39 protein-coding genes and 1 tRNA gene (1 of these 40 running past the window's edge) are annotated in these 54,160 nt (G+C 65.6%); 23 read left to right on the top strand and 17 right to left on the bottom strand.

Annotated elements, in window-relative coordinates; translation table 11 throughout:
- The 4 genes from IG178_RS15670 to IG178_RS15655 all read left to right on the top strand — a co-directional run.
- The coding region (locus IG178_RS15670; RefSeq protein WP_193213510.1) for a hypothetical protein at positions 1–821 on the top strand (821 nt) is incomplete at its 5' end.
- Positions 818–2,251: an AMP-binding protein gene (locus IG178_RS15665; protein WP_193213509.1), complete on the top strand. Its 1,434-nt coding sequence runs from the start codon at positions 818–820 to the stop codon at positions 2,249–2,251. The genes IG178_RS15670 and IG178_RS15665, both read left to right, overlap by 4 nt.
- A 62-nt stretch (positions 2,252–2,313) precedes the next feature.
- On the top strand, positions 2,314–4,662 hold the full coding sequence (locus IG178_RS15660; RefSeq protein ID WP_193213508.1) for a beta-L-arabinofuranosidase domain-containing protein: 2,349 nt from the start codon (positions 2,314–2,316) through the stop codon (positions 4,660–4,662).
- 3 nt (positions 4,663–4,665) lie between these two features.
- On the top strand, positions 4,666–5,952 hold the full coding sequence (locus IG178_RS15655) for an NAD(P)/FAD-dependent oxidoreductase (RefSeq protein ID WP_193213507.1): 1,287 nt from the start codon (positions 4,666–4,668) through the stop codon (positions 5,950–5,952).
- On the opposite strand, the gene IG178_RS15650 is transcribed toward IG178_RS15655, so the two are convergent.
- From IG178_RS15650 to secG, 3 genes are all read right to left on the bottom strand, one after another.
- The gene (locus IG178_RS15650) at positions 5,953–6,750 is read right to left on the bottom strand and encodes a glycerophosphodiester phosphodiesterase family protein (protein ID WP_193213506.1); all 798 of its coding nucleotides are present in this window, start codon (positions 6,748–6,750) and stop codon (positions 5,953–5,955) included.
- Between the two features lie 78 nt (positions 6,751–6,828).
- Positions 6,829–8,088 carry a rhomboid family intramembrane serine protease gene (locus IG178_RS15645; protein ID WP_193213505.1) on the bottom strand — a complete coding sequence of 420 codons (1,260 nt, stop codon included), beginning with the start codon at positions 8,086–8,088 and terminating at the stop codon, positions 6,829–6,831.
- Positions 8,089–8,201: 113 nt separating this feature from the next.
- Entirely contained in the window at positions 8,202–8,774 is a 573-nt protein-coding gene (gene secG / locus IG178_RS15640) for a preprotein translocase subunit SecG (protein WP_193213504.1), read from the bottom strand.
- A gap of 137 nt (positions 8,775–8,911) precedes the next feature.
- Between secG and ruvA the strand changes: the two genes are divergently transcribed.
- The 8 genes from ruvA (at position 8,912) to ispF (ending at position 18,282) form a co-directional block, all read left to right on the top strand.
- A complete protein-coding gene (gene ruvA, locus IG178_RS15635; protein ID WP_193213503.1) occupies positions 8,912–9,505 on the top strand; it encodes a Holliday junction branch migration protein RuvA in 594 nt (197 codons plus the stop codon).
- Positions 9,502–10,779 (top strand): hypothetical protein, encoded by a 1,278-nt coding sequence (locus IG178_RS15630; RefSeq protein ID WP_193213502.1) that lies wholly within the window; start codon positions 9,502–9,504, stop codon positions 10,777–10,779. The genes ruvA and IG178_RS15630 overlap by 4 nt, the downstream gene beginning before the upstream one ends.
- A 44-nt stretch (positions 10,780–10,823) precedes the next feature.
- Positions 10,824–11,885, top strand: coding sequence for a CAP domain-containing protein (locus tag IG178_RS15625; protein ID WP_193213501.1), 1,062 nt, complete (start codon positions 10,824–10,826; stop codon positions 11,883–11,885).
- A gap of 57 nt (positions 11,886–11,942) precedes the next feature.
- A complete protein-coding gene (locus tag IG178_RS15620) occupies positions 11,943–14,696 on the top strand; it encodes a phosphoenolpyruvate carboxylase (RefSeq protein WP_193213500.1) in 2,754 nt (917 codons plus the stop codon).
- A gap of 79 nt (positions 14,697–14,775) precedes the next feature.
- Positions 14,776–16,305 carry a tetratricopeptide repeat protein gene (locus IG178_RS15615; RefSeq protein WP_193213499.1) on the top strand — a complete coding sequence of 510 codons (1,530 nt, stop codon included), beginning with the start codon at positions 14,776–14,778 and terminating at the stop codon, positions 16,303–16,305.
- A gap of 26 nt (positions 16,306–16,331) precedes the next feature.
- On the top strand, positions 16,332–16,979 hold the full coding sequence (locus tag IG178_RS15610) for a phosphopantothenoylcysteine decarboxylase domain-containing protein (protein ID WP_193213498.1): 648 nt from the start codon (positions 16,332–16,334) through the stop codon (positions 16,977–16,979).
- Positions 16,980–17,051: 72 nt separating this feature from the next.
- A complete protein-coding gene (locus IG178_RS15605) occupies positions 17,052–17,801 on the top strand; it encodes an inositol monophosphatase family protein (RefSeq protein ID WP_193213497.1) in 750 nt (249 codons plus the stop codon).
- A gap of 16 nt (positions 17,802–17,817) precedes the next feature.
- Complete coding sequence (ispF, locus tag IG178_RS15600) at positions 17,818–18,282, top strand: 2-C-methyl-D-erythritol 2,4-cyclodiphosphate synthase (protein WP_193213496.1); 465 nt, start codon at positions 17,818–17,820, stop codon at positions 18,280–18,282.
- Between the two features lie 2 nt (positions 18,283–18,284).
- On the opposite strand, the gene IG178_RS15595 is transcribed toward ispF, so the two are convergent.
- Positions 18,285–20,600, bottom strand: a complete 2,316-nt coding sequence (locus tag IG178_RS15595; protein ID WP_193213495.1) for an AI-2E family transporter — start codon at positions 20,598–20,600, stop codon at positions 18,285–18,287.
- 182 nt (positions 20,601–20,782) lie between these two features.
- Between IG178_RS15595 and IG178_RS15590 the strand changes: the two genes are divergently transcribed.
- Positions 20,783–21,049 carry a hypothetical protein gene (locus IG178_RS15590; protein WP_193213494.1) on the top strand — a complete coding sequence of 89 codons (267 nt, stop codon included), beginning with the start codon at positions 20,783–20,785 and terminating at the stop codon, positions 21,047–21,049.
- 1 nt (position 21,050) lies between these two features.
- On the opposite strand, the gene IG178_RS15585 is transcribed toward IG178_RS15590, so the two are convergent.
- From IG178_RS15585 to IG178_RS15545, 9 genes are all read right to left on the bottom strand, one after another.
- The gene (locus tag IG178_RS15585) at positions 21,051–21,782 is read right to left on the bottom strand and encodes an HAD-IB family hydrolase (protein WP_193213493.1); all 732 of its coding nucleotides are present in this window, start codon (positions 21,780–21,782) and stop codon (positions 21,051–21,053) included.
- 52 nt (positions 21,783–21,834) lie between these two features.
- Positions 21,835–23,139 (bottom strand): DUF1501 domain-containing protein, encoded by a 1,305-nt coding sequence (locus IG178_RS15580; protein ID WP_193213492.1) that lies wholly within the window; start codon positions 23,137–23,139, stop codon positions 21,835–21,837.
- A gap of 33 nt (positions 23,140–23,172) precedes the next feature.
- Positions 23,173–24,723 carry a DUF1800 domain-containing protein gene (locus IG178_RS15575; protein ID WP_193213491.1) on the bottom strand — a complete coding sequence of 517 codons (1,551 nt, stop codon included), beginning with the start codon at positions 24,721–24,723 and terminating at the stop codon, positions 23,173–23,175.
- Positions 24,724–24,786: 63 nt separating this feature from the next.
- The gene (locus tag IG178_RS15570) at positions 24,787–27,735 is read right to left on the bottom strand and encodes a c-type cytochrome (protein WP_193213490.1); all 2,949 of its coding nucleotides are present in this window, start codon (positions 27,733–27,735) and stop codon (positions 24,787–24,789) included.
- A gap of 52 nt (positions 27,736–27,787) precedes the next feature.
- Positions 27,788–28,324, bottom strand: coding sequence for a SprT-like domain-containing protein (locus IG178_RS15565; RefSeq protein ID WP_193213489.1), 537 nt, complete (start codon positions 28,322–28,324; stop codon positions 27,788–27,790).
- Positions 28,325–28,453: 129 nt separating this feature from the next.
- The gene (locus tag IG178_RS15560) at positions 28,454–28,702 is read right to left on the bottom strand and encodes a DUF167 domain-containing protein (RefSeq protein ID WP_193213488.1); all 249 of its coding nucleotides are present in this window, start codon (positions 28,700–28,702) and stop codon (positions 28,454–28,456) included.
- Between the two features lie 48 nt (positions 28,703–28,750).
- On the bottom strand, positions 28,751–29,440 hold the full coding sequence (locus IG178_RS15555) for a hypothetical protein (RefSeq protein ID WP_193213487.1): 690 nt from the start codon (positions 29,438–29,440) through the stop codon (positions 28,751–28,753).
- Between the two features lie 62 nt (positions 29,441–29,502).
- Positions 29,503–30,255, bottom strand: a complete 753-nt coding sequence (locus IG178_RS15550; RefSeq protein WP_193213486.1) for a hypothetical protein — start codon at positions 30,253–30,255, stop codon at positions 29,503–29,505.
- Between the two features lie 22 nt (positions 30,256–30,277).
- Positions 30,278–33,649 (bottom strand): hypothetical protein, encoded by a 3,372-nt coding sequence (locus IG178_RS15545; RefSeq protein WP_193213485.1) that lies wholly within the window; start codon positions 33,647–33,649, stop codon positions 30,278–30,280.
- 634 nt (positions 33,650–34,283) lie between these two features.
- On the opposite strand from IG178_RS15545, the gene IG178_RS15540 reads away from it, so the two are divergent.
- Entirely contained in the window at positions 34,284–36,698 is a 2,415-nt protein-coding gene (locus IG178_RS15540) for an MFS transporter (RefSeq protein ID WP_193213484.1), read from the top strand.
- A 98-nt stretch (positions 36,699–36,796) separates the two neighbouring features.
- Positions 36,797–38,422 carry a cation:proton antiporter domain-containing protein gene (locus IG178_RS15535; protein WP_193213483.1) on the top strand — a complete coding sequence of 542 codons (1,626 nt, stop codon included), beginning with the start codon at positions 36,797–36,799 and terminating at the stop codon, positions 38,420–38,422.
- Between the two features lie 80 nt (positions 38,423–38,502).
- Here the strand turns inward: IG178_RS15535 and IG178_RS15530 are convergent, their stop codons facing one another.
- Positions 38,503–40,728: a hypothetical protein gene (locus IG178_RS15530; protein WP_193213482.1), complete on the bottom strand. Its 2,226-nt coding sequence runs from the start codon at positions 40,726–40,728 to the stop codon at positions 38,503–38,505.
- Positions 40,729–41,188: 460 nt separating this feature from the next.
- On the bottom strand, positions 41,189–41,815 hold the full coding sequence (locus tag IG178_RS15525; protein ID WP_226895484.1) for a LuxR C-terminal-related transcriptional regulator: 627 nt from the start codon (positions 41,813–41,815) through the stop codon (positions 41,189–41,191).
- 385 nt (positions 41,816–42,200) lie between these two features.
- Here IG178_RS15525 and IG178_RS15520 point away from each other — a divergent pair, with 385 nt between their 5' ends.
- Together IG178_RS15520 and IG178_RS15515 are read left to right on the top strand one after the other, a co-directional pair.
- Positions 42,201–42,764: a sigma-70 family RNA polymerase sigma factor gene (locus IG178_RS15520; RefSeq protein ID WP_193213480.1), complete on the top strand. Its 564-nt coding sequence runs from the start codon at positions 42,201–42,203 to the stop codon at positions 42,762–42,764.
- 50 nt (positions 42,765–42,814) lie between these two features.
- Positions 42,815–44,359 (top strand): FecR family protein, encoded by a 1,545-nt coding sequence (locus tag IG178_RS15515; RefSeq protein WP_193213479.1) that lies wholly within the window; start codon positions 42,815–42,817, stop codon positions 44,357–44,359.
- A gap of 141 nt (positions 44,360–44,500) precedes the next feature.
- Here IG178_RS15515 and IG178_RS15510 read toward each other — a convergent pair.
- Positions 44,501–44,587: transfer RNA gene (locus IG178_RS15510), tRNA-Ser, on the bottom strand.
- Between the two features lie 325 nt (positions 44,588–44,912).
- Between IG178_RS15510 and dnaK the strand changes: the two genes are divergently transcribed.
- From dnaK to groL, 3 genes are all read left to right on the top strand, one after another.
- Positions 44,913–46,829 (top strand): molecular chaperone DnaK, encoded by a 1,917-nt coding sequence (dnaK, locus tag IG178_RS15505; RefSeq protein WP_193213478.1) that lies wholly within the window; start codon positions 44,913–44,915, stop codon positions 46,827–46,829.
- Positions 46,830–46,954: 125 nt separating this feature from the next.
- On the top strand, positions 46,955–47,245 hold the full coding sequence (locus IG178_RS15500; RefSeq protein WP_193213477.1) for a co-chaperone GroES: 291 nt from the start codon (positions 46,955–46,957) through the stop codon (positions 47,243–47,245).
- Positions 47,246–47,283: 38 nt separating this feature from the next.
- Positions 47,284–48,930, top strand: coding sequence for a chaperonin GroEL (gene groL / locus IG178_RS15495; protein ID WP_193213476.1), 1,647 nt, complete (start codon positions 47,284–47,286; stop codon positions 48,928–48,930).
- Between the two features lie 78 nt (positions 48,931–49,008).
- Here the strand turns inward: groL and IG178_RS15490 are convergent, their stop codons facing one another.
- Positions 49,009–50,901: an HAD-IA family hydrolase gene (locus IG178_RS15490; RefSeq protein ID WP_193213475.1), complete on the bottom strand. Its 1,893-nt coding sequence runs from the start codon at positions 50,899–50,901 to the stop codon at positions 49,009–49,011.
- Positions 50,902–51,086: 185 nt separating this feature from the next.
- On the opposite strand from IG178_RS15490, the gene IG178_RS15485 reads away from it, so the two are divergent.
- The 3 genes in view from IG178_RS15485 to IG178_RS15475 are tightly spaced (at most 26 nt apart) and all read left to right on the top strand, a layout consistent with a single transcriptional unit that may run on beyond the window.
- Positions 51,087–51,830, top strand: a complete 744-nt coding sequence (locus tag IG178_RS15485) for a PEP-CTERM sorting domain-containing protein (protein WP_193213474.1) — start codon at positions 51,087–51,089, stop codon at positions 51,828–51,830.
- A 20-nt stretch (positions 51,831–51,850) separates the two neighbouring features.
- On the top strand, positions 51,851–53,023 hold the full coding sequence (locus tag IG178_RS15480) for a hypothetical protein (protein ID WP_193213473.1): 1,173 nt from the start codon (positions 51,851–51,853) through the stop codon (positions 53,021–53,023).
- A gap of 26 nt (positions 53,024–53,049) precedes the next feature.
- A protein-coding gene (locus IG178_RS15475; RefSeq protein ID WP_193213472.1) for a purple acid phosphatase family protein crosses the window boundary here: on the top strand, positions 53,050–54,160 show its start. Its footprint extends 1,652 nt past the window's final position; 1,111 of the gene's 2,763 nt are visible here — the first part of the coding sequence; it begins with the start codon at positions 53,050–53,052; the stop codon falls past the right edge of the window.

Below are 54,160 nucleotides of genomic sequence, written 5' to 3'. Positions count from 1 at the left end.
CCGCGGCGCCCGCCGACGGCGACTCCCTGCCGCCCGCGCCCTACTCCGGGCTTTATCCCAAGGCGCACCCGATGATCGAGGAGATGAGGTCGTTCCCGGAGTGGAACATCCGCTCGTTGAAGCGCAAGGGCGACCGCCCCGCCCGCTGCCGCTTCGAGGTGATCAATTTCGACCGCGAGGCCACCGCCGCCGTCCGCGCGAAAATGGCCGCCACCGCCGGCGAGCTACTACTTCTTCCGTATTTCGCCTCCTGCGCCGCCCGCGCCGTGCACGCCGTGATCGCCGCCCGCGATGGAGCCATGCCGTCGTCGATCCTCCTGACCCTGCCGGTCCAGCGCCAGAAGGACCCGGCGAAGCGCCCGCTCTTCCACAACCACATGACGGCCTACACCCTCCTGTTGAAACCGGAGGAGATGACCGACATCGCGACCGCCAGCCGTGCGCTCTACCGGAAGTATGCCGGCTTCATGCGCCGCAAGCTGCCGGCCGCGATGGACGCGCTGATGCAGATGATGGAGCGCTGCCCGTCGCGGTTCTACAACCTGCCCGCCTTCTTCTACATGAAGGGCGAGATCTGCAGCCTCTTCCACTCGCACACCGGCACCTTCCTGCCGGGCTGCGAGCGGATCTTCGGCAGCCGCATCCTCAACGGCTACCACGTCCCCTCGGTGTGCTCGCCGCCGGGCGCGGGAATCTTCCTGTCGGAACATGACGGCCAGTTGTCGATGACCCTCTCGTGGAAGGACGGCTGCCTCTCGCCTCTGGAGCTCGACCTGATGAAGCAAACCCTCGCCGAAGACCTCGGCGTCGCCGTGCCGTGAACCTGATCGAAGAAATCGCCCTCCGCCATGATCCCGCGACCCTCGCCGTGGTCAGCGGGGACCGCCGCGTGACCTACGGCGACCTGTTTCATCACGCCCGCGCCATCGCCGCGCTGTTGCGCGAACACAACGCCACGGGCCGGACCCCGAGGATCGGCCTGCAGTGCCCGAACGGTGTCTCCTATATCGTGCTGTCGATGGGTATCCTGCTCGCCGGCGGCTGCCTGGTCCCGCTGGCGGAAGAGCTGACCGACCGCGAACGGGCCGAGATCGCCGCCACCACCGCGCTCGACCTGATCCTCGCCGCCGACGAGCTGCCGTGGCACGGCGGCGAAGCGCTCCTCGCTGCCGCCGAGTCCGACGGCACGCCGTGGAAACTCCACCGCTGCGATCACCCGCAGCCGGCCTTCCCGGAGGACGGCTTCCAGGCCTTGAACCCGGCGTTCATCCGCTTCAGCTCCGGCACGACCGGCACCAGCAAGGGCGTCGTCCTCTCGCATCAAACCCTGCTCGACCGCATCACCGCCGCCAACGAGGGCTTGCAGATCGGGCCGCGGGACCGGGTGCTGTGGATGCTGCCGATGGCGCACCATTTCGCGGTGTCGATCGTCCTCTACCTCCACTTCGGCGCCACCACCGTGCTGGAGCACTCGCCCCTGCGGGAAGACATCCTGGCCACGGCGGAACAGCACGAGGCCACGATCATCTACGGCTCGCCCTTCCACTTCGCGATGCTCTCCGGCGACCGCGGTGATTTCCGCTGGCCGAGCCTGCGTCTCGCCGTCGCCACCGCCGCGGCCCTGCCCGAGAACACCGCGCGGGCCTTCGAGACGCGCTTCGGCAAGCCTCTCCACCAGGGACTCGGGATCATCGAGGTCGGCCTCGCCATCCTGAATCTCGACGCGGCCTCCGCGAAACCGACCTCGATCGGCAAGCCGATGCCCGCCTATCAGGTCGCCTTGTTAGACGAGCGGGGCAACCCGGGCGATGAGGGCGAATTCAACATCCGCGGCCCCGGCTTGCTGGACGCCTATCTGGTGCCATGGGATCCCTCGCCCCTGGACGACGGCTGGTTTGCCAGCGGCGACCTGGTCCGCCGCGATGCGGACGGCGACCTGTTCCTGATGGGACGTAAGAAATCGGTGATCAATGTCGCCGGGATGAAGGTGTTCCCCGAGGAGGTCGAGCGGGTGCTGAACGATCATCCCGCCATCGCGCGCAGCCGCGTCCTTGGCCGCGAGCACCCGCAGATGGGTCAGATCCCGGTCGCGGAGATCATCCCGGCCGATCCGGAGTCCGTGCCGAAACCGATCGAACTCCAGCGCCACTGCCGCGCCCTGCTGTCCGCCTACAAGGTGCCGATGCAATTCAAGACCGTGGACAGCCTGCCTCTCACCGCGTCCGGAAAACTCAAGCGGGTCAACGATTGACCGATGCCCGGCCGCCCTGTTTTTCACTTCGCTCCGGCACGCGTTCCGGCAAACCTAGCGCCATGAAACGCGTTCTGCTGCCCCTGCTGCTCGTCCCGGGGATTGCCGCCGCCGGGGACCGCATCATCCCCAACCGCGATCCGCTGCAGCCGACGCCGTTCATTTCGCTCGATCTCGGCAGCGTCAAGGCGCGCGGATGGTTGGAGCGGCAGCTGCGCCTGCAGGCCGACGGCCTGACCGGTCACGCCGAGCAGGTCATCCCCGAACTCGGCCCCGACAGCGGCTGGCGCGGCGGAAAGGGCGAAAGCTGGGAGAAGGGTCCCTACTATCTCCGCGGCCTCACCAGCCTCGCGTATGTTCTCGATGACCCGGTGCTCAAGGAGCGGGCGCAGGTTTGGATCGACGCGCTGCTCGCCAGCCAACGCGACAGTGGCCAGATCGGACCGGGCTCGAACGGCGACTGGTGGCCGCGGATGGTCATGACCTGGGTGCTCCGCGACTACCACGAGGCCACCGGCGACAAGCGGGTGATCCCGGCACTGGAGAAATACGCGGGCTACCTGTTGGAACGACTGCCCGGCCAACCGCTCGAGGAGTGGGCGAAGGCCCGCTCGGGCGACCAGATCGACACCCTTTACTGGCTCTACAACCGCACCGGCGACGAGTCCCTGCTCGAGGCGGTCGACTGGCTGCGCGACCAGAGCAACCGCTGGAAGCCGTTCTACCGCACGCTGCGCGGCGACTCCGGGGACTTCCGGATCGTTCACGGCGTGAACGTTTCGCAAGGCATGAAATACCCGGTGGTCACCTGGGAACGGACCGGCAAGGACGACGACCGCCGGGTCTTCGCGGACGCCTGGGCATCGCTCCGCCAGCGCCACGGGCTGCCCTTCGGCATGTGGAGCGGCACGGAACCGCTGGCCGGTAAGTCGACGACCCAAGGCGTCGAGATGTGCTCCATCGTCGAGCAAATGCTCAGCTCCGAGGTTGCACTCGGCGCCCTGGGCGACCCGCTGATCGGCGACCAGCTCGAGCGCATCGCCTTCAACCTGCTTCCCGGCGGCACCACCAAGGACTTCCGGCAATTCCAGTACTACACGCTGCCGAACGCCCCGGTCGCCCGGCGCAACGAACGCGGCACCCTGCCGTTCCGCGACGACCACGGCGACGACCTCCTGGTCAGCCCGCACTCGGGATTCCACTGTTGTTGTTACAACCTCCACATGGGGTGGCCGAAGTACGTGCAGCACGCGTGGATGGCGACCAGCGACGGCGGCCTCGCCGCAGTCGCCTACGGCCCGACCGAAGTCACGGCCAAGCTCGGCGACGTCCCGGTGACCATCACCGAGGAGACCGATTATCCGTTCACCGACACCATCCGGTTCACCGTCAAACCCGGCAAACCGGCGGCCTTCCCGCTGAAGCTGCGCATCCCGGCCTGGGCCGTGGCACCCCGCGTCGCGGTGAACGGCGAATTCGTGCCCGGCGTGCAAGCCGGCGCCTTCTTCACCCTCCAGCGCACCTGGACAGCGGGCGACGTGGTGACCGCCGAATTCCCCGCCGACATCGAGACATCCAACGGCTTCAACGGCTCGGCCGCCGTCTGGCGCGGCCCGCTGGTGTTCTCGCTGCGCATCGGTGAAAAGCGGGAGACCGTCACTACCATCGACGGCGGATTCGACGAGTTCGAGCTCATCCCGACCACGCCCTGGAACTACGCCCTCGACATCGATCGCGGAAAAGCCGGCGGCAGCGTCGAGCTCCACCGCGCCAAGATGCCGGCCAACCCGTGGCTGCCCGACACCACGCCGATCTCCCTCAGCGTCCCTGCCAAGCGGCTGCCCGGCTGGGGACTCGTCCGCAACGACCGCATGGCCGCGGAGGTTCCGGCAAGCCCGGTCGCGAGCGACCAGCCGGTCGAGAAGGTGACGCTGGTTCCCTTCGGCGCCCAGACCCTCCGCATCACCGCCTTCCCGCTGCTGCGCGGCGAAGCGGTCCCGGAACCCGGCCTGACTGCCTCCCACCAGCACGACTCGATCGATGCCATGATCGAGAACGACGAACCGACCTCGTCGAAAGGCGAAGGCCTGCCGCGCTTCACGTTCTGGGACCACACCGGCAGCGAGGAATGGATCCAATGGACCTTCGACAAGCCCGCTGAAGTTTCCGCGAGCTCGCTCTACTGGTTCGACGACACCGGTTCCGGGATGTGCCGGGTGCCCGAGTCGTGGAAGCTCCTCTACCGCCGCGACGGCCGGTGGCTGCCGGTGGCCGATCCCTCCGGCTACGGCGTCGCGACCGACCAGGCGAACACCGTCAAGTTCACCCCCGTGACCACTGACGCCCTGCGGGTGGAAATCCGGCTACAGAAAGATTTCTCCGGCGGTGTGCTGCGCTGGACCAAGGAATAGCCCATGACTCCCGACCTCGCCATCCTCGGAGCCGGCCCCGCCGGATCAACGCTGGCCGCGCTGTTGTCCCAGCGCGGCTTCAAGGTGCTGGTGTTCGACGACGAAAAGCGCCCTGAACTGCTGGTCGGCGAGTCCCTCGTCCCGGCCACCGTGCCGGTGATGCGGCGCCTCGGCATCGAGGATCGCGTCGCGAAGTACTCGCAGCACAAGCCCGGTGTCACCTTCCTCCACCGCGAGGGCAGCCGCATCGATTTCAATTTCGCACCGATCGCGCGGTCGCTGCCGACCTATGCCTACAACATCCCGCGGCCGGAGTTCGATGACACCCTCCGCGAACGGGCGGAGGAACTCGGCGCGGTTTTCGTCAAACACCGCGCCGTGGTCGAACCGGGCACCGATGGCCGCGAGATCCAGCTCTCCGCCGGTTCACTGGCAGCCGCCAAGCTGTCCGCTCACCCGGCATTCCTGATCGATGCCACCGGGCGGGCCCGCACCTTCGCCCGTGCCCTCGGCATCGGGGCCCAGGGCGGCGAGCGCGCCGACGTCGCCTACTTCGCGCACTTCGAGGCTTTCGAACACGACTTCGAATGTCCCGGCCAGGTGGTGATCAGCATCCTCGACAACGGCTGGTGCTGGCGGATTCCCCTGCCCGGCCGGCTGTCGGTGGGCATCGTGCTGCACAAGGACATCGCGAAAACCTACGGCGACACCCCCGAGGCGCGGCTCGACCACGCGCTGCGGACCGAGCCGCTGCTGCGCGATCATTCGCGCGATGCCCGCCGGGTCACCCCGGTGATGACCTACACCAACTATCAGCTCGTCTCCGAACGCGGCTATGGCCCTGGCTGGGCGGCTTGCGGCGACTCCTTCGGGTTCGTCGACCCCATGCTTTCGCCGGGCCTGTTCATGGCACTGGAGTCGGCGCGCCTGTTCGACGAACACGTCTTTTCCAGCGGCACCGCGGTGCTCGGCCAGCCCGACACCCTGCACGCGGGCTTCGAGCGGGCGGAAGCGGAGCTCCACGACTGGCACGAGAGCTGGCGCGAGCTGATCCGCCACTTCTATGACGGCGGGATCTTCTCGCTCTACGAAACCGGCACCAACTTCTCGAAGAAGTTCAAGGGCTGGCCCGGGATCAAGTTCATGGAGAACCACATGGGCAAACACATCGCGTCGATGGCGTCCGGCTCGTTCACCCGCCGGAAGTACAGCCGCGGACTGGTGCGCTTCATGCGCCAGTATATGCTGCGCGACTGCCGGATGCCCGAGGAATTCGCGGTCCGGCCGTGATCACTCCGACAACTCCGCGCGCAGCGGGCCGGGACGGTTGGTGGTGATGTTGTCGACGCCGAAGCCGATGACCTTGCGGGCGGTGGCCACGTCATCGACCGTCCACGACGTCAGCATGACGCCTTCCTCCTTGCGGGCGCGCAACCAGTCGCCTTCCACCGCCGACGCCGCCTTGAACTGCAGGCCTTGCGCACGGCATTGCTTGAGCTGGGCGAGGTAGCCGGAGCGCTTGGCCTCCTTCTCGATGCCCTTGAGGTCGGACACAAGGTGCGCCTGGAAACCGGGCAGGGCTTCACGGCAGGCTGCCACGACCTCGCCGTTGAAGGAAATCAGCACCACCCGGGCGGGGTCGGCCTTTTTCTCCATGAGAATCCGGCGGATCGGGGCGACGATCTCCGGGCCGTCCTTGATCTCGAGGAAGAAGCGCTTGCCGGAAGGGAGCACGTCCAGCACGTCGGCCAGCCGGGGGATCCGCTCGCCCTTGAACTCCGGTGATTTCCACGACCCGACGTCGAGCGCGGCCAGCGTCGCCCACGGCGTGTTCGCGACCACCAGCTTCTTGCCGGCCACCCGCTTGGTGTCGGCATCGTGGATGCACACGACCTCGCCGTCGGCACTGAGGTGGAAATCGCCCTCGATCCCGTCCGCGCCTTCTTCCCAGGCGCGCTTGAAGGCCGCGATGGTGTTCTCCGGCGCGGCGTGCGAGGCCCCGCGGTGGGCGATCAGATTCGGCAACTCGGCAGCCGTGGCCATGCTTGCAAACAAAGCGGCGATCGGGAGAACGGAAAGCAGTTTCATCGGATGAGTGAACGTGATGCTGGCGGGCGATCGATCATCCCGTCGCCCGCCAAGCCGTGGCGATATCGACACCCCGGCTCAGATCATCTTCACGCAGGCCAGCACCGCGGAACAAACCAGCAGCCCGAGGGCGGCACCGCCGGCGATGACCTCGACCGACGTCGTCCGCGGCCGGTGGGGCGACGACGACCGCGGGAAGATCAACGCGGCGTACACCATGCCGGCGAGCAGGCCGCCGATGTGCGCGGCATTGTCGATGAAATGCCGGAACACGAAGCCGATCACCCCGGTCAGGACCACCCCGGCCAGCAGGCGCAGGCGGGAACTCTGCGGAACCAGGGATCGGTGCAGGGTTTCAAAGACCAGCAGGAAGCCGAGCAGCCCCATCAGTCCGCCCGAAGCCCCGATCGAGGCGGTGGTCGAGAAGCGCGCGGAAACCTCGCCGCCGATCCACGCGGAAATCAGGAATGCCATCACCAGGTGCGGCCAGCGGGCAAAGGTCTCGACGCGCTTGCCGAGGTAGGCGAGCGCCGACGCGTTCATCAGCCAGTGCAGCCAGTGGCCGTGCAGGAACGGGGCGGTCAACAGCCGCCAGCCTTCGCCTTCGGTGACATGGCCGGCGTGCTTGGTGAGTCCGGCCCGGGGAATGGTGATCCCGAAGCCCTCGATGGTCCCGAACTTCGAAACGATCTTCATCAGCCCGCCCAGGAAACTGACGCCGCCCATCGCCTGGCGCTCGGAGTAGGCCTGGAGTTCCACGCCGAGCTGGACCAGCCCGGCCACCGCCAGCAACCAGAACAAGATCCGCGTCACCGGAGCCTTTTGGATGGAGAGCCAGACTTCGAACCGCAAGTCCGGGGCCCCGGCGACCATCTCGCCCGCGGCCCAGTTGCGGGCCTTGCGGAGCCGCTTCGTGCCTTGGTACCACGGCATCAGCCCGAGCAGGAAAAACAACAGCAGCGCCAGACCCACCGCGCCGTTGGTCAGGATCCTCCGGAAGTCGCCGCCGGCAAAGACAATCATCAGGCCCGCGGCGGCACCGAACATCATCATCTGCCGCTTGCCCTCCTCGATCTCCCAGTTCGCCCAGCGGACCCGGGCTTCGCGCATGGCGGAGTGAAGCTCGTGGATCTCTTCCGGCAAGACCAGCCCCGGCGCCGCCGGGGTCCAGACCAGGTCAACCCGGGCACCGGCGTCTGCCGCGATCGCCGCCGCAAGTTCGTCGAAGCTGCCGCAGGGAAAGCGGCGCCCCTTGCGGTCAACCCAGCCCCAGCCCGGTCCCGCAGGCGGGAAGGCATCGGAGCGCGCCCAGACGGGGAGGTCGGTTTCAGGCGTCATGCTTGAGATGACTCAAGCGTGATCCATGCCGCGGTCCAAGGGCAATCCCCGCCACGAAAAAGGCGCGGGGCGAAATCCGCCGCGCGCCTGGAAGATCGCTGTGATCCGCCGGATCAGGGATTCCCGTCGGAGGTCTCGGGCTCATCAGCCGGCTCCGCGGGCTCATCGGCGGGTTCCGCGGGCTCTGCCGCCGGCTCCGGAGCGGTGGCATCCGCCTCGGGCGCTTCGGCGGGAGCTTCTTCAGCCGGAGCTTCTTCAGCCGGAGCTTCTTCAGCCGGAGCTTCTTCCGCGGGGGTCTCGTCGGCCGGCGCGGCGGGAACTTCCACCGGAGGCGTTACCGCCTCGGGCTCAAGCGGCGTCGATGCGTCCGCGGCCGGGGCTTCGGCAACCGGGACTTCCGCCACCAGCGAGGTGCGATTCGCGTTCCGCTTGGCGATCAGCACGGCCAGGGTCAGCGTCAGCACGAAAAACATCGTCGCCAAGTAGACCGTGCCCTTCTGGAGGACGTTGGTGGTGCGGGCACCGAACAGCTGGTCGGTGGCACCGGAGCCGAACGCCGCGCCGAGGCCTTCGTTTTTCGGGCGCTGCATCAGGATGATCATGCTCATCACGAGACAGACGAGAACGAAAAGGACCAGCAACAGGTTGATGCTGATCGAGAGCCAATCGATGGCGGAGAGAATCATGGGGGGCGGACTATAGGAGCCGTCCCCCCCTTGTAAAGCGGGGTTTTTCACCCGCAAGTGCCCGGCTTTTCCGCTCCGGAACGCATGACGGAACTTCGCCCTTGGCAGTTCCGGGAGCCGGTCCAAGCTCAGCCACGATGATCGCCCGGCTGCGAGGAAAGGTGTTGGAGGCATACCCGAACCGGCTGGTGGTGGATGTCGGCGGCGTGGGCTACGAGGTCCACGTGCCCCTCTCCACCTTCGACCGCCTCCACGCGGCCGAGGGGCTGGAGGTCGACCTGCGCACCCACCTCCACGTCCGCGAAACCGCCCACACCCTCTACGGCTTCGCCTCGGAGGAAGAACGGGACCTGTTCCTGCTGCTCATCGATCGCGTCAGCGGCATCGGCCCGGCGATCGCGATGGCAATCCTCAGCGGCATGCCGGTCGGCCGTTTCAAAGCCTGCGTGGCCGGTGGAGAGTCGGCCGAGCTTTCCAAGATCAAGGGCCTCGGCAAGAAGACCGCCGAGCGGGTGGTGCTGGAACTCAAGGACAAGGTCGGAGTGGCGGACACCTGGCAGGAGGTCGCCAGCGGCCAGCTCGCCCCGGCCACCGCCGACGCGGAGATGGCGCTGATGGCTCTGGGATACAAGCAGGTCGACGCCCGCAAGGCGGTACGCAAGGTGCTCGACGCGCAACCCGGCGCCACCACCGAGGAGTTGATTCGCGGAGCCCTGAGATCGATGCAATGAGCCTGAGTCTCGACCAAATCAAGGCGGCGATACCGGAAGGCGGCCTGTTCGACGGGGGTTGGCAGTTCTCGCCCGAGCCGCTGAAGCTGACCAAGGCCGAGGGCCGCTTCCTCGCCTCGCTGGGTCATCCGCTGGCGAAGTTCCAGCAGGCCTGTGACGACCTTTACCGGCGCAGCGCATCCGGCAAGTTGCCGGGCTGGATTGCCGAGGTCCTGGATACCGGCAAGCCGGCGTGGATGGTGGACTTGCAAAAGGAGGCCGCGACCCGCGACCTCTTGCCCCGGGTGATCCGGCCGGACCTGATCGTGACCGCCGGGGGCTTCTCCCTCACCGAGCTCGATTCGGTGCCGGGCGGGATCGGGATCACCGCATGGCTGTCCCAGCTCTATGCCGACGCCGGTTTCGAGGTCCTCGGCGGCCGCGACGGGATGATCCGCGGCTTCTCTTCGGTGCTCGGAGAGGACGGGGCGATCCTGCTGTCCGAGGAGTCCGCCGACTACCGCCGCGAAATGGAATGGCTGGCCCGCGCGGCCGGCGGCGGGCGGACGGTCGAGGCCGCGGAGGAATATCAGCCCGACGGCCGTGCCCTCTACCGCTTCTTCGAGTGGTTCGACTGGGAAGCCATCCCCGAGGCCCGTCACCTGGCGGAGCGCTCGGCAAGCGGCGAACTCGCGCTGAGCCCGCCGTGCAAGCCGCATCTCGAGGACAAGCTGTGGCTCGCGCTGCTGTGGACCCCGGCACTCAAGCCGGTCTGGGAGCAGGCGCTCCGGGGCAGCCACCTGAACCGGGTGCGCGACATCGTCCCGCCCGGCTGGGTGGTCGATCCTGCGCCGCTGCCGCCCCAGGCCGCGCTGCCGGTGCTGGGAGTGAATTCCTGGGAAGAGGTCGCCGCCTTCAGCCAGAAGCAGCGTCGCCTGGTCCTGAAAATCAGTGGATTCCACGAAACTGCCTGGGGCTCGCGGGGCGTCCATATCGGCCACGACATGGCGCAGGCCGACTGGTCGGACAAGGTCCACGCCGCAATGGCCGACTTCTCCCAGCAGCCGTGGATCATGCAGGAATTCAGCGAAGGCCGGCTGATCGAACACCCGGTGTTTCGGGACGACGGCAGCGTGGTCACGATGCGCGGCCGGGTGCGGCTGTGTCCATACTACTTCACCGACGATCAAGGCGTCACCACCCTCGCCGGGGCATTGGCCACCCTCGCTCCGGCCGACAAGAAGAAGATCCACGGGATGCGTGACGCGGTGCTGCTGCCCTGTGTGATCGAATGAGATTTCAGGATGGAAACGACATCCGGTGTCGCTACCATCCCATCATGCGCCTCGTCCCCCTGCTCCTCTGTGCCGCCACGCTGACCGTCAACGGCCAGACCACCGCGCCACCCGCCGACTTCGTGAAGCGGGCCGGCCAGTGGATGATCTCACCGGATCCGGCCAAGCGCCAGGCCGCCTACCGGTCGTGGCTGCAGCTCGGCGAGGGCGCGATGAAGGACTACGAGAAGGCTCTCCGGATTTCGCAGAAGTACCACGAGCAGAAGATCGACAAGGTGACTCGCGGGGAAAGCGGCAAGAATCCCTACGAGATCTTCGACCTCGAATGCCGGGAGCTGGAATCGGAGCGCGAGCGGGTGATGAAGCTGATCCGCACCGACTGGAAGAAGGAAGGCCGCAAGATCGACATGCTGCGCGATGAGATGAAATCGCTGACCAAGCTCCACGCCCGGGTCAACAAGCTGGCCCTGGCAGACACCAAGACCTTCGACGCCGCCTTCGACGCGGCGGTGTCGGGTTTGTGCGAGGCGACGCGCGAGCTCGAGCGCTTCGAGGAGGAACCGGAATTCGCCACCCTCGACGACGAGGAAATGCGCGAGGAACTGATCGCCGGCCATCTCGAGGCCAAGAACCTGGTCAAGCTGCGCGACAAGCTGCTGGCGGCCCGCGAGGCGATGACCCGCCTCGCCGCCACCGACAAGGCCAACAAGGAAGCCGGAAATTGGGCGGACTCCTCGATGTACGAGTTCGCCAAGGTCCTCAACCGCGAGCGCGATGTCTGCGGCCTGACGCCGCTGCGGCTCGAGGAAAAGCTTTCCGACGCCTCCAAGGGCCACTCCGCCGACATGGCGCGGCTCGGGTTTTTCGCCCATGAATCCCCCGTCCCGAACAAAAAAACCCCCTGGGACCGCGCCCGCCTGGCCGGCTTCACCGGCAATGCCAGCGGCGAGAACATCTACATGGGTTCGACCAACTTCCAGGCAGCCTACGACGGCTGGTTCGGCTCCGACGGCCACCGCTTCATCATGTTCGCCGGCGGGCCGAATGTCCTCGGCGTTGGCATCTCCGGCGTCCACTGGACGATGATGACGGGGTCGAAGAATTAGCCTGCCGCGCATTCGGCTTCACGCCCCGGCATCCCGGCTGCTTCAATGGCCGCGCCGATGACCGATACCCAACCGACCCGCGAGCAGCTCCGCCTTGAAGGCTTCGACCTGATCGACGAAACCCTCTCATTCCTCGTCGGTTGCCTCGGCGACGCCCTGCAAAGCCTCGGCGAGGATTCCCTGCTCCCCTATCTGCCGTGGTCCGGCACCGTCCCGGACGAAGATCCGCCGGACGGCACCCAGCAGCTTTATTCGATCGGCTTCCAGCTCCTCAACATGGTCGAGGAGCGCGTCTCTTCTGCCATCCGCCGCGAGCGTGAAAAGGCGCTCGGCGCCGAGTCCATCCGCGGACTGTGGCCGCGCGCGCTCAAGGACATGACCGCGCTCGGGCTGGGGCCGCAGGAAATTCTCGGCGTGCTCAAGGACGTCGATGTCCAGCCGGTGCTCACCGCCCACCCGACCGAAGCCAAGCGCGCGTCGGTGCGCGAGCGTCACCGCGCGCTTTACGAGGAACTCGTCCGAAACGAATACCCGAAATACACCGACCGCGAGCGCCGGCGGATCCGCGAGCGCATTGTGACCTCACTGGAAACCCTCTGGCGCACCGGGGAGATCCACCTCGTCCGCCCGGATCTCTTCCGCGAGCTGCGGGACGCCATCCACTACCTGCGCGACCTCTTCCCGGCCGCCCTCAACCGGCTCGACATGCACTTCACCGAGGCCTGGCGCGACGCCGGCTTCCCGCTCGAAGCGCTGCGGGCCGCCGGCAACATACCGCGGCTGTCCTTCGGCAGCTGGATCGGCGGCGACCGCGACGGCCACCCGCTGGTCACGCCGGAGGTCACCGAAAAGACCCTGCAGATGCTGCGCCGCGCCGCCTTCCGGTTGCTGCGCCGGGAGATCGACGAGGTCGCCAAGCAGCTGACCCATTCCCAGCATCTCAATCCCGTCCCGGAAGCGCTCGAGACGCGCATCGACGAGCTCAACTTCGTGCTCGGCGACGAGGAAGTTGCCAACGACCTCCACGACCGCTTCCACGAGGAGCCCTGGCGCCACTTCGCCACCCTGATTGCCGCCCGCCTGCAGCGCCAGATCGACGGCCATGACGGCTACGCCACACCGGGACAACTCAATGCCGACCTCGAGTTGCTGGCCTTCGGGATCCGCGGTGCCGGCTGCCAGCTGGTCGACGAGCAGGTCCTCCGGCCGCTCCAACAGAAGCTCGACATTTTCGGCTTCCACCTCGCCACGCTCGACGTCCGGCAGAACTCCGAATTCCACGACAAGGCGATCGCCCAGCTCCTCACCGCGGCCCACGTCCCGGACGGCGAGAGCTACGCGACCTGGCCCGAGGAGAAACGCCTCGCCTTCCTCAACAAGGAACTCCTGTCGTCGCGGCCGTTCCTGCACGACACCGCCCGCGTCGGCGTGGAGGCCGACCTGGTGCTCGACTGCTACCGCGTGCTCGTCCGCCATCGCAAGACCTGGGGTGACTCGGGACTCGGCGCGCTGATCATTTCGATGACCCGCCAGCTCTCCGACCTGCTCGGCGTGTTCCTGCTCGCCCGCGAAGCCGGATTGATGGACCTGACCAAGGAGGGCCCCTGCTGTCCGCTCGAGGTGGTCCCGCTGTTCGAGACCATGGACGATCTCGACCGCTCGCCCGGCATCCTGGCCGCCTTCCTCGACCACCCGATGGCCCACCGCTCGATCCTCCACCGTGCGGGATCGGACAAGCCGAGCCAACAGGCGATGCTCGGCTACTCCGACTCCAACAAGGACTGCGGGATCTTCGCCGCCCAGTGGGCGCTTCACCGCGCCCAGGAAAACCTCAGCGCTACCGCCAACGAGCGCGGGATCCGGATCCGCTTCTTCCACGGCCGCGGCGGCACCATTTCCCGCGGTGCGGGCCCGACCCACTGGTTCATGGCCGCCCTGCCGCACGGCTCGATGAGCGGCGGCTTCCGGATGACCGAACAAGGCGAAACCATCGCCCAGAAGTACGCCAATCTCGCCAACGCGACCTACAACCTCGAGCTGCTCCTCGCCGGTGCCGCGATCACCACCGCGACCCACCGCCACACCGCGAAGACGGAGGATCCCGCCGAGGAGTTCCTGCCCTTCCTCGCCGAGGAAAGCCAGGCTGCCTACCAGCGCCTGCTGCACGCGGAGGGCTTCATCCACTTCTACCGCCAGGTGACACCGATCGACGCGCTGGAGAACTCCCGCATCGGCTCCCGCCCGGCCCGCCGCACCGGTGCCAAGGGTCACTCCATCTCCGACCTGCGCGCGATTCCCTGGGTGTTCTCGTGGACCCAGGCGCGCTTCTACATGCCCGGTTGGTTCGGCACCGGATCGGCCCTGGAGAAACTCAAGGCCACCTCGCCCGAGCGCTTCGAGGCGCTGAAGGCCGCCGTGCCGAAATCGACTTTCCTGTCCTACGTCCTGACCAACGTCGAAACCAACCTCGCCTCCGCCAACCTCGAGCTGATGGCCGGTTACGCGGGTCTTGTCGAGGACCCGGCCCTGCGCGAGCGCTTCATGAAGATGATCGTCGACGAGTTCGAGCGCACCCGCGATCTCCTCGCCGAGTTGTTCAACGGCTCGATGGAAGCCCGCCGCCCGCGGATGGCCAAGACCCTCGGCATCCGCGAAGCCCCGCTGCGGGTGCTCCACCGCCAGCAGATCGCCCTGCTCCGGGAATGGCGCCAGCACGTCGCCGACGAAAACGAAACCGCCGCCGAAGCGATCTTCCCGAAGCTGCTGCTCTCGATCAACGCGATCGCGTCGGGACTGAGGACGACGGGGTGAAGGGGACCGCCAACGGAGGCAGCAGGAACCGCGGTTCTTTCCGCTTTGCTCCGGCGGCGACTGCCCTTTAATCCCCGGCATGAACGCAAGAACCCTCCTGCTCGCCTTTTCCCTGGCCACCGTCGTGGCGGCCCCAGCCGCGGTCAATCTGGGCACGGACGACCCGGTTGCCATTCCCGGTGCCGGCGAGGGACCGGCGAAGGCCGCGCTCGATGCCTTCCGCGAGGGTCGCCACTCGATCGGGGTCGATCTCGCCAAGCCGCTCGCCGAAAAGGGCAATGCCGATGCCTTGTTCCTGCTCGGCTTCGCCGCGGAGACCGGGCAAGGCATGACCGCCTCGCGCGACCTGGCGCTTGATTACTACAAGAAGTCGTCGGCCGCCGGCCACAAGGACGCGACCTACCGCCGCGCCCTGATCCTGCTGAATTCCAAGGAAGAGAAGGACCGCCAGGAAGCGCGGCTGGATCTCGAGGCCGCCGCCAAGAAGGACCCGGCCAATGCCGGCCGCATCCTCGGCGAAGCCTGGCTGCGCGGGCTGCTCAGCGAGAAGCCCGACCCCGACAAGGCGGTGGAGTGGTGGCAGAAGGCATCGGAGTCCGGCGACACGCCCTCGATCCTGCTGCTCGCCCGCTTCTTCGAGGGCGCCTTCGGTGCGACCGACAAGGCCGATCCGAAGCGCTCGATCGAACTCTACCGGAAGGCCGCCGATCTCGGCGATGCCACCGCTTTCATCCCGCTCGGATCCCGCCTGCTCAACGGCGGTGAGGAATTCCGCGACGAAAAGGCGGGCCGCGAGTGGCTCGCCAAGGCGATCGAAGCGAAGCAATACGGCGCCTACCTCGCCCTCGGTGACTTCGAGGAGAACGTCAAGAAGGACGACGCCGCGGCCTTCGCGGATTACCAGAAAGGGGCCGAAGAGAAGCAGCCGGACTGCATGCTGCGGCTCGCCGGTTTCCACTTCGCCGGCCGGGCGACGGAGAAGAGCGAGGAGAAGGGTCGCGAATGGCTGGCCAAGGCCGCCGAAGCCGGCAGCGCCCCGGCCGCCTTCGAAATGGCGTCGCGCATCTCGAAGGACGAGAAGCCGGATGTTTTCAAGGCCTACAAGTACCTGCTCTCCGCCGCCAACGCGGGGATGCCGATCGCCCAGAACGAGCTCGGGCTGCTCTACGTTTCCGGCAACCTCGGCCTGAGCGATCCCTCCGCCGGAGCCGCTTGGTTCACGGTTGCCGCCAAGGCCGGCTTCGCCGCCGCCCAGAACAACCTGGCCACCCTCTACGAACGCGGCATGGGGATGCCGGTCGACTACAACAACGCCGGCCAGCTCTACTCGCTGGCCGCCAACCAGGGTCACGCCGCGGCCACCACCGGGCTCGCCCGGTTGCATGCCAACGGCCTCGGGACCGGGCAGGATCTGGTCAAGGCCTGGGCGCTTGCCTCGCTGGCCGTCGAGCGAGGCGACGAGGAGGCCAAGGTCATGCTTGGCGACCTGACCACGCGCCTCGACAGCGACCAGATTGCCAAGGCGAAGAAGGAACTCGAGGAGCTCAAGAAGCCGGACTCGGAAAAACCGGACACAGCAGACCCGGCCGAAGGGAAAGCAGAGGATTGATCACCGGCTCCCCCGCTCCGTCCGCCATGAAGCTGCTTGTCACCGCCGGCCCGACCCGCGAGCCGCTGGACCCGGTCCGCTACCTGACCAACCGCTCGTCGGGCAAGATGGGCTATGCCATGGCGGACGCCCTGGCCCGCGCCGGCCACTCGGTGCTGCTGGTTTCCGGACCGACTCGGCTGGAGGTCCCCGACGGTGTCGATTTCCTCCCGGTCGAGACCGCCGCCGAAATGTTCGACGCCGTGAGACGCCACATCGGCCGCATGGACGCCGCCGTGTTCGCAGCCGCGGTGGCCGACTACCGCCCGGCCGCGGCTGCCAGTCAAAAAATCAAGAAGACCGGCGAAACCCTCGTCCTCGAGCTGGTTCGCAACCCCGACATCCTCGGCTCGGTCCGCGACGAGTTCGGCTTCAACGGTACGCTCGTCGGCTTCGCCGCCGAAACCGAAAACCTCGAGGCCAACGCCCGCGACAAGCTGCAGCGGAAAGGCTGTGACCTCGTCGTCGCCAACGACGTCTCGAAACCCGGCATCGGCTTCGACTCCGACCGCAACGAGGTCCTGCTCGTCTTTCCCGCGCACAGCGAGGTCCTGCCGGAGGATGAGAAACACCACCTCGCCCCGCGGATCGTCCGCGAAATCGAGCGGCTGGCCGCCGAGCGGGCGTCCGCCTGACGCGGCTCCGACCGGGGCCGTCGCAGCCAGATTGCTGTTGGCACATTTCGCCGCCGTCCCCACTCTCCCCGCGTGACCGACCTCGAACTCACCGTCCACGCCGCGCTGGAAGCCGGCAAACTGCTCAAGGCCCATTTCGGCCAGGAGGCCGCCGTCGACGAAGCGACCCACCACGACATCAAGCTGGCGCTCGACAAGGAGTCCCAGAACCTGATCGAAGGCATCCTCCTCGGCGCCCGGCCCGATGACGCTTTCTACGGCGAGGAAGGTCTCGGCGGCAACCAGGAGTCGGAGCGCCAGTGGATCGTCGACCCGATCGACGGCACCGTGAACTTCTACTACGGCATCCCTCATTTCTGCGTGTCCATCGCCCTGCGGGTGGCCGGCGAAGTGGTCGTCGGCGTGATCCACGACCCGATCGTCGGCGAGACCTGGACCGTCGAGAAGGGCGGCGTGCCGATGCTCGACGGCCGCCCGATCTCGGTCAGCCCCCGGACCAAGCTCGAGGAGTGCGCCCTTTTCGTCGGCTGCGGCAAGGACGAGGAAGCCCTCCGCACCGGGCTCGAACGTTTCCGCAAGGCCTCGCTCCGCGCCCGCAAGATGCGCATGATGGGCAGCGCGGCGCTCGGCATGGCCTACATCGCCACCGGCCGGCTGGACGCCTACATCGAGTCGCGCATCTCGCTGTGGGACATCGCCGCGGGCAAGCTGCTGGTGGAAGCCGCCGGCGGCAAGGTCGAGCTCGAGCCTTCGCCCGACAGCCCCGACGCCTGGGCCATCGTTGCCACCAACGGCAAGATCCCGATCGAGGAGATCCTCTAACAAACTTCACGGAGCCATGGTCGGATTCGGTTACGACGTACATCAGTTCGCGGAGGGCCGCCCGCTGATCCTCGGCGGCGTGGAGATTCCCCACAGCCACGGCCTTGCCGGTCACTCGGATGCGGACGTGCTGTGCCACGCCATCGCCGATGCGGTCCTGGGCGCGCTCGGCTTGCCGGACATCGGCCACTACTTCCCGCCGGGCGACCCGGCTTGCCTCAACATCAATTCGCTCAAGATCCTCGAAAAAGCCGCCGCGCTGTGCACCGAACAGGGCTTCGAGCTGGTCAACGTCGACAGCACACTGGTCGCCGAGGCCCCCAAGGTCCTGCCGCACCGCGAGGCGATGAAGGCGAACATCGGCCGGGCGCTCGGGCTCGATCCGGCCCGGGTCGGCATCAAGGCGACGACCAACGAGACCATGGGCTTTGTCGGCCGCCGCGAGGGCATCGCCGCGATGGCGGTCGCGCAAGTCCGTTAGACTCACGCCACCGCCGCCGAGATCCGTTGGATCTCCTCGCCGATCTCGAGCGCGGTCGCCTCGAGCATGCGCTTTTCCTGCGGCGTGAATCCGCGCGGCGAGGTCCCCATGATGCAGAGGACCCCAAGGGCCTGGCCGTTGGCCGCACGCACCGGGGTTCCGGCGTAGAAGCGGATGCCGTGGGTCTCGAGCAGTGGCAGTCCCTGGAAACGGCGGTCGCGGCCGAGATCCCGCACCACCAGGGTTTCGTTGGCCGCCACCACGTGGTTGCAGGCGGACAAGTCCCGCGCCATCCGGCCGTGCTCGGCGAGGCCCTCGGGCAAGCCGACCGCCGCCTTGAACCAGAGGAACTCGCGGTCGAGCAGCGTGATTGCCGCGATCCGGGCGCCGAAAACGCGGCTCAACTTCGCGGTCATGTGGTCCAGCACCGGCTCCGGCTCGTCGTTCGCGAGTTCGAGCCCCTCCAGCGTCTGCAGCCGGAGTTCCTCGTCTTCGGGTCGCGGCGCCGGGCCGAGTTGTCCGTCGGGTCCCGCGGCGACCCGGTTCGCGTAGGCAGCCAGCTCCCCGATGCGGGTGAAGACCGCCAGCGCCCCGGCTTCGCGCAAGCCCGCGATGTCGTCCTCGAGTTCCTCGTCGTCGCGCCCCCACAAGCCGACTACCACCTGCTGCCCGGGCAGCACCTTGTGAATCCGCTGCAGCAGGTTCCGGGCGTGGACCGGCCGCGACGGCGCCACCACGGAGATGCACACCAGGTCGGGGAGATCGCGTTCCAGCAGGGCGATCATCTCCCCCGCCCCCTTGCCCGCCGAAGCATGGTCCGCGGTCATGCCGTGGCTGCGGACAATCTGAGACGCCATCGCCCCCGCCAGGTCGTCCCGTGTCGCCCGGGAGGCGAGGAACTGAAGGCGAAAGCCTGCGGTTTCACCCGGCTCCGCGGCGACATTCCTCTCGCCGAGATCGGCCACCAGCTCATCGATCGCATCCAGCGTCGACTTGAGCTGCTCGCGGTCGATCGCGGCGGTGGCATGATCCTCCTCCGCCGCGATGGTCACGGGAATGAGCACCGAATCGTAAAACTCCACCAGCGGCCGGTTCTCGAGGAAGTCTTCCGCAAACTCCACTTCATCGTCTTCCCCTTCCCGCAGCAGGCGGTGGTAGCAATCCTCCGCCGGCGTCAACGCTTCTTCCTCGCCGAGGACCACGCTCAGGAAGGAGAGCTGCGGGATGTGGCGGCCCATCACCACCAGGCACACCGTGAACGGCGTCGACAGCACCAGCCCCACCGGTCCCCACATCCAGGTCCAGAACACCGCAGAAACGATCAGCGCGATCGACGAGACACCGGTGCTCGCGCCGTAGAGCCAGGGTTCCAGCACGTTGTTGCTGACCAATTCCAGCACGATGAACAAGCCGACCACCTGCAGGGGCATGACCCATGACGGGGAGACGGCGAGAGAAAGAACGCACGGGAACATCGCCGCAATCCATGGCCCGATGTAAGGGATGAACCTCAACACCGCCGCGAGCGCTCCCCACAGCACCGCGTTGGGAATGCCGATGAAGTAGAGGCCGATGGCCAGCGGAATGCCGTAGGTCACGTTCACCACCAGCTGCATCAACAGGTAGCGGCGCACCCGCTTGCCGGCGTCGTCAAGGGCCTTGGTCGTCGCACTGATCCGGCCTTGGCCGACCAGCCGGATGAGGCGACCGCGGAGGTCCTCCCGTTTCAGCAGCATGAAGGCGGACAACAGGAACACCAGCGACGCCGTGCCCAGCGGGCCGAGCACCGGAGACGCCATGTCGCGGAGCCTCTCCCAGATGCTGCCGGAATCATCCGTGACCCGGATCGGCTCCCTTTGCTTCCGGCTGGCCGGCTCTTCCGGATCCCGGCCCGGCAGCTCCTTTTCCAGGTCCTCCACCGTCTCGGAGATCTTGTCCAAGGTCCCCTTCCCCGGCGACTGCAGCGAACGCAGCTTCGCCCGGATGTTCTCCTTGTACGACGGAAGTTGCTCGGCAAAGTCGATCGTCTGGGACCCGAGCGACCATCCCAGGCCGATCGCGGACCCGAGCACCAGCGACATCGCCACGCCCACCGCGGCGATGTTTCCAATCCACCGGCTCAGCCGGCTGACCAGCGGCGCCAGCAGGAAGGTGATCAACGACGCCAGCGCCAGCGGGATCAGCACGTCCCTGCCGAAATAGAATCCCGCCAACAATGCCGAGCTCAGCACCACGGCCCAAATGGCCGTGAGCGTCGAGGCGGCGGAACGGTTGCGCTGGGCGAAGCGCAGGGAACTTGGGTGAGGAGGGCGTGGCATGGCGGATGGAAGTGACTCCTTTCGCAGGAATTGCGCCGGGGCTGTAAACCGTGTCGTTCCGTCATGCCACCGCTCCCCGCCGTGATCATTTGCACCCTGCACGATCGCTCGTGTTGCATTCTGCATAGCACGGTCGGCAGCTTTCCTTGCATCCCCTGCCCCCCCTCGCTAGCAAGTCCGGCGTGGCACATTCCAAACCGGATCGCCCTTACCTGGTGAGCTGGTTGCGGCGCACGCGCAAGCAGCTCGCCGCCAGCGGAAGGCTGACCGAACTCGCCTTGATCCTGTCGCGGCAGCACGGCGACACGCGGGAAAATTGGAGTTCCCTGATCCGCTCGATCCTCGACGAGGAGACCACCCCGTCGCTCGACCTGCTGACCCAGATCGACGCGGTGCTGGCCAAACCGGTGAAGCCCGGTCCGGCCGACGAGCAAGGCGACCTGCTCTGATTCAGACCCCGGCCACCCGGCGCAGCACCTCGACCACCTGGCCGGACTTCCCTTTCCACGGCTTGGCGGGCCGCACGATTTCCCAGCCGAACTTGCGGCCGATCACACTCAGGGCTTCGGAGGGGTTCACCAGCGTGTTCTCGCAGCAAACGTCGAGCATCGGCAGGTCGGCCGTGCTGTCGGAGTAGCCGTGGCTGCGCGGCCAGGTCCCGTCCGGTGCGCCGAGGATCTTCGACAGCCGTCGTACTTTCTCGCCGCCCTTGTGATTGGTCAGGTCGGGCAACAGCGGCATCGTCCCGCCGAACTCGACCGGCGTGCCCAGTGCCAGGTCGAAGCCGAGCACCCGCCCGACCTCCTTGACGTAGAACTCGGGGCTGGCCGACGCCAGCACGGTCAAATGGCCGGCGTCCCGGTGCCGTTGCAGCCGCTCCAAAAGTTCCGGATAACAACGTCCCGGGAAGAAGTCCGCGACGAAGTCCTTCACCCACGCCTCGATCTGAACCCGGTCCGCCTTCCACAAGTAGCTGAGGAAGACCCGCTTCATGCCCTCGTCGCCGAGGATCTTGGCGGCCGGCGCGAAAGCCGCGAAAAACATCAGGTAGAGCCGCCGCCAACCTTCGCGCTTCAGCACGTGATCGCAGAACAGCATCTGGGTGTCCCAGGCGATCAGGGTCCCGTCGAGGTCGAAAAGCCCGAGTCCCCGATCGAACTTGGCGCGGAATTCATCAGTCACGGCGCAGCGTTGAACGCCGGGCCGGCCTGCGCAATTTTGAAAATCCCGTCCCTCACCCGAAGATTCCCAGCTTCTTGAAATCGCCGCGCAGCACCGGCCGGGACGGCGTCTTCAGCCAATCCTCGAGAACCGTCGCGTAGACACCGCGGAAGTCGACCGCGTGCTTGAGGTCGCCCTTGTCGAGGTCGGTCAGGCTCGGAGCGGTCCCGTAGAGGCCGCCTTTCACGCCTTCGCCGAGGATAAACTGGCAGGAGGCCCGGCCATGGTCGGTCCCGGCGCTGGCGTTCTCGGCCACCCGGCGGCCGAACTCGGAGAAGGTCATCAGGGTTACGCGGCCGGCGTTGCCCTGCTGCTTGAGGTCGGTGAAAAACGACTTCAAGGCGCTGTCGAGCTGGCCGAGCAGGCGGTCGTGGGAATTCTCCTGCCGGTTGTGGGTGTCGAACCCGCCATGGCTCACGTAGTAAACGCGGGTCGGCATCCCGCCGGCGATCAGGCGCGACACCATGTTCAGGCTGCGCGCGATCGGCGTCCCTTCGTATTTCACGTTGGTGCGGTGCTTGGCCGCGAGCTCGAGCACCTTGGCCGAACTGACCCGGGCGTCCATCGCCACGCGCTCGAGGAACGCGAGATTGTCCTCGCCGTCGATCCCGCCCGTCTTTCCGCCCGCCGGCATCCCGATCGAAGCGCCGTCCACCGGAGCATCACCGTCTTCCGGCGAATTCAGCGACGCGAAGAACTCTTCCGCCTGCGCCTTTTCCCCGCCGCCATGGATCCAGCGGTAGAGGTCGGGCGAGCTGAGACAGACCCCGGGGTTCTTCAGCGCGCCGAAGGCCTCCGGCTGGGTCTTGTTCAGGCTGATCCCGACCGTCGGGTCGGCGCCCGGGCAGGCATTGTCGAAATAGCGGCCGATCCAGCCGGTGTTCGAGCGGTTCTCGATGTCCGCCGTTTCCCAGATCGAGGTCGAGACGAAGTGCGAGCGGTTGGGATTGGGATAGCCGACACCCTGGACCACGCCGAGATTACCCTCCTTGAACAGGCCGCCGAGGAACGGCATCGATCCGTTCAGGCCGACATGATCGTCGAGCTTGATCAGGTCCTTCGCCTTCTTCGCCAGCCGTGGCCGCGCCTTGTGGTAGGCATCGTCGGCGTAGGGAACCAAGGTGTTGAGACCGTCGTTCCCGCCGGCAAGCTGGAGCACCACCAGGATCGACCCGTCCTTGCCGGTGACGGCCTGGGTCGCGAGGTCACGGGCCCCGAGGTGGAGATCGGCGAATGTTCGTTCGACGAACATCGGCACGGTCCACGTGGCCGATGCACCGAGGACGGTGGAGCGGAGGAATTCGCGTCGCGTTTTCATGGCAGAAGGATTGGAGGTGGGTCGGAAGCAGGGTCAGGCGAGTTGATACTGCGGGGTGCTGAGCATCAGGTGGCACAGTTCAGCGGTTTCCTGGTTGGTGAAGATGGCGCCCTTCTTCGAGCGGGCATACTCGACGAAGGTCCCGCGCTCCCTGGCACCGAGCGGAGCCTGGAAGAAGCGGAACACCAGGGCATCGACCAGCGATTCGGGATCCTCGCGCAGCGGCCGCGGGGCGATCTTCTCGTAGTCCGGCCCCTGCCAGGTGCGCGTCGCACGCTCCATGATCGCGGCCTTGCGCATCGCCTGGCGGTCTCCGGCCATGTCCATCATCATCGAGTCATCCTTCTCGTCCGCAGCCGACGACGACGGCAGCGACCCCTTGGTCACGAAGCCCGCGACGTTGTATCGCGACAGCAGGGTGTTGGTGTTGATCCATGCCTTGCCCCAGTCCCAGCCGGCCACGTTCGGGGGCATGAACAGGACCTGGCCGAGCTCCTGTTGCGAGATCGCGGTCTTGCCGACCGGCGGGCTGTCGAGTTCCAGCTCCTTCAGCATTTGCACGAGGTACTGGATCGGGCACTTGATCTGGTTGCGGATGACATTCCCGCGATAGAAGGCCTTCGAAAGGAAGATCTCGCGCAGCAACGGCTCGACCTCGAAGTTCGCCTTCCGGAACGACGCGGCGAGGGCCTCGATTCCCTCTTCGGGCGGATTCTCCTCGACGAAGAACTCCCAGAGTTTCGCCGGGATCAGCCGGGACGCGGCGCTTTGCTCGAAGAGCAGGTCGATTACCTGCGGGCCGTCGAATCGGGCGGTCGTGCCGAAGATCGTCTTCTTGCCCTCGTCCCATTGGCGCCGGTTGACGGTGACCTTGCCGGTCGCGCGGTTGATCTGGTAGCCGGTGAAGGCCCGGGCAGCCTCCTGGATGTCCTGCTCGGTGTAGTTGCCTTCTCCCAGGGTAAAGAGCTCCATCACCTCGCGGGCGAAGTTCTCGTTCGGCTTGCCCTTCTTCGAGGTCTGCGTGTCGAGGTAGAGCATCATCGCCGGATCCTTGACGATCTCATGGGTGAGCTCCTTGAACGATCCCGTTGCATGGCGGCGGAACAGGTCGTTTTGCCGCATCAGCAGCACCGGCTGTTTCACCTTCTGGAGCGATGTCGCGAAATGGTCGTGCCAGAACAAGGTCATCTTTTCCCGCAGCGGGGCCTTGGTCGCCAACATCCGCCGGAACCACCAGCCCTGTCCTTCGATGCCGCGCTGCCGGTTCGTCCGCTGGACCTTTTGCTGGAGCTCGCGCCGGGCCTGCTCCGCTGCTTCCGGGGTCAGGTCACGGGTGTCGCGGCGCGCTTCGCGGAGTTCGCGAAGCATCGCCTGCTGGTCCGCAACGGCCTTGCCCGGCTCCGCCCACTCCGGCCACGGGAAGGCGTCGATCGGCTCGGCGGGCACCAGCAGCGACTCCACCGCCTGCCGGCGGCCGAGCGCGTGGAGTTGCTTGATTTCGTCCGGCGATCCACCGAAGCCCGCGCGGCGCAGCAGGTGCGCGGCTTCAAAGATCGTCCAATCGTCGGGTGCGGCGGGATGCATGATGGAAGGTCCGGGTTACCCCGGGGAAACCTTCCGAACCGCTTCCGGTTGCGGAGTTCCGGCTTACTTCCCCAACAAGTAGGCGAGCAGGTCCTTCAGCTCGTCCTCGTTGAGCCGGTTGATCAGGCCCGGCGGCATCGGTGAAACCGGGGACGGCGACTTGCCTTTGACCTGATTGCTCTCGATCTCGACGGTCTGGCTGAAGTCGAAGGGATTGGTCGCGATGATCCAGTGCTTGTCCTTCTCATCGACAAGCTTGCCGGAAATCACGGTGCCGTCGGTCTTGGTGATGAGGTCGAAGGCGAACTGGTCGGAAATCACCTTGCTGGGATCGATGATCGCCTCCGCCAGGTCGCGAACGCTGAAGCGTCCCCCGAGGGCGGTGAGGTCGGGACCCGCGGAACCGCCGGCTCCGGCGAAGCGGTGGCAGGCCGCGCACAAGCTGGCCTCGAACATCTTCCTGCCCTCGGTCTTTTTCCGCCCTTCCAGGCCCGGTCCGTCGAGTTGGCTCACTTCGTCCACCGTCCAGTTGCGCCCGGGGCCCTTGGGTTGGGGGAGATTTGCCATGCTGCCGACGGACGTCAGAGGGTCGAGTTTGGCGATCCACTCGCGCTCCCCGGGCGTACATGTTGCCAGCGTTTCCTTGCGGAGATCGGCGATGAACGGGGCGTAGCTGTTGCCGCCGCTGCTTTGCAGGAGCTTCCCGAACCAGGCGAAGAAGCGCTTCCGCTCGTCCTGCGTCCAGGGGCCCTTCACCACCCGCAGGCAGTAGACGTAGTGGATGACCTGCGCCGGCGGCAGGTTGGCGATCATTTCCCTTACCGTCTTGCCGTAGTTCGCGTTGCGCTCGGCCAGGGACAACCAATCCGGCGCGGGCGTGGGGCCGGCGGTGTCCATCAGATCGAGCGTGCGCCCGACCACGCCCGGCGCCTGGAGGTAGCAGAGCATCCGGCAAAGCTCGCGGTCGAGATCCGGATCGCCGGAAGGATAGGCGGCGTCGATCCTCGACAAGATCCCGTCACGTTCCTGCGGCGACGGTTCGCCGTGACGAATGAAAACCAGCCCGCAGGCACGCAGCGCGTTGATCCGCTGATGGTTGTCCAGGCTGGAGAAATCGAGCCGACCCAGCGCCGACAGCATCGTCTCGCGGTAGTGCCCGCCGCCGGTGCGGGCGAGGGCCATGACGCCGCCGATGACCCGCCAGGGATCGTTTTCGGCTCCCAGCTTCGCGGCAATCCCGGCGGTATCGCCCGCCTCAAGGGCGACCCGGCCCTCAAAGCGGCGAACCCGGTCGGGCGATCCCAGCGCTTCCCAAGCCCCCGCCCGATCCATCAACTCCAGGGCTTTGCCAGCATAGCCGGCCGGCTCCACCGGCGCGCTCCCGGTGTAGGTCACGCGCCAGAGCGCCGAGTCCGTCCGGCGCCCGCCGGTCAGGAAGTACATCGCCCCGTCATGGCCGACGACCGCATCGGTGAGCGGCAAGCCGGTGCCTGCCACCAGTTCCTCGCGCTCCGCCCGGTAGCCGGCACCGTCGGGAACCAGATGGATCGCGTGGATCGTGGCGTAGGTCCAGTCGAGGGCGTAGATCGCCTTCTGGTATTTTTCCGGAAACTTCGCGCCTCGCCCCGAGATCACCCCTGTCGGCGAGCCGGGACCGATGTCGAGCAGCGGAGGCATACTATCTTCGTAGTAAGCCGGCCACTTGCCGGTGCCGTTGCGCCAGCCGAATTCCGCGCCCGGCACCACCTGGCAGATCCGGGTCGGCCGGTACCAGGGCATCCCCAGATCCCATTCCATGTCGGAATCGTAGGTGAACAGGTCGCCGGCCGTGTTGAACGCGAGCCCGTAGGCATTGCGGAAGCCGGTTGCAACGAGCTGCCAATCCGAGCCGTCCGGCTTGAAGCGCACGACGAATCCACCGGGGGCCATCCGGTCGCGGGCGTGCCCCCGCCCGTCCGGCCGGCGCGGCAGCAACTGGTCCTCGCCCCAGTTGCGCGACACCAGGCTTGAATCAAGCTCGGCCAGATCGGTGTGGTTTCCCGCCACGAAGTAGATCCACCGGCCGTCCGGGGATGCGGCAAAACCGTGCGGACCGTGTTCGCCCCGCCCGCGGAAAGCCTTCATCAATTCCGGCTTGTCCGGTTCACCGTCGCCGTTGCTGTCGATCACCCGCCAGACACCGCTTTGGTCCGATCCCTCGTTGACCGAAACATAGAGCACCCCCTGATGCCACAGCAGGCCGTGGGCACCCTTCAATGGCACCGGCAAAGGCTCCACCGAGGTCCCGCCACCGCCGGCAAGCGCCGGTGTCACCCGGTAGAGCCCCCCGTATTGGTCCGAGCAAATCAACCGTCCCGCCCCATCGACCGTCATCGCAACCCAGGATCCCCGGTCCTTGGCCACGCGCATGATCCGCTCCAAGCGGAAACCCGGAGCCACCTTGAAATCGTCCGTCACCTCTTCCGGGCCCTCGGCCGCGGCGTGCTCGGCTAGGATCACCGGTCCCCACGGCTTGTCGCCCATCTTGCCGACCACGGCCACCGGCTTCCAGCCGACCGGCTGGAAATCCGGCAATTGCCATCCGTCACCCGCTTCCCGGCTGCATTGCCATTCCCCCTCCGTCACCACATGAAAGCTGCTCCCGTCCTTGAGGGTGGCACGCAGGCGCAGGGCCAGGCCGGCGGAGCCCCCGGCGTTCCGCCCTTCGACGGCGATCAGGTTCCGGCCGGGCTTCAACAGGCGGGTGATCTCGTAGTTCTGCGCGATGTCCCAGTCCCAGCCGACTCCCAGATCGTTGCCGTTGATCCAAAGTTGATTCCAATTGTCACAGGTCAGGGTGACCACGGCTTCTTCCAGCCCGGGCGGCAGCTCGAACTCCCGCCGGAAGAACACCCGCTCCTCCGGCTTCGCCTTCGACTCGCTCCAGATCCACCGGATAACGGGTTCCCCGCCGGGAGCCAGCTCCATCAAGGCCGTGAAAAGAAACAGGAGAATTGCAAGGAACCGTTGCATGAGCGGGCCATACGGCACCCGATCCCGGCGATTTTCAACAACAAAGCTGGGTCTACAGCCGTTGCTCGAAGAGCTGGTAGCGGAGATCGAAGACCCCTCCGTTGTATTTCCGGCAACACGCGTAGCAGGCGACCACCCGGCTGATCCGCTTCACCCGCCGGATCGAGGTCAGGCACTGCGGGCAGACATAGGCGAAATTGCGGCGCATCCGCTTGCGCTTGAAGGGCAGGTTGTGGAAGGGCTGCTCGTTGGGAATGCCCAGCTCGCCACAAGCCGCCCGCCACTCCGCGCCGTGAGGTTCGATGCGCCGGCGCCCGGCCCGTTCGTAGGCGACCAGATGTGCGAGTTCGTGCCGCAAGGTCCGCCACATTTCCTCGGGCGGAAGCTCCTTGAGCTTCGGGTTCAGCTCGATCAGCCGGTCGGGCCACCAGGCGCGGCCGGCGGTGGTTTGCATGCGGGCATTCCAGGTGACCCGCACCCGTCTCGCCAATTCGGGCAAGCCGAGCACGCCGGCGTTCTCGCGGCACCATTCGGTCAGTCCCCCGTCGATCTTTTCGGCGGCACGGCGACGTGCCAAAGAACGCTCCACCGGGGTCTTGGTACCCCGGTTCAAGCCCCATTGACGGAACGTCCACGCCATCCTCACCGCTCCTAGCAAGACCCTCGGCAAGTGGCAATACGCCAGCCGGATTTTCTCCGGGCCGGCGGTTGAATGCGATCAGCAGACGGTTCCTTCCGGCACCTCGAAGCACTTGATCCGGGATGCCACGCCTTTCACCAGGACAACCTTCGATTTCGGCAATCGCAGGTGCTTGGCGAGAAAGTCCCGCAATGCCGCGTTGGCCTTCCCTTCCACCGGCGGCGCCGCGATTTTCACCCGCAGCACCCGGCCCGCCCGCGGGTCATCCTCCCAGCCCAGCACCTCGCTGGACCGGGAATTCGGCACGATCAGGACCCGCAATTGCATGGCAAGCAGCCGGCTGGCTCGACAAGCACCCGGTTCCAACCGCCGCGATCAGGGCTCCGACACATCGCGGACCCCGCGGATTTGCACCGTTCCGTTGGTCGGATTCTCCACGAACACCTGGAGCACGCGCTTTTTGCCGGGATGCGGCCAGATGCCCGACGAGAACTTAGCCCATGCCCCGTCCTTCTCGACATACGCCTTCATTCCCGCCGTTTGGTTGGCGGCCACCGGAGGATCGACGATCGGCCGGGTCTCCCCCGGCTTGAAGCTGAACTCATCCTTCTCCAGTTCGATTTTGACCGGCATCGAGGTCAGGTTGACGACATTGATCGATCCGACCGGAAACGACTTCACGTCGTCAGGCACCGACAGCACCCGGCATTTCGGCTTTCCGGTCTGCTCGGGAATGAACATCAGGATGTACGACTTGTCCTTGTCGTCGAACTCGCAGGACCCGACTTCCTCGGTCGGGTCGGTGGCGCTCGCCGGATCGGCATTGAGCGTGAACACCACCTTCTTCCCCTCCACCTTCAAGGTGTCGAACTCGTGGTTGAGGAATTGACGCAAGTTGACCACCCCCGCGGTGGCGGATCCGTCCGCGAGGTGGGCATGCACTTCCACGCCCGGGACGCCTGGCTGGATGGAAACCCCCCGCACCTTGTAGTCGGCGGCCGCGATTGATTGCGTGGCCACGGGGAGGAGAACCGCGCAAAGCGCGGCGAGAGACTGGAGTTTCATCGGATTGCTTGGGTTGGAACTAAAACGCCGCTTTCCATAACAGGAAAGCGGCGTTCGGAAAATCATTCGTTGCTGCCCGAGACGTCTCGTATCCCGCGCAACTCCACCTGTTTCGACTTGGGATTGTAGAACAGGACCTGCAGCACCCGCTTGGACCCGGGGTGGGCCCAGATGGTGGCCGCGATCCGTTTCCATTCCCCCTTGTTGAAGGAATAGGCAACCATCCCCGAGCTGTGGTTCGCGCCGACCGGCGGATCCTCGATCACCTTGGTCTCGCCGCTCTTGAAGAGGAACGGCTTCTTCTCGAGTTCGATCTTCACCCCCAGCGGGCTGAGATTGAGCACCATCACCGATCCCGGCGGGAACTTGCGCTTCGCGTCGTCGATCACCTTCACCTGGAACGGCGGTGCCCCGGGTTTGCCGGTGCCCGGGAGGAACATCAGGATCCCGGAGTGGAAGTTGTCGGGGAGCTTGGCCTTGGCGACGACCTTCTTGGGATCCTTGATCCCGGCGGGATCCGGCGTGGTCGCGAAGACCAGGCTCTTGCCTTTGATCGGCAAGGCACTGAACTCGTGGTTCAGGTAATTCTTCACGTCGAGCTTCACGCCCGGAACCGATCCGTCGGTCGCCGCGTCATGGACGAAGACCTCGGGCGGAGGAGAATCCAACTGGAAGGCCAGACCGCGGACGTTTCCGCCGGGCGGCTTCTCGCCGGGAGTGGTCGGGGTGTCCGCGGTTGCGGGGGCCGGAGCCTCCTGCGCCACCAGCGGCAGCCCGCAGGCGAGCAGGGCAAAAAGGATTTTCGGGTACTTCATGAGTGGGTTCTTGCGAAAACCATTACACTTCCTCCGGAGAAAGCCAGCGGAAGGAGGTGATGACGAAGCGGCGGCCGAAACGGATATTCGCCTGCTGGTTCAACTCGGCGGTCTTCAGCTCGGGCTGTTCGGAGGGATCGAGATACTCCGGAAGCCGCTGCACCACCGCCTCGCACCAGGCCTTCGCACCGATGTCGCCGGCGGCGTTGCGGGATTCCCCGTAGGCCCGGACCCGGAAGGTGTCGCCGCGAACGGTGATCACCGGGGCCAGCGCCATCAACAGGTCGCCCTGGGTCAGGATCGGAGGCGCCCCTTCCGCCGTATAGCCTTGGCGGGCTTCGGGGTTCACCATCCCGGTCAAGAGGCCGGGGTTGCTCACCGGGGTCGTGCGGAGGTCCCTTGAATCCAGGTCGTGGAACTCGTTGTTGATCCCGCTTTCATCGATCGCCGTCTGGAGAAGCCCGGCCTTCGAATGCAGGCCTGCCGACGAACTAAGGCGGCGGTTCACGAACTCCCCGAGCGTGAGCGACGGCGCCTTGTCGGCGCGGCCGCGGAGCCGGATCTGCTCGACGATGCTGTTGGCGAGGAGGTTGATCTGGTCGTCGTCCAGCGCCCGGAAGCCCGCCCAGCGGACCTGGCCGGCCACGTCGATGCTGGCGTTGGCACCGGGGTTCTCCGCGTCGCCGGCGATGGGCAGCGAGCTGCGCGAGAAGCCGGTCTTATCGCTCGGCGTCATTTCCGAGTTGTTCCAACCGCGGAGTTCGGTGTCGCGGAGCGATGACAGCAGCGCCTTCCAGGCCCCGACCGAGTCGGAGTTGACGTTGAACGGCCCCTGAATGCCCATCACACTCCCCATGCGCTCGCTCAGCTCCTCGTCGCCGAGGGAGTCCAAGGTCTGGGCCACCTCTTCCGGCGAGCCGTCGCCCTGGATCATCGGGATGAAGCGCTGGTTCAAGAGCTTGCGCCGGCCATCGAGGAACTCGGTCAGCATGGTCTGGCGGGACGCACTGGAGAGGAGGGCATTGGTGAAGTTGCCGACGGTCGAGAAGTAGGTGCTGTCCCACAACGCGTCGTTCATGAGGTAGGAGTGGTCGAGCATCTGGCCACCGCCGTTGAGACGCCCCGACGGTCCGTCGATGTTCACGGCACTGCTCGGGATCAACGGGTGAGCATGGGAATTGCCCAAGGCGTGGGTCACCCGCGGCAGCTTCGAGGAGGCCACGAGGTTGGAAGGGATCAGATCACCGAGGCTCGCGGCGGGCAGCAGCGGCACGCGGAACATCGGCACGTTCGAAACGCCGTCGTTCGCGTAAGGAGTCGCACCGTAGAAGCCGCGGTTGGTGCCCGGATCCAGCTCGATCCCCGGCGCGGAGTTGAAGTCGGTGACTTCGGTCAGGGTCAGGTCATAGGAATCCAGGGCGCTGCCGATCTGGGTCGAGTCCTGATCGGTACCTTCGACCACCGGGTGGTTGTGCACCCACGGCATCGAAATGTCGTTCTGGGTCTTGGTGGTCTTTGCCGACATCGTCAGCAGGGCGAAGGGCGACTTGCCGCCGACGGTCTTGTCGCTCGGGGTCTGGAGAATCTGGCCGACGCGGAAGTTGCGGCGGATGACCGGATTGCTCGGATTGGTGCTGATCTCGGCGGTCGGGTTGTTGTACTTGAAGCGGTAGGTGCGCAGCATGTCGCGGGTCGGCTCCGACACGAGACCGGCCAGCAGGTCGACGGTGAAGTCCGGCTGGTTGGGATCGTTCACCGTGCGGCCGGCCTTCGCCTCGAGACCGAAAATCTCATTGAGCTTGATGGCCAGCCAGCCGCCGTTCCAGCCGTTGGCGAGTTCGAAGTCGTAGCGGGTGTTGTCGGGACGCGACGCGTAGGCCAGGTGGTCGGTCTGCAAACCAGCGCGGGGGTCCCAGCCGGGCACGCCTTCAACCCCGAAGGTGTTGCCGGTGCGGCCGTCGCGGTTGCCGAAGTCGTTGTCGGCATTCCAGTCGAAGAAGCAGCGGACGGTGTAGCCGCCGGAGGTCTCCAGCCCCCAGGTCCATTGGTCCTCGACCCAAGGCGAGAAGACCTTCACTTCGCCCGGAGCCATCGTGATGGTGCCGCCGGGGCGACCACCGGAACCCATTTCGCGCAGCAGCAAGCTGAAGTAGCGGCGGGCGTTCGGGTTCTTCTCATTCTTGATCTGGAACCGGGCCAGGCCGTGGAATTCACCCGACGCGAACTCCGGACGCAGCCATGCGTTGTTCTTCCGGAAGCGGAATACCACCGGCGGATCCCAGACCCGGACGCGCAGCTTGGAGAGGTTGAGCGAGACGTCGTAGGGATTGTAGAGCGTGATCACCGGGTCGTAGACCAGATGCGGGCAGGCGTAGTTGTTGTTGCCCTTCGGATTGCCCTTGTCGTTGAAGAAGTTGATCCGGTCCCCGAGGTGGTTGTAGTGGGAAACCGCGGAGAACATGATCTGCATCTTCGCGATCACCGGCAGCAGCCGCTCGGTGGTGGGCGATTGCGTGAGTCCGTTGCCGGACGGACGAAGCTCGGCGGAGCTCAGGCGGATCAAGGGAGTGCCGGCTCCGCTCGAGCTGACCCGGCGGTTGAGCTGGTAGTGATTCTTCAGGTAATCCCAGCGCGGGGCACCGTCGTTGGTGGTGTAGTAAAGCGTCGCCTGGCCGTTGGGATAGATCGACGACGAGCTCTCGAAGACGCTGGTCAGGTCCGTCTTAAGGCCGCCGTCCACCACGTTGGAAAGAAGACCGACCGAATAAGGGGTCACGTCCGCCTGGCGGCTGAGAACTTCCTGACCCTTGTTCTCACCGACCGCCACCACGGCGGTTTCGAGCGAAACCACCTTGGCCGGATCGCCCAAGGTCGCCGGAGCGAGGGCATCCACCACTTCCTCCGGCCGGGCGCGCGGCGGAGCGATGCGCCGCGCGATGACTTCGCCGTCATCGGCAGTGGTGGCCTGGGGCAATTGGATCGGAGCCTTCTGGCTTTCGTCGACCACCGCCCATGCGAAGGCACCCTGCCGGTTGTCCGAAACCTGCATCGGCACACGGGCCGCCCGGAGGGACGGACCGACCTCGCCGCCGCCGGACGGAGAACCCACGGTGTCGGGATTCACCAGCCAGACCGGATCCGAAAGCCCGATGTCCGCCAGCGAAGGATCGGTCGCGCTGGAGGGCTCGGGGGTCGAGACCAGCCAACCGCTGAAGCGGCTCGCCTTGTCGCCATAAGAAGGCCCCGAGGTGCCGGGGGTCCAATGCCAGCTCTGCCAGGCGCCGAGCATGTTCGGCTCGTCGGAATCGGAATTGATCGCGGAAGCCCGGGCGGAGATTGCCTGATCCGGACCCAAACTCGTTTGAAGTTCACCGATCGCGAGCATCAAGGCCATCCGCGCATTCGCTTGAGCCTCAGCTCGTGCCTCACCCGCCCCGCTGGATCTCAGGGAAATCGAAGAAAGCGTCAAAAGGCCCACCGCGATGACCGTCAGCAGAACCATCAACGAAAGGGTGATCACCAAGGCAAAGCCCTGGGCGCGATGATTTTGAGCGGGTTGAGATGGCTTGGGTTTCATCTGGCGGAAAACTTGTACTTACTTTGAGAATACATCAAACTCGTTTTACGTCAGCGTGCATTCGATCCGATCCGGCTGAGAAGCCCAAATTGGAATTAATTTCACCCGACCCCCTGTTGGACGACTGGAATTCGACGGATCCCAAAGGGACCTGAAGGTAACACCGAATCCGAAGGGGTCTTGTATGAAACCAAAGCAGGGGTGTATGAAAGCGTCGCCTCCCTTCAGGCGTAACGCCTTGTTTTCACGTAGATCTCCCTCCTTTTTCCGTTTCTAACGCAAAAAGGGGATGCCCAAGCGACCTCAACGCTTGGGTGGTTTTGCGCCACATGGATCGTTAACATCCACCCTTCCCTGCCGCCGCCCCAGTTCCTAAGCTGCCGCCCAGATGGATGATCCAGCGGATAAGGGACGGGAGCCGACGCGTCGCGAATGGACCGGCTTCTGGAGCATGATCGTCCAGCAAACCCAAAACGCGTTCAACGACAAGGCGGCCCAGTTCACCCTCATCCCGCTCGGCGGGGCCATCGGCTTCACCCTCGGGGGTGCGCGGGTCGAGGACATCGCCGCGCTGCTCATTTCCCTGCCCTTCATCCTGTTCTCGCCCCTCGCCGGCTGGCTCAGCGACCGCTTCTCGAAACGCGACGTGATGTTGGGTGCCGCCGTGGCGCAGTTGGGGATCCTGGTGGCCCTGTGCCTGGCCGTGCGGCTCGAGAACATGCCGCTGGCGCTGGGCGGCTTCTTCGCCCTGGCCGTCCAGTCGGCCTTTTTCAGCCCCGCCAAGATGGGCATCAACAAGGAGCTGGTCGGCTCCCGCCACCTCGGCTTCGCCACCGGCATCCAGCAGATGATGGCGATGCTCGCGATGCTCAGCGGCCAGATCGCCGCCGGCCTGGTATTCGATCGCCAGTGGGAAAAACTCGGCGGTTCTCCGGAGGTCGCCTGGCGGGCCGCCTACCTGCCGCTGCTGGTGCTGACGGCGCTGTCGATCCCAGCGATCGTCCTTGCCTGGCTGGTCCCGCGGGTGCCGGCCCAGGGACGGGAAAAGCTCCACGCGACCCTGTTGTTCGAGCACTTCCGCCACCTGCGCGACCTCTGGTCGGATGCGCCGCTGCGCCGGGCGTCCTTTGCCGTCGCCTATTTCTGGGGCTTCGCCGCCTTCATCAACCTGTGGTCGCTGAAGGTCGCCGCCGAACTCACCGGCGGCCATGCCGGCTTCGGCACGCTCTCGTCCTACTACATGGCTGCCGCCTCGCTGGGCATGATCGGCGGCTTCGCCCTCGCCGCTTTCCTGCTGCGGCGGCGGATCGAACTCGGCTGGGTGCCGGTCGGCGGCGTGGCGATGACCGGGCTCGCCCTGGTGCTGGCCGCCATCGATCCGGCCCGCCCGGTGTTCCTCTACCTGCTCGGCTTGCTTGCCTTCTCCTCGGCCCTCTTCCTGGCCCCGCTGAATGCCTGGATGCAGGACCGCTACCCGGCGGCCAAGCGCGGCGAACTGCAGGCCGCCGTCAACCTCCAGGACTGCCTCGCCGGCATCTTCGGATTTGTCCTGCTGATCGGGCTGGCGGCCCTGGTCAAGGCGGCCGGGTTCGGTCCGCGCGTCGCGCTCCACCTGCAAATCGGCACCATCGGGGTCACCAGCGGCCTGATCACCTGGTTCATCATCCGACTGCTGCCGTCCGACTTCGTGCGCGTGATCGGCCTGATGCTGCTGCGCCTCTTCTACCGCATCCGCAGCAGTGGCACCCATCACCTGCCGGAAAAGGGCGGCGCGCTGCTGCTGCCGAACCACATCACCTGGGGCGATGCCTTTTTCCTCACTGCCGCCAGCCCGCGGCCGATCCGCTTTATCATGGAGGAAGGCTTCATGGGCACCCGCGCCATCCGCGTCTTCTGCCAACTCTTTGACACCGTCCCGATCTCCTCGGCCAAGCCACGCGAGGCCCTGCGCGCGGCCTCCGACGCTCTCAAGCGCGGCGATCTGGTCTGCATCTTCCCCGAAGGCCAGCTCACCCGCACCGGCACCCTCCAGGAACTCAAGCGCGGTTTCGAACTGATCGCCCGCCAGGCCGGTTGCCCGATGGTGCCCGTCTGGACCGATGGGGCCTGGGGCTCAATCCTCTCCTTCGAGCGCAACCGCTTCTTCAAGAAATGGCCGCGCCGGCTCCGCTACGGCATTAGCGTCGCCTTCGGTGAACCCATCGCGCCGAAGGAAGCTGATCCCGAACGGGTCCGCATCGGCATGCTCGAGGCCTCTGCCATCGCCCTCGATGCCCGGGTCGCGATGCCACGCACCGATCCCGGCGCCACCCGCCGGACGCAACGCGCCAATGCCATGCAGATCGCCCAGGTGAATGCCCTGCCGCGCGGTGGCAAAGTCAGCGTGCTGGCCGGGGATCCCCTCCTCGACCGCCTGCCCGGCCTGGTCGAATTCAGCCGCTTCTACCGCACGCCTCTGATCAAGGCCGACCAACCCGGCGCGGAGGGCATCTGGCTCGGCGGCGATGCCTTGCGAGAGGCCATCGAAAACTCCACCACCGAGCCGACCGGAGCCATCTTCTACGACTTCAGCGCCCGCGCCGCCGTGCCGCTCGATCGCCCCAGCTGGACCCACTGCCCCTGCCTCGCCCTCAACGGCGTCGTCATCGCCCTGTCGATGCCCGACCCTCCCCGCCCCCTGCCCGGCAGCAAACCGCAGCGCGGCGGCAAGGAGGGCTCGCTCGGCATCCTGCTTCCCGGTTTCGCCATCCATGAAAAGGACGGCATCATCTCGGTGACAGGCCCCGCCACCGGCGGCCAGCCGATCGCCTTGCCGCCCGGTCACTGCATCGACGGCGAGAGCTTCCTGTTTCCCCCGGGCCGCTGAGCAATTCGTAGTCCGGGCCTGCTGCCTCCTGGCCCGCGCAACTCGGAGTGCTTTTTTGTTTCAGCTAGCACGCCATCCGCTGAAGTCGGACGGAGTTCATGGATGCCCTGCTTGTTGCCACCGCTTTCATCTTCGGTCTCGCCGCCCAACGGCTGCGATTGCCCCCGCTGGTGGGATTCCTCCTGGCGGGCTTCGTCCTCCAGGCACTCGGCCAGACGGGCGGCGAAGCCCTCAGGGTCATTGCCGACCTCGGGGTAACCCTGCTGCTCTTCACCATCGGCCTGAAGTTGCGCGTCCGCAGCCTCGGCCGGCCGGAGATCTGGGCGGGAACCAGCCTTCACGCCGCGCTCATGATCGCGCTGTTCACCCCCGTCCTGCTGGGCGTCTCGGCACTGGCCGGCAAGGCCGCCGGCCTCGATTGGACGAGCGCGCTGCTGCTGGCCTTCGGGATGAGCTTCTCAAGCACCGTCTTCGCCGTCAAAAGCCTCTCCGAGAACGGCGACATGGGCTCGATGCACGGCCGGGTCTCCATCGGCATCCTGATCATGCAGGACATTCTCGCCGTCCTGTTCCTCACCTTCTCCACCGGCAAGATCCCGTCCCCTTGGTCGCCGCTGCTGGTGGCCGGTCTGCTGGTCGCCCGCCCGGCACTCGGCTGGCTGCTCGGCCGCAGCGGACATGGCGAACTGGTCACCCTGTGCGGCTTCTTCCTCGCCCTGGTCGTCGGTGCCGCCGGGTTCTCCGCGGTCGGACTGAAGTCCGATCTGGGCGCGCTCTTCGTCGGTGTTCTGGTCGGCTACCACCCGGTCTCGAAGGAACTCGGCAAGTCGCTGAACGGCATCACCGACCTGCTGCTCGTCGGCTTCTTCCTCCAGGTCGGCCTGGAAGGTGAACTCACCTGGAAGAGCCTTGGCTGGGCCGGCCTGATGATCCTGCTGCTGCCCTTGAAAAGCATCGCCTTCTTCCTCCTGCTGACCCGCTTCCGGCTGCGCGCCCGCAGCTCGTGGATGAGTGCGCTGACCCTATCCACCTACAGCGAGTTCGGGCTGATCGTGATGGCCCTCGGCGTCGCCAAGGGCTGGATCAGCGCCGACTGGCTGGTCGCCACCGCCGTCGCCCTGTCCCTCAGCTTCCTCATCCTCGCCCCGCTCAACCGCCGTGCCGAGAGACTTTACGATCCGATCAGCGACGTCTTGAAGCGCTTCGAGGCCAAAGGCCGCCATCCCGATGACCTGCCGGTGCGCGAAAACGGCGAGCAGATCGCAATCTTCGGCATGGGCCGGGTCGGTCTGGCCGCCTACCATGCCCTCGAAGGCCGCTACCCGGGCCGGGTGATCGGCTTCGACCGCGACCCGAAGGCCGTCCAGCTGCATCGCGAGGCGGAGCGGAATGTCATGCTTGCCGACGCCACCGATTCCGATTTCTGGGAGAAGGTCCGGCCGCGCGATGACATCGACCTGGTGATCCTCGCCATGCCCAAGCACAAGGCGAACGTGCATGCGATCGAGACACTGAAGCGCCACGGCTTCGCCGGCGTGGTGGCCGCCACCGGCAAGTTCAGCGAGGAGATCCAGGAGCTCCGCAAGCTCGGCGTCGATACCGCCTTCAACCTCTATGCCGAAGCCGGCTCGAACTTCGCCCGCCACGTCTTCAATGTTTTCAACCAGCAGCGTCCCGACCTGACCCAGGGCAGCTGGAAGGCCCGCGCGGAGGGGGAGGACTGATTCCCCCGGGAATAGCAACAGCCCCTTCTCGAGAAGGGACTGCTACACTTGCCAGTGGAACAAATTCAGGCGCCGTCAGATCACGGGGCGCTCTCGATCACCAGATTGTCGATCTGGAAATCCGCGGTATCCCACCGGCTGTTGCTCGGGAAGGAACCGGCGATATCGTCCCCGACCACGATCTTGTAGGCGTTGCCCACCGCGGGCACGGTGACGTTCCTCGTCTGCGCCACGCCGTCGATGCTGATCGTGAATCCGTTCACATTCCAATCGAACACGACCTTCTGCCACTTGTCCGGCACCGCCGTGACGGAAGGAAGGACATTTCCGGCAACGCCATCGCCCGGCCATCCGTTGTCGCCCACATAGTAGCCGGTGGATCCGTTGTTGGTGATCTCAAGCCCGCTGCCGAGGGTCACCATCGGCGCCCACTCCGTCTGGGCCACCGCGCGGGTATTCTTCATCTCAAAGGAGACCCGGAACGGCTTCGTCCAGTTCAACAGTGGAGCGGCCGAGGTGAAGATGAACGCGTTGTTGGTCATCCCGCCGCCTTCCGGGAACTCGCGCGCGATCCTCAGCGCATAGTTCCCGTCCCCGCGGTCCTCGAAGCTATCGGCCGGACCGGCATGCACAAAGTCTCCGGATCCGACGTCGGGATCCGTCGTCTGGGAATCGAAGGACCAACGTGCCGTGACCACCATCTTCGGCCTCACCTGATAGAACATGCGATCGGCATCGCCGAGAATCCCGCCATCCACGAAGGTATTGGAACCCACAAGCCCCTCGAAAACATGAACCTCTTCAAAAGACTTGAGGTCCATCGACCGGAAGAGGCTGAAATCGATTCCGTCGTACTTCCCGCCCGCCGTGACCTCGGCATCGTTGCCGTTGATCGCAATGCTTGGCTGGTCGACACTGGGAAAGTCCATGGGATCGTTCCCGTCTGTTCCCGCCGACACTTCACTGGGATCAGGAAAGCCATCCAGATCGGTGTCGATCGCCAGAGGATCGGTGAACGTTGTTAGAACCTCCAGCCCGTCGCCCAGCGAATCGCCGTCGGAGTCTGCCAATAGTGGCTTCGTGAAGTGGAAGTGCACCTCGTCGCCGTCGTCGAGGTCGTCACCATCCGTATCGGCAAGGTGCGGATTGGTCCCCGCGTCCTGTTCTCCGTAGTTGTCCAATCCATCGGAATCCGGATCTCCGAAATCCCCGTTGTCACCGGTGCCATCGTTGGGGTCGAGGTTGTTGCTCAGCTCCCACAGGTCGGAGAGCAAGTCGTCGTCGCTGTCCCCGGCAATCGGGCTCGTGGGACCGAACCCCGTGACATTACCCTCGGCATCGAGCCCGTTGACCTCCTGGTAATCGGTCAATCCGTCTTCATCGGTATCCACCAACAGGGGATCGCTCCCATAGGTGTTCTTTTCGGCCCCGTCTTGCAGATCGTCACCGTCCGTGTCCGGATTGGTTGGATCGGTTTCTGCCAGGAATTCATCCGGATCCAGAAGGCCGTCCGAGTCGTGGTCACCGGTCGCCGTCAACTGATCCAGATCGCCGGGGAAGTACTGTTCTTCCCAGGAATCCGGCATCCCGTCCTCATCCGTGTCCGCCAGGCCCACCGTCGATACCTTCAGGTTGTCCAACTGGAAATCCCCCTGGTCCCACCCGTTTCCGGAGATATCAGCCTGGAAGCCCGCGTGCTTTTTGTCCCCGATGAAGATCGTCGTCAGATCCCCGGTTGGCAGCGTCGTCGGCGTGAACGTGGAGGTGTTGCCGTCCACTGTCAGGGAATCGGAGGTTCCGTTCCATTCGTAGATCACATGATACCAGGTGTCATTGACCGGCACGATTCCGGCATTGGTCGCGCCGCCTCCGCCGCCGCCCGACCAGCCGTCGCTGTTCATGTAGAGGCTTCCGATCGACCCGCTGTTGGCGATCTCACGGCCATCCAGCGAAAGGATGACCGTCCAGGTGGTATTCGCCGCCTTCCTCATGTTCTTGACGTCGAACTCAACCTTGAACGGTTGCGACCAGTTGACGATCGGAGCACTGGAAACAAACCTGAAACCGGAGTTCTTCTGGTTGTTCCTGCTCGCCAGGTCAGTCCGGTTCACATCGAGCGCATAGTCGCCACCACCCTTGTCTTCGAATGCGACGGGATTGAGCCCCTGCGTGACAGTTCCACTGCCAACATCGGGCGTTGTCGACTGGCCGTTGAAATTCCATTCCAATTGGACGACATCCGCCGCCGAGGCATTCCATGCCCCAAGCGCTGCAAACAGAAGCAGCTTGGCTCCAAGATCACTCATAATATTTCGGGTTTTTGGTTTTTTTGGGGAAGCGCCGCTCCATCGACCGGCGCATGTTCATCAGACACGGGATCACTCCTCGCCCCGCCGTCAGGCTCCACTTGCATGATCCCATCGGGTGTCCCGTTGCCGCTTCCTGGCATTGATCATCGATCGACACCCGGCACAGGAGCCAGGAGCAAGCGCACCCCATGTGCATGATCTACAAATGGGATGGAGATCGACTCGACCTGAGCCTCGAAAGAATCACGGAATGGCACCTGACTTCATTGGATCACATTCATTGAACCGCTGGGTTTCGGATTGAGGGGAACGGCGTTGCAGGCGGAGCCCGCGCGCCATTCACCCGGCTTACGTACGCTTCGCTCCCAGGTTACGGTGCCGGCAGATTTTTTCCGAACCGTGCAATCGATCCCCAGCCACGGCATCGCAGCGACAGCCATGCCCCCGACATCCCCCCTCACGACGAACGGCCCATGTATCGCAAGACCGCCTCCGTCCGGTTGCACACATCGAGTTTCTCGTAGACATGCCGTAGATGGAACCTCACGGTTTCGACGCTGATGTCGATGCGGGACGCGATCTCCTTGTTGAGCAACCCCTCCGCGAGGAAGCCGAGGATTTCATTCTCGCGTCTCGTCAATTGGGGCAATGCCCCGCCATCCGGCGGCCGTCCGAAGGACTCGACCGCATTCAGGGCAATGAGCGGCAACCTCGCCCTCTCGCCGGCAATCTCCCCCGCGATGGCGTGGGCAAGCTGGAGTTCGAGCCCTTCTCCCACGATGTAGCCGCTTGCTCCAGCGCTCAGGATCTTCCTCATTTCCCCCCCGTCCTTGTGAACCATCACCACCAGGATCCGGACCCGTGGGAGCAGCGCCTTTAATTTTCCATAGCTCTCGATTCCAGCAAGATCCGGCATCTTGACCATCAAAAGGATCAGCTCCGGGAGAAACTCGGGCAGGGCTTCGAAGGCTTCGTCCCCCGCCGGATAGACACCGACACATTCACACTCGACCAATGACTTCACGAGGTCGGCCAGCCTTCCGCGGGACACCTTGTCCTCATACACGATCGCAACACGCATCATCCCTTCATCTTCATTCTCTCGCCATCGTGGCACCCGGGACTCCCGGGCCGGAATTCACAAGCCTTACGTCGTCGGCCCTACCAGGTTACGGTCCTTTTTCCCTGAATCCGCAGCGGGATCCGGCTCAATCAAGTGCCGGTGCGCGATCAGCCGCCGCAGGAAAACCCAAGCTCCCGCGGCGGCCCACCCCATTGCAACTCCGAGGGAAATCTGGAAATCCTGTGATCCCGGAGCCGGCGCAGCACCTGGATCCGAACCCCTTCAATGCAGGCTTACGTTTCCGCCTGGATCCGGTTACGGTCCTTTTTTCCGAAATCCCGGCAAAAGTGTGCATGCACAACCTGCTATTGAAATCCCCTCGCAAACCCGTGTCCCATCGCGGCGCATGAGCGGCACCGTTCCACCGTCATCGGCATCGAATCACCCGCCCGGGACTGATTTCGAGACGGCGCTCGTCGAACACCAGCCACGGATCTACTACTTCATCCGTTCCATGGTTTTCAATCCGGACGATGCCCGCGACGTCTTGCAAGATGTCAACGCCATCATCATCCGCAAGAGGGGCAGTTTCACCCCAGGAACCGACTTCAAGTCCTGGAGCTTTTCCATCGCCCGGTTCGAGTGCCTGGCGTACTTGCGCCGCTACCAGGCCCGGAAGGCCGTGCCGGCCGACGACTTGCTCCAGTACCTGGCCGACGGGGCGGAAGGAGAGGCGGACAAGGTCGATAGTTGGCTGAACGCCCTCTCCCATTGCCGCAAGTTGCTTCCGGAGGAGAGCGCCTCTCTCCTCGACCTGAGGTATAGGACCCGGACCCCACTCGAAAAGATCGCAGCCCAATGGAAGACCTCCGAGGGCGCCCTGAAACAGAAGTTGTTCAGGATCCGCAATCAACTGAAGACCTGCATCCTGAAGAAGATCGCCGGAACCGACGCCGACGAACTGAACTAAAGGAACGTTACCTGTTCCGATTCCGAACGTAAGCACTTGGAAACACCATCATGGACCCGAACTGGCAGCACTGGATCGACCGGCTGAAGTCCGAGGACCTCACGGAGGCTGAGCTTCGTGAGTTCGAAGAGGCGTTGCGGTCCGATCCCTCGCGGCGGGACGACTACTTGTCCGGCTTGTTGGCGGAGGTGGCGCTTGAAGCGCAGCATCTTCCCGACCCGCTTGCCGCGACCAAGGTCATTCAAATGCCCGCCCGCCGCTGGCCGAAAACAGCCGGCATTGCCGCCGGTATCGCGGCCCTGGCCATCGCCTCCTACATGGCGGGGTTCCACCGCAGCGCGCCGCAAACTCCCCCGGTGGTGGCGACCGTTACCGACTCGGACGAAGCCGCCGAAAAGGCCGGATTGCGGATCGGCCAGCCCTTGGAGTCCGGCAGGGTCAACATTCCCGAGGGATCGGAGATTGGAATTGCGATGCGCGGTGGAGCACGCCTCAAACTTCGCGGGCCCGCGAACCTGACCATTGATGGACCTGACAAGGTTCGCCTGGAAAAGGGTCGCCTCAGCACCTACGCGCCATCCTACGCCCATGGGTTCACGGTCGATACGGACGACGGGCGGGTGGTCGACCTGGGGACCCGATTCGTGACCGCAACGGGCACCGGCGCTGGAACGGAGATCCATGTGATCGAAGGCCTGGTGGAGGTACACGCCTCGGCCAGTGGCACTTCGGCGGAAAGCCTCAAGACCAGGAGCGCCGCGGTCATGAAGGATGGGCGTCTTGAACCCACCGAATACCTCGCCAACCGCTTGACGGTTCCTCTGGATCCCATCGCCGCCGACCAGGACGGCGACGGCTTCTCCGATGAAATCGAAAGCTTCTACGGAACGTCCCCCACCGACGGCTCTGCATTCCCGGCACCGCTGCGTTTCGAGGAAGGATTCACCGGCTATCCCCCGGGCCCACTGAGGGATGCCCCATCACGGGCATTTGGAACCCGTCCCGGCGAAATCTGGGAGGGCGACGGGATCTTCGAGCGGGACAGCATCCGCTACCAGAACGGCGGTCGCTCTCTTGCAGCTCGAGGAGGGTCGATTCAAACCACCGGCAAGTCGGCGGAGGGAGCTTTCTTGCAGCTGAACCCCTCGGAATTGGCTCCCGTCGGAGTGACCTACATCAGCTTCCTGATGCAGACCGCTGACGAGGAGCCCGGCATCACCTACGGCGGACTCCTGCTCTTCGACAACGACCGCGAGCAATTCTTCATCGGCAAGGTCCACACCGCCGACTCCTACGGCTCGCGGATGAAGCAAGCCAAGCAGGTGGATTCCTACGACTTTCCCAACGACAACGACCCCCATTTGTTCGTGATCCGGATCGACCGTACCCGCCTGGTCACCGACATCTTCATCGATCCCGTTCCCGGCCAGCCGGAAACGGCCGCCACCCGGAGTTTCCGCTACCAGGACGTGCCTGTATTCGACCGCATCTCGGTCAGGTCGGGACGCCACAAGGGGAGCTGGAATTATCAGGTGAAGATCGACGAAGCGCGACTCGGGCTAACCTGGGAATCCGTCGTGCCGCTCGCGGAGTAGGAGTTTTCATTTCCTGCGCGCCGCCCGGTTGACATCGGGACCGCGAAACACTTCACCGTATTGCGGGTGCGGTTCGCCAACCGATTGGACGAAGTCTTGCGACCCATCGGGGCTCCACGATCATCTGCGGGAACTCCGCCGCGGACAGGGAGGGATTCGAACCCTCGGTACTCTTTCAAGCACACACGCTTTCCAAGCGTGCTCATTCGACCACTCTGACACCTGCCCTTGCGGAAGGGCGCGCACCCTAGGGGCCGCCCGCCTGCTTGGCAACCCGATTTTCGAGCAGAAATCGAATGCGTCCGCCGGCCCGGATCGACCCGGGGGCCCACCCTGTCGCACCGTGACATTCTGGCGCCTCCGCTTGCGCCATTTTGACCCAATCCCGCACCTCAACCTGACCTCCCCCGAACCAACTCATCACCCTATTCCCCTGACGGTCTGCTACTTCCATCACCATGACAGAGGGGTGGCACATCACCTGCGAAAAGGGTGCCAGCAAAATCATCCGATCACCCGGACTTCAAACAAACCACCAATCCCACCCAACCTCATGTCAAAGATTCTCGGCATTGACCTCGGCACGACCAATTCCTGCATGGCCATCATGGATGGCGGCGAACCGCTCGTGCTCGAAAACTCCGAAGGCGCGCGCACCACGCCGTCGATCGTCGCATTCACCAAATCCGGCGAGCGCCTCGTCGGCCAGGCCGCCAAGCGCCAGGCCGTGACCAACCCGAAAAACACCGTTTTCTCCGCCAAGCGCCTGATCGGTCGTAAGTTCTCCGAACTCTCGGAGGCCGACAAGAAGATGCCGTATGCCATCGTCGAGGCCGCCAACGGCGACGCCCACATCCAGGTCGAGGTCGGCGGCGAGAAGAAGACCTACTCGCCGCAAGAAATCGCGGCCATGGTCCTCGGCAAGCTCAAGGCCGACGCCGAAGCCAAGCTCGGCGAAACCATCACCGACGCGGTGATCACGGTTCCCGCCTATTTCAACGACTCGCAGCGCAACGCCACCAAGGCCGCCGGTGAGATCGCCGGCCTCAACGTCCGCCGCATCATCAACGAGCCGACCGCGGCCGCCCTTGCCTACGGCCTCGACAAGAAGTCCGACGAGAAGATCGCCGTCTACGACCTTGGCGGCGGCACCTTCGACATCTCGGTGCTCGAGATCGGCGACGGCGTCTTCGAGGTGCTCGCCACCGACGGCGACACCCAGCTCGGCGGTGACGACTGGGACAACGCGCTGATCCAGTGGATCGTCGACGAATTCAAGAAGGACCAGGGCATCGACCTGTCCAGCCAGCCCGACGCGCTGCAGCGCATCAAGGAGGAGGCGGAGAAGGCCAAGATCGCTCTTTCCTCGAGCCAGTCCTACGACATCAGCCTGCCCTTCATCACCGCCGACCAGACCGGTCCGAAGCACATCCAGCTCACGCTTTCCCGCGCCAAGCTGGAACAGCTCACCGACGCGCTCTTCGACCGCACCAAGAAGCCGGTCCGCGACTGCCTCAAGGAAGCCGGCCTCGGCAGCTCCGAGATCGACGAGCTTGTCCTCGTTGGCGGCATGACCCGCATGCCCAAGGTGATCGAGATCGCCAAGGACCTCGCCGGCAAGGAGCCGCACCGCGGCGTCAACCCGGACGAAGTGGTCGCCATCGGTGCCTCCATCCAGGGCGGCGTACTCAAGGGCGACGTCAAGGACGTGCTGCTCCTCGACGTGACCCCGCTGACGCTTTCGATCGAAACCGAAGGCTCCCGCGCCACGCCGATGATCGAGCGCAACACCACGATCCCGGCCAAGAAGTCGCAGATCTTCTCGACCGCGTCCGACAACCAGCCGGCCGTCGACATCCGCATCTGCCAGGGCGAGCGCCCGATGTTCAGCGACAACAAGCTGCTCGGGAACTTCAAACTCGACGGCATCGCCCCGGCCCGCCGCGGCGAACCGCAGATCGAGGTCACCTTCGACATCGACGCCAACGGCATCCTCCACGTCTCCGCCAAGGACAAGCAGTCCGGCAAGGAACAGAAGATCTCGATCCAGGGCTCCTCGGGCCTTTCCAAGGACGAGATCGAAAAGGCCAAGCAGGAGGCGGAAGCCCACGCCGACGAGGACAAGAAGCGCGTCGAGTCGGTCGACACCAAGAACAAGGCCGAAAACCTCGCCTATCAGGTCGAGAAGCAGCTCTCCGAACTGCCCGCCGAGGCGCCGGAAGAACTCAAGTCCGGCATCCAGGCCAAGGTCGACGCGGTCAAGGACGCGCTGAAGGGCGACGACATCGACGCCATCAAGTCCGCCACCTCGACCCTGGAGTCCGCGATGCAGGAGCTCTACAACGCCGCCCAGCAGGCGCAGGGCGCCGCCGGAGGCGCCCCGCAACCGGATGCCGGCGAAGCGGCCGAAGCCGAGGAACCCCGCCAGGCCAAGGGCAAGGTCGTCGACGCTGAAGTCGTCGACAAGTGAGCCTCTCCCCGTCATCAAGGGCGCCCGCCACCCGGGCGCCCTTTCCGGCGGCCCCACAACCCTTTCCGCTCCGCTCCGGCGGGGCGGCATCTCAACCAACCAACGCAACCAATACAACAAACCACATGGCTACCATCAAACCACTCGGTCAACGCGTGCTCGTGAAGCGTCTCGACGCTGAAGCAATCAGCGCCGGCGGCATCGTTCTTCCCGACACCGCGAAGGAAAAGCCCCAGGAAGCCGAAGTCCTCAGCCTCGGCACCGGCGGCAAGGACGAGGATGGCAAGACCATCGAGTTCACCGTCAAGGTGGGCGACAAGGTCCTCATCTCCAAGTACGGCGGCACCGAAGTGAAGGTCGACGGCCAGGAAGTGCTCATCATTTCCGAGTCCGACATCCTCGGCATCGTTGCCTGAACCCCTGATCCATCTCCAATCAACCATCATCCATCGTTATGGCCAAACAACTCCAATTCGACGAATCCGCCCGCCAGGCCCTCCTGCGCGGCGTTGAGAAACTCGCCCGCGCCGTCAAGGCGACCCTCGGCCCGGCAGGCCGCAACGTCATCCTCGACAAGAAGTTCGGCTCGCCGACCATCACCAAGGACGGCGTCTCCGTTGCCAAGGAAATCGAGCTCGAGGACCCCTATGAAAACATGGGCGCCCAGCTGATCCGCGAGGTCTCCAGCAAGACCTCCGACATCGCCGGCGACGGCACCACCACCGCCACCGTACTTGCCGAAGCCATCTACAAGGAAGGCCTCCGCAACGTCACCGCCGGCGCCAACCCGATCAGCCTGCAGCGCGGCATCACCAAGGCCACCGAGGCCATCGTCGCCCAGCTCCGCGAGATCTCCAAGGAAGTCAACGACACCAAGGAAATCGCCCAGGTCGCCACCGTCTCCGCCAACTGGGACTCCACCATCGGCACCATCATCGCCGAGGCCATGGACAAGGTCGGCAAGGACGGCACCATCACCGTGGAAGAAGCCAAGGGCATCGAGACCACCCTCGACGTGGTCGAAGGCATGCAGTTCGACAAGGGCTACCTGTCCCCGTACTTCGTGACCGACGCCGAAAGCATGGAAGCCGTTCTCGAGAACGCCTACCTCCTCATCCACGAGAAGAAGATCTCCTCGCTGAAGGACATGCTTCCGCTGCTTGAGAAGGTCGCCAAGACCGGCCGCCCGCTGCTCATCATCGCCGAAGACGTCGAAGGCGAAGCGCTGGCCACCCTCGTGGTCAACAAGCTCCGCGGCATCCTCAACATCGCCGCCGTCAAGGCTCCCGGCTTCGGCGACCGCCGCAAGGCGATGCTCGAGGACCTCGCCATCCTCACCGGCGGCAAGGTCATCACCGAGGACCTCGGCATCAAGCTCGAGACCGTCGAACTCGACGACCTCGGCTCGGCCAAGCGCGTCACCATCTCGAAGGAAAACACCACCATCGTGGAAGGTGCCGGCACCAGCGAAGGCATCACCGGCCGGGTCAACCAGATCCGCCGCCAGATCGAGGAAACCACCAGCGACTACGACCGCGAGAAGCTCCAGGAGCGCCTTGCCAAGCTCGCAGGCGGCGTGGCCGTCATCAACGTCGGTGCTGCCACCGAAACCGAGATGAAGGAAAAGAAGGCCCGCGTGGAAGACGCCCTGCACGCCACCCGCGCCGCGGTGGAAGAAGGCATCGTCCCCGGCGGTGGCACCGCCCTCATCCGCGCCCTCAAGGCCGCTTGCGACGCGAACTCCTGCGAGGCCGCCTCCAACGCCGACGAGAAGACCGGATTCGGCATCGTCGCCCGCGCGGTGGAAGCCCCGCTCCGCCAGCTCGCCGCCAACGCCGGCCGCGAAGGCGCGCTGATCGTCGAGAAGGTGAAGAACAACAAGGAAGGCCACGGCTACAACGTCGCGACCGACACCTTCGAGGACCTCATCGCCTCCGGCGTCGTCGACCCGACCAAGGTGACCCGCTCGGCCCTGCAGAACGCCGCGTCCATCGCCGGCCTCCTGCTCACCACCGAAGCCCTCATCACCGACATCAAGGAAGATGAGCCCGCCGGTGCCGGCCACGGCCACGACCACGGCGGCATGGGCGGCATGATGTAATGCTCCCGGGTGGCGGCTTCCGTGCCGTCACCCCCGAATGCCTCTACCAAAGCCGGACGGGAAACCGTCCGGCTTTTTTCATGGCCCCAGCAAGGCCGTCAGGTCGTCCAGCCGCAGCTCGCGGAACTCGCCCACCGACCGCGACACCAGGCCCGCGACGGCGTCGTCCACGGGAAAGCCGCGGTGGACGTGGATCACCCGCATGCCGGCACGATGGGCCGCCGTCACCCCCGCCCGGGAATCCTCGATCGCCACGCAGCGCGCGGGATCGGCGCCGGCACGCCGCGCCGCCAGCAGGAACACTTCCGGATCCGGCTTGCCGCGCGACACCTCGTCCCCGCCCGCCCGATGGTGGAAATAGCCCGCCAGGCCCGCCGCCGCGAGAAAGCGGTCGATGTCCGCGACCTCGCTCGAGCTGGCCAGCGCCAGCGGGATCCCGGAGTCCGCGAGCCGGCCCAACAGCTCGGCGACGCCGGGGAACGGCACCAGGGCCCCCTCGGCCGCGACCAGTTCGTCCAGGTGCTCGCGCCACCGGCGGTTGAAGGTCATGACATCGAACCCGGCGGGTGCCCGCGCCGCCAGGCGCTGCTCGATGGCATCGTTGGTGGTCCCGGCGTGTTCCTCGAAATACTGCTCGCGCCGTAGCTCACCGCCTTGCTCCCGGTAGGCCGCCTGGAACGCCGTGCAATAGAGCGACTCGCTGTCGAAGAGCGTCCCGTCCATGTCGAAGATGACCGCCCCCTGGCCCGGCTGCGGGAGCAGGCCGTCTTCCCGGCCCTCCGGGCGGTTCCTGAATTCGGTCGGCCGGCTGCCGGTGGCCCCGGTGAAAAATCGGCTCAACTCGTGGGCGGACGCGAATTTCATTTGCTCGGCGATGTCAGCGAGGGTGAGCGCTGGATTCTCCAACAGCCTGACCAGATGGGCGAGCCTGGCCAGCTTGATCTCCTGCTTCGGGCTGTGCCCCAGGGCCCGCGCAAAGCGCTCCTTGATCGTGGTCAGCGACAGGGAGCTGCGCTCGGCGAGTTCCGACACCCGGATCGGATCGTGCGGCGCGGTCCGGCGGATCCAGGTCACGAGCTCCCGGACCTCGGGATCGCGGATCGCCAAGACATCGCTCGATTCCCGGGCCACGGCGCCGCCGGGCTCGACCAGACGCGACTCCCCGCCCGCGTCGCCGCCATCCATCTGCAGTTTCAGCAGTTCCGCCGCCTTGAAGCCGATCTCCCGCGCCGGATGGCCGATGCTGCTCAGCGCCGGAAAGGTGGAGTAGCAGTAGTCCTGGTCGTCGCCGTAGCCGATCACCGCCAGTTGATCGGGAACTTTCCTGCCCAGCATGTCCGCCGCCCGCAGCACCACCGCCGCCAGTGCGTCGTCCACGGCGAAGAGCCCGCAGGGTTCCGGCAGGGACCCGAGGAAGGCGGCGACCTCCGTCTGGACCTCGCGCCAGGTGTGGTCTTCCCACAGCGGCCGGCCTTTGAGGTAGTGGACCCGCGGTTCGATCGCGTAGCGGTTGAGCTCCGCCCGGAAGCCCCGCAGCCGTTCGCGGGCGTAGACCCGCAGCCCGGAAGCGAAGCGGGCCTCGCGGTAGAACGTTTCCCCGCGGGCGAGAAAGGCGAAGTCCGGCAAGCTCCTCTCGACCAGATGACGCGCCGCGATGCCGCCGATCATGCGGTTGTCGGGAATCACCCGCGGGTAGCCGAGGTCGGGCCCCTCGGTGCTGGTCAAGACCACCGCCGTCCCCCGCTTGCGGAAAGCCCGCAGTTCATCCTCCGTCGCCCGGAACAGGATCACGCCGTCACCGTGCCAATCGCCGTCGATTTTGACCGCCTCCATCTCGCCGTAGGAGTCGTTCTCGGTGACCAGCCGCCAGAGCTCGTTCGCGCGCATGAAATCGACCACGCCCCGCATCGTGGCCGCACCGAACGACGACCATGCGGGATACCTGACACCAATGACTTTGCGGGATTTCACGACGGTTTGCGGAGCGGGCACGGCCATGCACGGCCGGCATCGCGCCCACCGCTCCACTAAGAACGCGACGCGGCCGTCTGTCAGCCAAATCGGCAATCTTGCCCCGCGGTCCGGCGAAAATGCCATTAGCCCGGGGAAGACGCGACGGCACACCTTCACGATGCCTCATCGATCTCACCGAACCCATGAACACCATCCCTCGACTCCTCCTCGGCGGCCTCGTCCTGGCGGCTGCCACCAGCCAGGCCGCCACGCTCAGCCTCAACGGCACCAGCTTCGAAGCCGGCAGCGGCGCGGCCATCACCGCAAGCTTCAGCAATCACACCGGCGGATCGGCCACCGACTGGTTCGGCCTCTACCCGCAGGGCGAGGTCCCCGACGGCAATCCGCCCGCCACCGCCTGGGACTATGTCGACGGCACCCAAAGTTCCGGCTCCCTTGATGTCGGGTCCTTCTCCCGCGGCGGAGGATTCACCCTCAACAACGCCTACCTCGGCAACTGGACCGTCCATTTCCTGGCCAACGACACCTACGGCGCCGTCGCCGGCACCGCGGGCGGCTGGAACTTCACCGTCACTCCCGCCGCCGGCATTTCCCTGGTTCCCGGCAAATCCGAATACCAGATCGGCGAAACCATCAATCTGGCCTGGGCCGGCAACGCCGGGTGGGTCAGCACCGACTGGATCGGGATCTATCAAGCCGGAGAGCTTCCCGGCAGCGAGCCGTCGGTCGTCTATCAGTACACCACCGGCACCGGCGGCAACCTCGACTTCGCCGCGCTCGCCCCGGGCCAGTACGACGCCTACCTGCTGGCGAACGACGGCTACACCCCGATCTCCCAAACCTCGTTCGCCGTCGTCCCCGAGCCATCGCTGGCCGCCCTCGGCCTCCTCGGGCTCGGGCTGGTGAGCTTCCGCCGCAACCGCTGAACGACCCACCCGCGACCGCCATGAAAACGATCATCGCCATCTTCTCCGCCTGCCTGGCCATCACGGCTCCGCTCGCCGCCCAGGCCACCGTCAACGTCGACAAGCCGGACTACGCCCCGGGGGAAACCATCACCGTTTCCTGGACCGGAGCCACCGCGGCCACCGACTGGCTCGGCATCTACCCGAAGGGTGAAATCCCCGACGGCAACCCCGTGGCAACCGCCTGGGTCTACGTCAGCGGCAGCAAAACCGCCGGTTCCGTCGTGGATTCGGGCAGCGCGCCCTTCACCGTCGGCGTCGGCGAGTGGACAGCGTGGATGCTCGGCAACGACAGCTACACGCCGAAGGCCGGCGCCACACCTGTCGATTTTTCGGTGATCGATCCCGCCCCCTCCATCACCTTGTTCGCCGCGGCAAGCAACCTCACCACCGGCTCACCGGTCGACCTGTCGTGGACGATCAAGAACGGGGACCAGGTCACGACCCTGACACTCGACGACGGGACCAACCCGCCGCTCGACGTGCTCGGCCAGTCGTCGATCGCGGTGAACCCGTCGGGCAACACGACCTACACCCTCGAGGTCAATGGCGGCGAGGACTCCGCGACGACCCTGGTGATGGTGGCGGCGGAAAGCACTGCCGCCTTCTCGCTCGACAAGACCACCTTCACCGTGGGCGAAACCGTCACCGTGAGCTGGACCGGCGCCGCCGGCGGCGCCACCGACTGGGTGGGCATCTACACCGCCGGCACCACCCCGGGACTCCAGAATTCCTTTTCCTGGAACTACCTGAACGGCTCCCAAACGGCGGCCGCGGGCCCGGTCGACGGGTCGCTGGAATTCAATCTCCCGGCGGGCAACTACTACGCCCTCCTGCTCCTCAACGACGGCTATGAGATCGACCGTGGACCCATCCCCTTCACCGTGGTCGAGCCCCCGGAGGAGATCATTCCCGTCGAATCCGTCGTCAGGTCCGGCGACACCGTGACCCTCGTGTGGCAGTCGAAGGCCGGCCACGAATACGACATCTATGCCTCCGCGGATCTCGAGGGCGACCCCCAGGTCGATTGGGAGAACATCGCCTACGCCCTGCCATCGGATGGCGAAGGCACCACCGGTTTCACCGAGGTCCTGACAGTCCCGGCTCCCGCCCGCCGCTTCTACAAGATCTTCGAATTCCCCTCTGCTCCCTGACCATCCGCCGCTCCGCAGGCATTTCCATGAATCGCTCCCAGTTCCTCCGCCTTTCCGCCTACGGCGCCGCCGGCGCCTTCGTCTTCCGCCCGAAATGGGCCATGGGAGCGATCGACTATGACTTCCAGGGCACACCCGCCGGCCTCCGCCCCTACCTCCACGCCCCGCGGCCCGACTCGATCCGCGTCAGCTGGTGGACCGACAGCGACAGCCAGACTCACGTCGACTACGGCCTCACCGCGGGGAACCTGGACCAGACGGCCGGCGGCGGGATGAATCCGCTGGGTGCCAACTACCACTATCATGCCGCGCGGCTCACCGGGCTCCAGCCGGACACCTACTATTACTACCGGGTTCGCACGGAGCACGTGAGTTCCCAGGTCTTCCGATTCCGGACGCCGAAACCCCTCGGGACATCGACCGGCAAATACCGCGTCCTGGTGCTCGGCGACAACCAGATCATCGACCCCGCCCAACGCCGCTTCGAGCGGCTGGTCGAGCGGGCGAAGAAGAAAGTCGAGGACCTCTACGGCGTGCCGATCGAGGAAGCGGTCGACCTGGTCATCATGCCCGGCGACCAAGTCGATGTCGGCACGCTGGAGCACTACCGGCACCTCCACTTCAAGTTCAACGGCTGGATCTCCCCGAACGTCCCGATCATGACGACGATCGGCAACCATGAGACTTACAGCGATCCGGGCCTGGCCAACTACAAGGCGATCTTCACCTACGACGACCTCGACTGCCTCGGGGTGACCAGTCCCGACCCCGAGGTCTACTATGCCTACCAGCTCGCCAACATCGCCTTCGTCCACACTTCCAGCGAGCACGCCGGCCCCCCCCAGACGACCTGGGTGCAGAGCCTCGTCAATGCGGCCGGTCCCGCTCCCGGCATCGATTGGATGATCAGCCTCTGCCACCGTCCCTACCAAGCCGAGCAGTACATCGGCGACATCTCGAACTGGCTGAGGAACACCGCCATGCCGGTTCTCGCACAGACGGAAAAGCACGTCCTGAACATCGGGGCGCACCATCACATCTATGCCCGCGGCCAGACCCGCGAGTGGCCGGTCTACCACATCATTTCGGGCGGCAGCGCCTGGGACCAGTACTGGGGCCAGTCGAACGAGTCGGACT

The organism is Neoluteolibacter marinus, assembly GCF_014904755.1.
Taxonomy (GTDB): Bacteria; Verrucomicrobiota; Verrucomicrobiia; order Verrucomicrobiales; family Akkermansiaceae; genus Haloferula; species Haloferula marina.
The sequence above is the reverse complement of the archived record's forward strand: the minus strand, read 5'-3'. Positions and strand labels throughout refer to the sequence as shown.

What these genes read in the sequence shown, in the direction of transcription:
- IG178_RS15660 (WP_193213508.1), top strand. Translation starts at nt 2,314, where the DNA reads ATGAAACGCGTTCTGCTGCCCCTGCTGCTCGTCCCGGGGATTGCCGCC.
- IG178_RS15655 (WP_193213507.1), top strand. Translation starts at nt 4,666, where the DNA reads ATGACTCCCGACCTCGCCATCCTCGGAGCCGGCCCCGCCGGATCAACG.
- IG178_RS15650 (WP_193213506.1), bottom strand. Translation starts at nt 6,750, where the DNA reads ATGAAACTGCTTTCCGTTCTCCCGATCGCCGCTTTGTTTGCAAGCATG.
- IG178_RS15645 (WP_193213505.1), bottom strand. Translation starts at nt 8,088, where the DNA reads ATGACGCCTGAAACCGACCTCCCCGTCTGGGCGCGCTCCGATGCCTTC.
- secG (WP_193213504.1), bottom strand. Translation starts at nt 8,774, where the DNA reads ATGATTCTCTCCGCCATCGATTGGCTCTCGATCAGCATCAACCTGTTG.
- ruvA (WP_193213503.1), top strand. Translation starts at nt 8,912, where the DNA reads ATGATCGCCCGGCTGCGAGGAAAGGTGTTGGAGGCATACCCGAACCGG.
- IG178_RS15630 (WP_193213502.1), top strand. Translation starts at nt 9,502, where the DNA reads ATGAGCCTGAGTCTCGACCAAATCAAGGCGGCGATACCGGAAGGCGGC.
- IG178_RS15625 (WP_193213501.1), top strand. Translation starts at nt 10,824, where the DNA reads ATGCGCCTCGTCCCCCTGCTCCTCTGTGCCGCCACGCTGACCGTCAAC.
- IG178_RS15620 (WP_193213500.1), top strand. Translation starts at nt 11,943, where the DNA reads ATGACCGATACCCAACCGACCCGCGAGCAGCTCCGCCTTGAAGGCTTC.
- IG178_RS15615 (WP_193213499.1), top strand. Translation starts at nt 14,776, where the DNA reads ATGAACGCAAGAACCCTCCTGCTCGCCTTTTCCCTGGCCACCGTCGTG.
- IG178_RS15610 (WP_193213498.1), top strand. Translation starts at nt 16,332, where the DNA reads ATGAAGCTGCTTGTCACCGCCGGCCCGACCCGCGAGCCGCTGGACCCG.
- ispF (WP_193213496.1), top strand. Translation starts at nt 17,818, where the DNA reads ATGGTCGGATTCGGTTACGACGTACATCAGTTCGCGGAGGGCCGCCCG.
- IG178_RS15595 (WP_193213495.1), bottom strand. Translation starts at nt 20,600, where the DNA reads ATGCCACGCCCTCCTCACCCAAGTTCCCTGCGCTTCGCCCAGCGCAAC.
- IG178_RS15580 (WP_193213492.1), bottom strand. Translation starts at nt 23,139, where the DNA reads ATGAAAACGCGACGCGAATTCCTCCGCTCCACCGTCCTCGGTGCATCG.
- IG178_RS15575 (WP_193213491.1), bottom strand. Translation starts at nt 24,723, where the DNA reads ATGCATCCCGCCGCACCCGACGATTGGACGATCTTTGAAGCCGCGCAC.
- IG178_RS15570 (WP_193213490.1), bottom strand. Translation starts at nt 27,735, where the DNA reads ATGCAACGGTTCCTTGCAATTCTCCTGTTTCTTTTCACGGCCTTGATG.
- IG178_RS15560 (WP_193213488.1), bottom strand. Translation starts at nt 28,702, where the DNA reads ATGCAATTGCGGGTCCTGATCGTGCCGAATTCCCGGTCCAGCGAGGTG.
- IG178_RS15555 (WP_193213487.1), bottom strand. Translation starts at nt 29,440, where the DNA reads ATGAAACTCCAGTCTCTCGCCGCGCTTTGCGCGGTTCTCCTCCCCGTG.
- IG178_RS15550 (WP_193213486.1), bottom strand. Translation starts at nt 30,255, where the DNA reads ATGAAGTACCCGAAAATCCTTTTTGCCCTGCTCGCCTGCGGGCTGCCG.
- IG178_RS15545 (WP_193213485.1), bottom strand. Translation starts at nt 33,649, where the DNA reads ATGGCCTTGATGCTCGCGATCGGTGAACTTCAAACGAGTTTGGGTCCG.
- IG178_RS15540 (WP_193213484.1), top strand. Translation starts at nt 34,284, where the DNA reads ATGATCGTCCAGCAAACCCAAAACGCGTTCAACGACAAGGCGGCCCAG.
- IG178_RS15535 (WP_193213483.1), top strand. Translation starts at nt 36,797, where the DNA reads ATGGATGCCCTGCTTGTTGCCACCGCTTTCATCTTCGGTCTCGCCGCC.
- IG178_RS15530 (WP_193213482.1), bottom strand. Translation starts at nt 40,728, where the DNA reads ATGAGTGATCTTGGAGCCAAGCTGCTTCTGTTTGCAGCGCTTGGGGCA.
- IG178_RS15525 (WP_226895484.1), bottom strand. Translation starts at nt 41,815, where the DNA reads ATGATGCGTGTTGCGATCGTGTATGAGGACAAGGTGTCCCGCGGAAGG.
- IG178_RS15520 (WP_193213480.1), top strand. Translation starts at nt 42,201, where the DNA reads ATGAGCGGCACCGTTCCACCGTCATCGGCATCGAATCACCCGCCCGGG.
- IG178_RS15515 (WP_193213479.1), top strand. Translation starts at nt 42,815, where the DNA reads ATGGACCCGAACTGGCAGCACTGGATCGACCGGCTGAAGTCCGAGGAC.
- dnaK (WP_193213478.1), top strand. Translation starts at nt 44,913, where the DNA reads ATGTCAAAGATTCTCGGCATTGACCTCGGCACGACCAATTCCTGCATG.
- IG178_RS15500 (WP_193213477.1), top strand. Translation starts at nt 46,955, where the DNA reads ATGGCTACCATCAAACCACTCGGTCAACGCGTGCTCGTGAAGCGTCTC.
- groL (WP_193213476.1), top strand. Translation starts at nt 47,284, where the DNA reads ATGGCCAAACAACTCCAATTCGACGAATCCGCCCGCCAGGCCCTCCTG.
- IG178_RS15485 (WP_193213474.1), top strand. Translation starts at nt 51,087, where the DNA reads ATGAACACCATCCCTCGACTCCTCCTCGGCGGCCTCGTCCTGGCGGCT.
- IG178_RS15480 (WP_193213473.1), top strand. Translation starts at nt 51,851, where the DNA reads ATGAAAACGATCATCGCCATCTTCTCCGCCTGCCTGGCCATCACGGCT.